Source organism: Bradyrhizobium sp. (genome assembly GCF_035935975.1).
Taxonomy (GTDB): Bacteria; Pseudomonadota; Alphaproteobacteria; order Rhizobiales; family Xanthobacteraceae; genus Bradyrhizobium.
In genome coordinates, this window is sequence record NZ_DASYWN010000052.1 from 225913 (window position 1) to 283583 (window position 57671).

49 protein-coding genes (2 of these 49 only partly in view) are annotated in these 57671 nt (G+C 64.4%); 34 read left to right on the forward strand and 15 right to left on the reverse strand.

What is annotated here, in order from left to right; translation table 11 throughout:
- From VGR99_RS31795 to VGR99_RS31815, 5 genes are all read left to right on the forward strand, one after another.
- Nucleotides 1-115 carry the end of a cupin domain-containing protein gene (locus VGR99_RS31795; protein WP_212485295.1) on the forward strand. It extends 335 nt beyond the left edge of the window, so only the last 115 of its 450 coding nucleotides appear in the window; the start codon falls outside the window, past its left edge; the stop codon is at nt 113-115.
- 105 nt (nt 116-220) lie between these two features.
- Nucleotides 221-1714, forward strand: coding sequence for an NAD(P)/FAD-dependent oxidoreductase (locus tag VGR99_RS31800; RefSeq protein ID WP_326903891.1), 1494 nt, complete (start codon nt 221-223; stop codon nt 1712-1714).
- Nucleotides 1715-1811: 97 nt separating this feature from the next.
- A complete protein-coding gene (locus VGR99_RS31805) occupies nt 1812-2885 on the forward strand; it encodes a hypothetical protein (RefSeq protein WP_326903892.1) in 1074 nt (357 codons plus the stop codon).
- A gap of 88 nt (nt 2886-2973) precedes the next feature.
- Entirely contained in the window at nt 2974-3957 is a 984-nt protein-coding gene (locus VGR99_RS31810) for an NAD-dependent epimerase/dehydratase family protein (protein ID WP_326903893.1), read from the forward strand.
- A gap of 367 nt (nt 3958-4324) precedes the next feature.
- Entirely contained in the window at nt 4325-5107 is a 783-nt protein-coding gene (locus VGR99_RS31815; protein ID WP_326903894.1) for a hypothetical protein, read from the forward strand.
- Between the two features lie 33 nt (nt 5108-5140).
- On the opposite strand, the gene VGR99_RS31820 is transcribed toward VGR99_RS31815, so the two are convergent.
- Both VGR99_RS31820 and VGR99_RS31825 read right to left on the reverse strand, forming a co-directional pair.
- A complete protein-coding gene (locus tag VGR99_RS31820; RefSeq protein ID WP_326903895.1) occupies nt 5141-6466 on the reverse strand; it encodes a cytochrome-c peroxidase in 1326 nt (441 codons plus the stop codon).
- Nucleotides 6467-6479: 13 nt separating this feature from the next.
- Entirely contained in the window at nt 6480-8189 is a 1710-nt protein-coding gene (locus VGR99_RS31825) for an alkaline phosphatase family protein (RefSeq protein WP_326903896.1), read from the reverse strand.
- A 268-nt stretch (nt 8190-8457) separates the two neighbouring features.
- On the opposite strand from VGR99_RS31825, the gene VGR99_RS31830 reads away from it, so the two are divergent.
- Nucleotides 8458-9633: a YncE family protein gene (locus VGR99_RS31830; RefSeq protein ID WP_326903897.1), complete on the forward strand. Its 1176-nt coding sequence runs from the start codon at nt 8458-8460 to the stop codon at nt 9631-9633.
- 39 nt (nt 9634-9672) lie between these two features.
- Here the strand turns inward: VGR99_RS31830 and VGR99_RS31835 are convergent, their stop codons facing one another.
- Nucleotides 9673-10464 carry an ABC transporter substrate-binding protein gene (locus VGR99_RS31835; RefSeq protein ID WP_326903898.1) on the reverse strand — a complete coding sequence of 264 codons (792 nt, stop codon included), beginning with the start codon at nt 10462-10464 and terminating at the stop codon, nt 9673-9675.
- Between the two features lie 254 nt (nt 10465-10718).
- Between VGR99_RS31835 and VGR99_RS31840 the strand changes: the two genes are divergently transcribed.
- Together VGR99_RS31840 and VGR99_RS31845 are read left to right on the forward strand one after the other, a co-directional pair.
- Nucleotides 10719-11912 (forward strand): efflux RND transporter periplasmic adaptor subunit, encoded by a 1194-nt coding sequence (locus VGR99_RS31840; RefSeq protein ID WP_326903899.1) that lies wholly within the window; start codon nt 10719-10721, stop codon nt 11910-11912.
- Between the two features lie 12 nt (nt 11913-11924).
- Nucleotides 11925-15083, forward strand: a complete 3159-nt coding sequence (locus tag VGR99_RS31845; RefSeq protein ID WP_326903900.1) for a multidrug efflux RND transporter permease subunit — start codon at nt 11925-11927, stop codon at nt 15081-15083.
- 456 nt (nt 15084-15539) lie between these two features.
- Here the strand turns inward: VGR99_RS31845 and VGR99_RS31850 are convergent, their stop codons facing one another.
- On the reverse strand, nt 15540-16712 hold the full coding sequence (locus tag VGR99_RS31850; RefSeq protein WP_326903901.1) for an MFS transporter: 1173 nt from the start codon (nt 16710-16712) through the stop codon (nt 15540-15542).
- A gap of 50 nt (nt 16713-16762) precedes the next feature.
- Here VGR99_RS31850 and VGR99_RS31855 point away from each other — a divergent pair, with 50 nt between their 5' ends.
- Both VGR99_RS31855 and VGR99_RS31860 read left to right on the forward strand, forming a co-directional pair.
- Entirely contained in the window at nt 16763-17587 is an 825-nt protein-coding gene (locus VGR99_RS31855; RefSeq protein WP_326903902.1) for a helix-turn-helix transcriptional regulator, read from the forward strand.
- Nucleotides 17588-17896: 309 nt separating this feature from the next.
- The gene (locus VGR99_RS31860; protein ID WP_326903903.1) at nt 17897-19246 is read left to right on the forward strand and encodes a malonyl-CoA decarboxylase; all 1350 of its coding nucleotides are present in this window, start codon (nt 17897-17899) and stop codon (nt 19244-19246) included.
- A gap of 225 nt (nt 19247-19471) precedes the next feature.
- Here the strand turns inward: VGR99_RS31860 and tarD are convergent, their stop codons facing one another.
- The 5 genes from tarD to VGR99_RS31885 form a co-directional block, all read right to left on the reverse strand.
- Complete coding sequence (gene tarD / locus VGR99_RS31865; RefSeq protein ID WP_326903904.1) at nt 19472-20641, reverse strand: D(-)-tartrate dehydratase; 1170 nt, start codon at nt 20639-20641, stop codon at nt 19472-19474.
- 186 nt (nt 20642-20827) lie between these two features.
- Complete coding sequence (locus tag VGR99_RS31870) at nt 20828-21085, reverse strand: DUF3297 family protein (RefSeq protein ID WP_148754636.1); 258 nt, start codon at nt 21083-21085, stop codon at nt 20828-20830.
- The gene (locus VGR99_RS31875; RefSeq protein WP_326903905.1) at nt 21082-21558 is read right to left on the reverse strand and encodes a glutathione peroxidase; all 477 of its coding nucleotides are present in this window, start codon (nt 21556-21558) and stop codon (nt 21082-21084) included. The genes VGR99_RS31870 and VGR99_RS31875 overlap by 4 nt, the downstream gene beginning before the upstream one ends.
- Before the next feature lie 2 nt (nt 21559-21560).
- Nucleotides 21561-22961, reverse strand: coding sequence for an amidase family protein (locus tag VGR99_RS31880; protein ID WP_326903906.1), 1401 nt, complete (start codon nt 22959-22961; stop codon nt 21561-21563).
- A gap of 127 nt (nt 22962-23088) precedes the next feature.
- Complete coding sequence (locus VGR99_RS31885; protein WP_326903907.1) at nt 23089-23346, reverse strand: DUF6894 family protein; 258 nt, start codon at nt 23344-23346, stop codon at nt 23089-23091.
- A 250-nt stretch (nt 23347-23596) separates the two neighbouring features.
- Between VGR99_RS31885 and pqqA the strand changes: the two genes are divergently transcribed.
- The 10 genes from pqqA to VGR99_RS31935 all read left to right on the forward strand — a co-directional run bounded on the left by pqqA (nt 23597) and on the right by VGR99_RS31935 (nt 33866).
- Complete coding sequence (gene pqqA, locus VGR99_RS31890; protein WP_007595659.1) at nt 23597-23677, forward strand: pyrroloquinoline quinone precursor peptide PqqA; 81 nt, start codon at nt 23597-23599, stop codon at nt 23675-23677.
- Between the two features lie 118 nt (nt 23678-23795).
- Complete coding sequence (gene pqqB, locus VGR99_RS31895; protein ID WP_326903908.1) at nt 23796-24725, forward strand: pyrroloquinoline quinone biosynthesis protein PqqB; 930 nt, start codon at nt 23796-23798, stop codon at nt 24723-24725.
- Nucleotides 24722-25501 (forward strand): pyrroloquinoline-quinone synthase PqqC, encoded by a 780-nt coding sequence (pqqC, locus tag VGR99_RS31900; RefSeq protein WP_326903909.1) that lies wholly within the window; start codon nt 24722-24724, stop codon nt 25499-25501. Before pqqB ends, pqqC begins: the two co-directional genes overlap by 4 nt.
- 12 nt (nt 25502-25513) lie before the next feature.
- A complete protein-coding gene (pqqD, locus tag VGR99_RS31905) occupies nt 25514-25825 on the forward strand; it encodes a pyrroloquinoline quinone biosynthesis peptide chaperone PqqD (RefSeq protein WP_326903910.1) in 312 nt (103 codons plus the stop codon).
- Nucleotides 25822-27015, forward strand: a complete 1194-nt coding sequence (gene pqqE, locus VGR99_RS31910) for a pyrroloquinoline quinone biosynthesis protein PqqE (protein ID WP_326903911.1) — start codon at nt 25822-25824, stop codon at nt 27013-27015. Before pqqD ends, pqqE begins: the two co-directional genes overlap by 4 nt.
- Nucleotides 27005-27991 carry a prolyl aminopeptidase gene (gene pip / locus VGR99_RS31915; RefSeq protein WP_326903912.1) on the forward strand — a complete coding sequence of 329 codons (987 nt, stop codon included), beginning with the start codon at nt 27005-27007 and terminating at the stop codon, nt 27989-27991. The genes pqqE and pip overlap by 11 nt, the downstream gene beginning before the upstream one ends.
- 146 nt (nt 27992-28137) lie before the next feature.
- Nucleotides 28138-28815: a hypothetical protein gene (locus VGR99_RS31920; RefSeq protein WP_326903913.1), complete on the forward strand. Its 678-nt coding sequence runs from the start codon at nt 28138-28140 to the stop codon at nt 28813-28815.
- A 382-nt stretch (nt 28816-29197) separates the two neighbouring features.
- Nucleotides 29198-30997, forward strand: a complete 1800-nt coding sequence (locus VGR99_RS31925; protein WP_326903914.1) for an FAD-dependent oxidoreductase — start codon at nt 29198-29200, stop codon at nt 30995-30997.
- Nucleotides 30967-32814: a 2-oxoacid:acceptor oxidoreductase subunit alpha gene (locus tag VGR99_RS31930; RefSeq protein ID WP_326903915.1), complete on the forward strand. Its 1848-nt coding sequence runs from the start codon at nt 30967-30969 to the stop codon at nt 32812-32814. The genes VGR99_RS31925 and VGR99_RS31930 overlap by 31 nt, the downstream gene beginning before the upstream one ends.
- On the forward strand, nt 32811-33866 hold the full coding sequence (locus VGR99_RS31935; RefSeq protein WP_326903916.1) for a 2-oxoacid:ferredoxin oxidoreductase subunit beta: 1056 nt from the start codon (nt 32811-32813) through the stop codon (nt 33864-33866). The genes VGR99_RS31930 and VGR99_RS31935 overlap by 4 nt, the downstream gene beginning before the upstream one ends.
- Before the next feature lie 61 nt (nt 33867-33927).
- On the opposite strand, the gene VGR99_RS31940 is transcribed toward VGR99_RS31935, so the two are convergent.
- The gene (locus tag VGR99_RS31940; RefSeq protein ID WP_326903917.1) at nt 33928-34503 is read right to left on the reverse strand and encodes an STM3941 family protein; all 576 of its coding nucleotides are present in this window, start codon (nt 34501-34503) and stop codon (nt 33928-33930) included.
- A 209-nt stretch (nt 34504-34712) separates the two neighbouring features.
- Here VGR99_RS31940 and VGR99_RS31945 point away from each other — a divergent pair, with 209 nt between their 5' ends.
- The 6 genes from VGR99_RS31945 to VGR99_RS31970 all read left to right on the forward strand — a co-directional run bounded on the left by VGR99_RS31945 (nt 34713) and on the right by VGR99_RS31970 (nt 37463).
- Nucleotides 34713-35333, forward strand: a complete 621-nt coding sequence (locus VGR99_RS31945; protein ID WP_326903918.1) for a hypothetical protein — start codon at nt 34713-34715, stop codon at nt 35331-35333.
- Nucleotides 35334-35373: 40 nt separating this feature from the next.
- Nucleotides 35374-35823 carry a DsrE family protein gene (locus VGR99_RS31950; RefSeq protein ID WP_326903919.1) on the forward strand — a complete coding sequence of 150 codons (450 nt, stop codon included), beginning with the start codon at nt 35374-35376 and terminating at the stop codon, nt 35821-35823.
- Between the two features lie 198 nt (nt 35824-36021).
- Nucleotides 36022-36345, forward strand: a complete 324-nt coding sequence (locus VGR99_RS31955) for a metalloregulator ArsR/SmtB family transcription factor (protein ID WP_326903920.1) — start codon at nt 36022-36024, stop codon at nt 36343-36345.
- Nucleotides 36342-36761, forward strand: coding sequence for an SRPBCC domain-containing protein (locus VGR99_RS31960; RefSeq protein WP_326903921.1), 420 nt, complete (start codon nt 36342-36344; stop codon nt 36759-36761). The genes VGR99_RS31955 and VGR99_RS31960 overlap by 4 nt, the downstream gene beginning before the upstream one ends.
- A gap of 43 nt (nt 36762-36804) precedes the next feature.
- The gene (locus tag VGR99_RS31965) at nt 36805-37008 is read left to right on the forward strand and encodes a hypothetical protein (RefSeq protein WP_326903922.1); all 204 of its coding nucleotides are present in this window, start codon (nt 36805-36807) and stop codon (nt 37006-37008) included.
- A gap of 14 nt (nt 37009-37022) precedes the next feature.
- On the forward strand, nt 37023-37463 hold the full coding sequence (locus VGR99_RS31970) for a DUF1801 domain-containing protein (protein ID WP_326904085.1): 441 nt from the start codon (nt 37023-37025) through the stop codon (nt 37461-37463).
- A 217-nt stretch (nt 37464-37680) separates the two neighbouring features.
- On the opposite strand, the gene VGR99_RS31975 is transcribed toward VGR99_RS31970, so the two are convergent.
- Genes VGR99_RS31975 through VGR99_RS31985 form a run of 3 tightly spaced genes read right to left on the reverse strand, consistent with a single transcriptional unit; the run spans nt 37681 to nt 42453 of the window.
- Nucleotides 37681-39216: a SpoVR family protein gene (locus VGR99_RS31975; RefSeq protein ID WP_326903923.1), complete on the reverse strand. Its 1536-nt coding sequence runs from the start codon at nt 39214-39216 to the stop codon at nt 37681-37683.
- Entirely contained in the window at nt 39213-40490 is a 1278-nt protein-coding gene (locus VGR99_RS31980; RefSeq protein WP_326904086.1) for a YeaH/YhbH family protein, read from the reverse strand. The genes VGR99_RS31975 and VGR99_RS31980 overlap by 4 nt, the downstream gene beginning before the upstream one ends.
- 19 nt (nt 40491-40509) lie before the next feature.
- Entirely contained in the window at nt 40510-42453 is a 1944-nt protein-coding gene (locus VGR99_RS31985) for a PrkA family serine protein kinase (RefSeq protein WP_326903924.1), read from the reverse strand.
- A gap of 954 nt (nt 42454-43407) precedes the next feature.
- Here VGR99_RS31985 and VGR99_RS31990 point away from each other — a divergent pair.
- Genes VGR99_RS31990 through VGR99_RS32015 form a run of 6 tightly spaced genes read left to right on the forward strand, consistent with a single transcriptional unit; the run spans nt 43408 to nt 50912 of the window.
- Nucleotides 43408-46257, forward strand: coding sequence for a bifunctional transaldolase/phosoglucose isomerase (locus tag VGR99_RS31990; RefSeq protein WP_326903925.1), 2850 nt, complete (start codon nt 43408-43410; stop codon nt 46255-46257).
- Nucleotides 46258-46270: 13 nt separating this feature from the next.
- Nucleotides 46271-47269, forward strand: a complete 999-nt coding sequence (gene gnd, locus VGR99_RS31995) for a phosphogluconate dehydrogenase (NAD(+)-dependent, decarboxylating) (protein ID WP_326903926.1) — start codon at nt 46271-46273, stop codon at nt 47267-47269.
- 28 nt (nt 47270-47297) lie between these two features.
- Nucleotides 47298-48809: a glucose-6-phosphate dehydrogenase gene (gene zwf, locus VGR99_RS32000; protein WP_326903927.1), complete on the forward strand. Its 1512-nt coding sequence runs from the start codon at nt 47298-47300 to the stop codon at nt 48807-48809.
- Complete coding sequence (pgl, locus tag VGR99_RS32005; RefSeq protein WP_326903928.1) at nt 48809-49558, forward strand: 6-phosphogluconolactonase; 750 nt, start codon at nt 48809-48811, stop codon at nt 49556-49558. Before zwf ends, pgl begins: the two co-directional genes overlap by 1 nt.
- Nucleotides 49545-50075 carry a gluconokinase gene (locus VGR99_RS32010; RefSeq protein WP_326903929.1) on the forward strand — a complete coding sequence of 177 codons (531 nt, stop codon included), beginning with the start codon at nt 49545-49547 and terminating at the stop codon, nt 50073-50075. The genes pgl and VGR99_RS32010 overlap by 14 nt, the downstream gene beginning before the upstream one ends.
- Nucleotides 50076-50099: 24 nt before the next feature.
- Entirely contained in the window at nt 50100-50912 is an 813-nt protein-coding gene (locus tag VGR99_RS32015; RefSeq protein WP_326903930.1) for an HAD family hydrolase, read from the forward strand.
- 4 nt (nt 50913-50916) lie between these two features.
- On the opposite strand, the gene VGR99_RS32020 is transcribed toward VGR99_RS32015, so the two are convergent.
- Nucleotides 50917-52719, reverse strand: a complete 1803-nt coding sequence (locus tag VGR99_RS32020; RefSeq protein ID WP_326903931.1) for a glycoside hydrolase family 15 protein — start codon at nt 52717-52719, stop codon at nt 50917-50919.
- Between the two features lie 30 nt (nt 52720-52749).
- Nucleotides 52750-54711 carry a 4-alpha-glucanotransferase gene (gene malQ / locus VGR99_RS32025; RefSeq protein ID WP_326903932.1) on the reverse strand — a complete coding sequence of 654 codons (1962 nt, stop codon included), beginning with the start codon at nt 54709-54711 and terminating at the stop codon, nt 52750-52752.
- Nucleotides 54712-54915: 204 nt separating this feature from the next.
- Between malQ and VGR99_RS32030 the strand changes: the two genes are divergently transcribed.
- Both VGR99_RS32030 and treS read left to right on the forward strand, forming a co-directional pair.
- A complete protein-coding gene (locus VGR99_RS32030) occupies nt 54916-56862 on the forward strand; it encodes a maltotransferase domain-containing protein (protein ID WP_326903933.1) in 1947 nt (648 codons plus the stop codon).
- 10 nt (nt 56863-56872) lie between these two features.
- Nucleotides 56873-57671: the start of a maltose alpha-D-glucosyltransferase gene (gene treS, locus VGR99_RS32035; RefSeq protein ID WP_326903934.1), read on the forward strand. The gene runs 2492 nt beyond the window's last position; 799 of the gene's 3291 nt are visible here — the first part of the coding sequence; it begins with the start codon at nt 56873-56875; its stop codon lies off the right edge, out of view.

Sequence of the window (57671 nt, forward strand, 5' to 3'; positions counted from 1 at the left end):
GCAGAAGCTGGAGGCGCTGTTCGACCAGCTCCACAATCTGACCGACCCGGCCGAGGTCGTGCGCATCTCGGCGCTGCACGAGGTCGACTTTCTGCCGCCCGAGGCCAACGAGTAGGCAGTCGCCTCCTCGTCTTCTCTCACCTGCTTGCAGGCCCGCCGGCCGCGCCTTGCGGCCGAACGAGGCCGCTTGCGCGCGAAACACATTGATTGCGAGCACCCCATGGTCAGCCCCAAGCATGTCTGCGTGATCGGCGCCGGCGTCTCCGGCCTTGCCACCGCAAAGGCGTTCTCCACCCGCGGCCACCGCGTCACCATCGTCGAGCGCAGCGGCGATCTCGGCGGCGTCTGGGAGCCGGCGCGCTCCTATCCTGAGGTGCAGACGCAGAGCCCGAAGGATCTGTACCGCTACACCGACCGCGCCATGCCGGAATCCTATCCGGAATGGCCGACCGGGCCGCAGGTCCATGCCTACCTCGCCGACTACGCGAAGAGCTTTGGTCTCGACCGCATGCTGCGTCTCGACACTGCGGTCGCGGGCATGGCGCGGCGCGCCGACGGCAAACCCGGCTGGACGCTCGCGCTGACGAGCAAGGACGGCGCGACTGCGAGCGAGGATTTCGATTTCGTCGCGATCTGCACCGGGCAGTTCAACGAGCCGCGCGAGCTGCACTGCCGCGGCGAGGACGGCTTTCTGGACCAGGGCGGGCAGATCCTGCATTCGTCGAAATACGGCGATCCGGCGCTGGCGAAAGGACGCCGCGTCGTCGTGCTCGGCGGCTCCAAATCCGCGACCGACATCGCCGTGAACGCGGTGAAATCGGGCGCGCGCGAGGTCACCATCGTCATGCGCGAGCCGGTCTGGCGCATCCCCTATTTCATCGGCGGCCTCGTCAACTTCAAGCGCATCCTCTACATCCGCGCGCAGGAGGAGATGTTTCCGGGCTGGGGCATCAGTGCGATGTCGCGACTGGCGTATCGCATGGCCGCGCCTCTCATTTGGGCGAACTGGCGCGGGCTGGAGAGCCTGCTGAAGGCGCAGCTCAAGCTCAGCAAGTGCAAGATGGTGCCGAAGGAGCGGATCGAGGACGGCGTCAATTGCTCGGTGCCAATCGCAACGCCCGGCTTCTATTCGATGGTCGCCGACGGCCGCATCAAGGCGGTGTTCGGCAGTTTCGATCATTACGAAGGCGACACCATCGTGATGAGCGGCGGCGAGCGCGTCGGCGCCGACGTCGCCGTGCTCGCGATCGGCTACAAGCTCGGCGTGCCCTTCCTGCCGGAGGCCTATCAGTCCAAGCTGGTCGATGCGGACGGGCAGTACCGGCTCTACCGCCTGATCGCCAATCCCGATCTTCCCGACCTCGGCTTCGTCGGATTCAATTCGTCGTTCTGCACCGTGCTCTGCGCCGATCTCGCCGCGAACTGGCTGGTGCGCTACGCCGACGGCCAGCTCGCAAACCAGCCGACGGCGCAGCAGATGCGCGACAACATCGAGATGATGCTGCACTTCAAGCGCGTCGAGCGGCCGGCCGCCGGCGTCTATGGCGGACTGTGCGTCGCGCCCTATCACTATCGCCATTTCGACGAGCTGATGGCCGATATCGGCGCGAAGTCCCAAAAGCGCGGCGGGCTCGCCGGACATTTCCAGCCGCCGAATGCGGATGACTACGCAAAGTTCCTGACATCGGCGCCGGAGTACAGGGCCACGGGGTGAGAGCGACAATCCCGAGCGGGAATTGCAACTCGCCAGGCCCCGCATTTGATGGTTACGATCCCATGATCGGCGAATCTCCGGGACATGGGAACCCGCCATGGGACCACGACGTCACGCTGCCGCGGCCATCGCAGCGCTTGGCCTGATCCTCACGACATCAGGCGTGAGTGAGGCGCAGCCGCTCACGCCGAAGCAGTCGGAGGCGGCGGCGACCTACGAGCGCGCGCTCGGCGATTTCAAAGCTGTCCTCGCCGAGCGGCGCCGGCAGATCGATGCCAGGCAGCCGCTGCCGAACCTGCCGGGCCAGGCGCTGTATCTCGCGCGTGTCGCGGTGATCAGCAGTTACAAGGATCTCACCGACGCCGTGCCCTCGCGCATCGGCAAGCCCAACAAGTTCGAGATCCCGCCGGCCTATTTCGACGCCGACATCGAGCCGCTGATCGACGAATACGGAAAGCTGTTCGACGTCATGGAGGCGCCGCCGGCGGACGCGCAGAACTCGGCGACGCCGTTCAGGGACGTCGTTGATCTCGCGGTTGCGATCGCCCGCGCCAAGGGGCTCGCACCGGTTCACGCCGAAGCTGCGGGCCGCATCAGCCTCGGGCTGTTCTTTGCCGAGACCAACGGCAAGCAGAATGTCCGCAACGGACGCTCCAACACCTATATGGGGAGCTTCCAGACCGGCCCGTCCGAAGACCGCAACGGACGCAGGAAATGGGAGGCCATCAAGCCCGAGATCGCGACGCTCGATCCCGCGCTGAACGCGCGCGACGACAAGGAAGAGGCCCGCGCCCGCGGCACCGACCATCGCTTCAATCACTGGACCAACGTGCGCGACGGCCTGATGAACGCGCATGCGGAGATCTTCCGGGAGATCCCGGCGATCGTGAAGACGCTGCCCGATCCGATCGACCAGATGAAGCTGTTCGAGCTGATCCAGATCGTTCCCACCCCGACGCGGTCGGCGCTCAAATCGGGCGATCTGCTGAACTACCGGGTGTCCAGTCCGACGGTCATGAAGCACCTGCGCAACAACAGCATTTTTGCGTTCGGACAGGCCGACCGTGCCAGGACCTCGGCGAGCTTTCGCGAGATCCTCGGCGCGATGTGGCTGTTCAACCGGAAGTTCGAGCGTGCGATGGCGAAATACGCCGAGCTCAAAGGGCGCTGACGCACCGGTTGCAACCGCCACCAGACGTCGTAGGCTGCAGGTCCCACACCCTCCGGGAAGGACACACCACGATGCTGTCGGCCATCTCATGCGACTGCTGATCCTCGGCGGCACCCAGTTTCTCGGGCGTGCGGTCGCCACTCACGCCTGCGCGGCCGGCCACGACGTGACCTGTGCGGCCCGCGGGCTTGCGGGTCCGATCGCGGCGCGCGCCCGCTTCGTGCGGGTCGACCGCGACACCACCGACGGTCTTGCCCCGCTTGCGGGCCAGACATTCGATGCCGTGGTCGATGTCGCGCGCCATCCAGGCCAGGTCCGCCGAGCGGTCGCGGCGCTGAAGCGGCCCGGCGTGCACTGGAGCTTCGTCTCGACCGTCAGCGTCTATGCGGACAATCAGACGCCGGGGCAGCGCTCCGACACGGCGCCGCTGCGCGAGCCCGTGGCTGAGGACGTCGAGCACAGCACCGACGCCATCTATGGCGCCGCCAAGGTCGCCTGCGAACAGGCGGTCGGCAACGACGCCTTCATCTGCCGGGCCGGCCTGATCGCCGGGCCGGAGGACCCGACCGGACGCTTCGCCTACTGGCCGGCGCGGATCGCGCGGGGCGGCGAGGTGCTGGCGCCGGGATCGCCTGACGATGCCGTGCAGTTCATCGACGTGCGCGACCTCGCGCAATGGATCGTGCATGCGGCGGAGACCGGCCTTAAGGGCATTTATGACGGGATTGGACCGATCCGCACGCGCGGTGAATTCCTGGCCGAGTGCGCCGCCGCGCTGAACCCGTCCTGCAGATTCACCTGGATCGATCGCGCCTTCCTCGAGGCGCACGACATCAGGCGCTGGGCCGGCCCGCGGTCGCTGCCGATGTGGCTGCCCCTGCCCGACTACGCTGGATTCATGACGCGCGACACCTCGCCGGCACGCGAGGCCGGGTTGACCGCGCGACCCGTGGCGACCACCGCGCGCGACACGCGCAGCTGGCTCCGCGCCGGCAACGGGCCTGTCATCGGACTTACGGAGGACGAGGAGACCGCCGTGCTCGCGGCGTGGCATGCGGGCAGGACGAGCTAGAGCAGCTTGACGATGTAACCAGCTGCTGGCTTTTGTGACGACGCTCCTCAGAAGGGTCACGACCGCCCATACGCTGCTCCAGCACAATTCAAGATAGAGTGTGAGCCAGTTCATATCTGCGGCCCAATGCCGGACGTAGCCTCAGAAGAAGGATGTCTCGCTTCCCGTCACCAAGCTATTGCGGGTTTCCGGACGTCACGTCGAGCGAACATCTGTCAATCCACAGGAGGACAGGTCATGAAGTTCGCAGTACTCTTTTTTGTCTTCGCTCTCGCCGCACTCACGACGGCTGCTCCTACTGGATCGGCCTACGCATGTGCGCGCCCCTGCGGAAACTATTGTTGCGGATAATCGGCGGAGAATTCCAATGCGCCCGTTAGTCAAGTGGGGGGCATTAGTAACGATCGTGAGCATCGCACCACTGGCATCCGTGGCCGCGATACATCTCCACACGCCCCCGAACAAACTCAATGAAGCCATCACTGCGATCGGCTTCCACCCGATAACGCCACCGGTGCTCCTGCGCGCTCCCGGCTCGATCTATCATGTCTCCGCGAACGGTCAGGACTACGACATGCTGTGCGAAGTCTCATCGGACCGGTTGGTTGGCGTCACGCGTACGTCTGCTTCGGCGACCCAGGTCACATCCGAATTGCGCAAGACACAATATTCACTCGACTCGAAGGTCGTGCGTTCGATACAGTCCAGCGCCGATGCAAAATTGGCAGAAGCCGTCAAGCTCGAGCTCGACGACGTTCAAGTGCTGGAAGTCTCCCTTGAAGACCTGTCGATCATCGCGGATGAACTGTTCCGTCGCGAATCCTGCGATCGGGCGGTGAGACGGTATCTGGAAAACGGAGAGTACGTTTGCCAGGGACAGCGGGTCCTCAAAGCATCGACGAAATACGTCGCAGCTTACGACAACACAGCGACAGGCTCCGTCGAACAAACGACCGACCTGATAAAGAACAATTTTGACCCGACCGTGAGCATACAAGGCGGTCAGAGCGTCTCCGGAGCAAACCTCTATTATGGGATGAGATTGGCACCGCGGTGTCTATCGCTCAGCGACTCCAAAAGGCAGCCACGACCACCGCTTTCGCTCTGGGACAGGTTAGTGAATCACTTTCCTTCGCTCGAGTTCTTTTGAAGATAGCCACGCGATGGGCCATGCATCCACGCCCTAATATTCAGGCTTGTAGCCGTCCGTCAGGGTCTTCAGGAATGCGATGATGTCAGCCTCGTCCTGTTCGGTCATCGCCGGCTTGTCGCCGGGGTGACGATCGAACGGCGGATCGGTGACGTCGACATTGGCGTGATATTTCTGCGGCAGATCGTCGTACTTCCGCACCGTGCCGTCGGCCGCGCGCGGAAAGATTTTTTCCGGATTGGTGTCGCGGAAATTGTAGAAATCCAGCACCTGCTCGAGGGTGCGGAACACACCGTTGTGGAAGAAGGCGTGGCGCGTTGCCGTATTGCGCAGCGTCGGCGTCAGGAACATGCCGCAATATTGCGTCTGCTCCGGGATGTCGGTGCGCTGCGGGCCACAGACGCCGAGATCGAAATGAGCGGGATCGCTGTTGCCGGCGAGCGCGGCGTTGCGCGGCGCGCCAAGCGCCTCGTATTGGTGATCGGTGAAGAGCGGCGGCAGGTTGTCGCGCGTCGGCGCCGACGTGTGGCAGCCCCCGCAGTTGGCTTTATTGGGGTCGTTGAACGCCTGCAGGCCGCGCAGCTCGCTCTCGGACAGCCGCGCCTTACCTTCGAGCCAGTAGTCATACTTGCTGGTGTAGGGATGGAAGCTCGGCTCTTCCACCTGATAGCGCGCAACGGCGAACATCGCCTCAGCAATCAGGAGGCTTTGATTCCCGAGCACGCCGGCGCCGAACAATTCGACGAAGCGCTTGACGTAAGGCGCGCGGCGCAGCTTGTCCGCGACGATCTCGGCGCTGCCGCCATCCATCTCGTTGGGATCGAGCAGCGGAAACAGCGCCTGGTCCTGCAACGTGTCGGCGCGGCCGTCCCAGAACAGGCCGCCCTGCGGCACGATGTTCGCAGACGCGCCGGTGCCGCCCGCGGTCTTGGTCGTGCGCGTGGCCTGTTGGCCGATCGCGGCCATCTGCGCGAGGTCGATGATGTTGTCGTCGTCGCCCTTGTCGGGGCCGATGCTGAAATTGGGGTGACGGTCGAGATAGGTCAGAGACGGCACCGCGCGCGCCCCTTGCCGCGACAGGGTCGCGCCGCCGAGCATTACCGGACCGTCGTTGGGCGGACCGTAGGCGTGATCCGGGCTGTGACAGGACGCGCAGGACAGCGCGCCTGAAGACGACAGCGACGCATCGTAGAAGATCGCCTTGCCGAGCTGCGCCATCGCCGACAACGGCGCGACCGGCGGACGTCGGAGCTGAACCGGGTTCGGGTTCATGCCCGCCGGATTGGTCTCGGCTGCAAAGACGGCGCCGGCCAGACAAAGCAGGCCGGCGCCGAGAAGCCACATCGTGCGGCTGTTCATGCGAAGGAACGTCCTAGTGGTGGTGATGCTCGTCCGGCGGGCTGGTCATGACCGTGCCGGAGGTCGGATCGAGGAACAGCGCGTCCGCCCGAAGGTCATGGCGATGATCCTGATCGAAATCGAACAGGTCCACGATCGATCCCGCGCCGGCGTCGAACGCACCGCCGCCCAGACGCTTGCCATGCAGCCAATTGTCCTCGATGAAGCGGACCACCGAAGCCTGCGTGGTGTAGGTGTGGCTGACGTAGTTCGTCCTGGCGTAGGGCGAGACCACGATCAGGGGAACACGCGTGCCCGGACCGCAACGGCCGTTCACCGGCTTGCCACCGAGACCGTTCGGCGCGGGCTGCTTGTTGGGACCGAGGCCGCACAGGCCCGGACCGTTGACCTGGTCGGCGGTCGGATCATACGAGGCGTTCTTCGGCGCAACGTACTGGTGGTCGTACCAGCCGTCGGAGTCGTCATAGGTGATGATGACGGCGGTCTCGCGCCATTCCGGCTGCTTCTGCAGGAAGTTGATCAGCTCGACATTGCCGGCCTGCTCGTCGAGCGGATCGGAGTTGCCGGCGTGACCGTCCTGGTAGGCCGGCATCTTGACATAGGAGACGGCCGGGAAGTTGCCGGCCTTGATCGCGGCATAGAGGTCTTCGAGGTCGTAATTGTGGTTGGCCGGATCGACCTTGCCGTTGAGATCATGGGTATGACCGATCGCGTGGACCGAGCTCGGTCGCGCATGCGTCGGGTTGGCGGTGGACGCGTGGTACTGGAAGAACGCGTGGTGCGGGATGTAGTCCACGATGGTGCCGTTGACGTTGCTCGAGAACGTGCTGCGGCCGCAACCGGTGGTGCCGTTGGCGTTCTTGAGCGTCAGGTCGAAGCCGCCCATGAAGCTGCCCCAGCTGATGTGCTCGTCGGTGAGCAGGTCGCCGATGTTCTTGCCGCCCATCAGCATCGTGCTGGTCGTGCTCGAGCAGGCGTCGTTGCCGGGATCGGTGTCGCCGGTCAGCGTCAGGCCGCCCTGGCCGTCGGCGATCGAGGCCGTGGTGCCGATCACCGGCTGCACGCCGTTGGTCTGGGCGGCGACGACTTCGAGCACGCCCGGCGTGGACGGGCCGAACGTGTCGGTCCAGTTGTTGTCGCTCATGGCGAAGTTCTGGGCGTAGTTCCAGAAGGCCGTGACGGTGTTGCCGTCGAAATAGCCCATGACCTGCCCGTTGGTGCCGAACGCGCCGGCGCCGCCAGCGGTGCCGCGGCCGGTGAATTTCGGAAACAGGTCTTCCTTGCCGTTGTCCACGGCCTGCTGCTCGGGCGTGTAGGAGTGATTCTGCGAGCGCGTGTTGGCCTGGGTGCGGTCGAGGCGGAACGGATTGGTCGCGCCGGTGCCGTTAGCCTGGTTGGTGTTGGGGTTGTTCACCAGCAGGTTGGCGTTAGCGAGGTTGTTGACCTTGGGCGTATGCGGCTTCGGCACGAAGGGAATGGAGCCGGACGGATTGGCCGCGTTCGGGTAGGTCGCAAAGTAATGATCGAACGAGCGGTTCTCGTTGAAGATGATCACGAGATGCTTGATCGGCGTCTCGGTGTGGATGTCGTGCGGATGGCGATGATGATCGTCGTGGCCATGATCGCGGTCCCGGCCGAAATCGTCCGCAAGGACGGGAAGAGTGCACGCGAGCGCGCTCGCGGCCGCGACAATCGCGGCCGTCGTCAGTAGTTTCGATTTCATTTTTTTGACGCCCCGGAAATGAGGATGTTTACGATCAGAAATGTTCTAAACATCGCGAATGACAGAGCTGTGTCAGTTTGACGCACGAGACACTTTGCGCAGTGGTCGAGGCAGAATTTTTTATGCAGCCGCCCGCTTCGCCTGGCCGGGCCGCGTTATGCCGTTTTATTCCCCGGGCGAGGGCAAAAATGATCGCGCCCGGGTTGTTGCCTGATGCGCCCGGTTGCATTTAGCTTGGCCGGACAAAAACAAAGTCTCAGGGGGAAACATGAAAGCCGCTCTTCGCAGGCGCACGCGCCATGCCGCGTCAGCCCTGGTCGCAATGTCCCTGGCCGGCCTCGCCGGTTTCGCCGCCCATGCCGAGATCGTCGTCAGCGCCAATGACGGCAAGATGGTGCTGGAGAACGGCAACGCCGTCGTCCGCAAGCAGCCGCTGCCCGACACGGTCAGCGTCATCGATCTCACCGACGGCACACTGAAACTGCTTGGCGAGGTCGCGGCCCCTGCCAGTGTCGTCGGCCCGCCGCCGAGCGTCGCGATTGCGCCGGACGGGTCGTTTGCGCTGGTCACGGGCGCCATGAAGATCGATCCGGCGGACGCGACCAAGACGGTGCCCGACGACAAGCTCTCGGTCATCGACCTGAAATCCTCGCCGCCAAAAGTGCTCGCGACGCTTCAGGCCGGCGCCGGCGCGGCCGGCGTCTCGATCAATCGTGCCGGCACGCTGGCGCTGGTTGCGAACCGCAGCGAAGGCACCGTCTCGGTCTTCACCATCAGCGGCGGCACGCTGACGCCGGCCGGCAAGATTCAGCTCGGAGACGCCAAGTCAGGCCCCAGCCACGCCGTGTTCTCGCGCGACGGAGCGACCGCTTTGGTCACCCGCGACGGCGACAACAAGGTCTCGCTTCTCGCCGTGGACGGGAACAAGGTCGAATACGCCAAGCGCGACCTCTCCGCGGGCATCCGCCCCTACGACATCGATCTCACCGGCAGCGCCGCGGCGGTGGTCGGCAATGTCGGCGCCAGCAGCGGCGACAATGATTCGATCAGCCTGATCGACATGACCGCCAAGCCGATCCGCGTCGTCACGACGGTGACCGTCGGGCAGACGCCAGAAGCCGTGAAGATGTCGCCGGACGGCAGCCACGTGGCCGTCACCGTCATGAACGGCTCGAACAAGCCGCCCACCTCGCCCTTCTTCAACGATTTCGGCCTGCTCAAGGTCTACAGGATTTCGGGCACCGACCTCACGCCGGTGGCGGAGGCCAAGATCGGCCATTGGTGCCAGGGCATGGTGTGGTCGAAGGACTCCAAGCACGTCGTGGCGCAGTGCATGGTCGAGAACGAGCTGATCGCCTTCTCGTTCGACGGCAAGGCGCTGACCAGGACGTCCACGCTCAAGCTGCAGGTGAGCCCCGCAGGCATTCGCACCGCGGAGCCGTAAGGCCGTTGGGCGCGGCGCAGCCTCGCTGCGCCGCCTGGCCTACTCGGTACGGATCGGCGTGTCCTTCAGGCCGTTGTTGTCATAGGCCTTGCGCAGCGTGCCGTTCGTGACCGCATCGTTCATGAACTTGGTGACGAACGCCAGGGACTGCTGGTGGCCGAGCGGGACCGCGACGGCGGTCACCGTCTTCTTGAACGTCTCGTCCAGCACCTTGGTGCCCGGAATCTTCTGCGCCATCTTGTTGAGCTGGTCGCGTGACAGCGCGAAGGCGTCGATCTCGCCGCTCTTGAGCAGGCCGAAGATCTCGTCATAGGTCTGGTAGCCGGTGACTTTTGCATTCTTCAAATGCGCCACCGCACCACGCATCGTGGTCGTGGCGTTGACGGCCGCGACCTTGACGCCCGCCTGGTCGAGCGTGGCGAAATTGGAGATGTTTGATCCGGGCTTGACGATGTAGGTGGCGTCAGCGACCTCGTAGATCGGGCCGAACAGCATCCTGGTCTCGCGCTCGGGATCTTTCGGCAACCAGGTGACATCCCATGTCCCCTTGCCGGCCGCATCGGTGATCTGGCCGGAATTCTGGTGCACGACATATTCGACGGGGACACCGAGCTGGGCCGCCATCTCCTTGCCGAGATCGACGGGGACGCCGGCATAACCGGCCTCCGTCTTGGTCGACCAGAACGCGCCGCCCGCCGGGCTGATCGCGATCGCGACCCGCAGCTTGCCGGTCGGCGCGATCTCGTCCTTCAAGCCATCAGCTAGCGCGGGCATCGCGAGGCCCATTGCGAGAACGAGGCCGGCAATGGCCGATTGGAGGGACGTCCGCATGTCATGCTCTCCTCACCTTTTCTTCTTGCTCTTCTTGTCTTTCATCCCGAGCGCTCCGCCTCGGTCGCGCCGCCTTTGACACAATTGTGGTCGATCATGCGCGCAATGAAAAGCGGTTTGTCATGACAAATCTTGTCAAAGGCCACGTTGCTGTTTGCGGTGCAAGGGCTGTGACCGCCATGGCTATGGTGTTCCACGGCCGGGCATTTGTTGGTAGCCTGCCGCACCGACACAACGCACTCGGGGGCCATCGAATGACCTGCGCGAATTCCGCATCTCTCGCACATCGCAATGGAGATCGGAGACAGATCGGGCGAGCGCTGACGGCCCTGGCCGCATTGGCTGTGCTCGCGGGCTGCGAGGACAAGAACGCGTATGTCGCCCCGCCCCCGCCCAAGGTGGACGTGGCAACGCCGGTGCAGCGGCCGGTGACGCGCTATGTCGAGGCCACCGGCAACACCGCGCCGATCAAGAGCGTCGATCTCGTCGCGCGGGTGCAGGGATTTCTGCAATCGCAGGACTATCAGGACGGCACCTTCGTCAAGCAGGGCACCCAGCTGTTCACGATCGAGCCGGAGACCTACAAGCTGAAGCTCGAGCAGGCGCAGGCGGCGGAGGCCGGCGCGCAGGCCTCGCTCAAACAGGCCGAAGCCGACTTCAGGCGGCAGACCGATCTGGTGCAGCGCCAGGCGGTCTCGCAGGCTACCCTCGACACCTCGACCTCGGCCCGCGACAACGCCCAGGCCAATCTCCTGCAGGCCCAGGCCAACACCAGGCTCGCCGAAGTCAATTACGGCTACACCAAGGTGAGCGCGCCGTTCGACGGCATCGTCAGCGCGCATCTGGTTTCGATCGGCGAGCTCGTCGGCGTCTCCTCCCCGACCCAGCTCGCGACCATCGTCGCGATGGATCCGATCTACGTGAACTTCACCGTCAACGAGCAGGACGTGCTGCGCATCCGCGCCGAAGCGTCGCGCCGCGGGCTGACCACCGCCGACCTGAAGCAACTCCCGGTTCAGGTGGGCCTGCAGACCGAGACCGGCTATCCGCATGACGGCAGGCTCGACTACGTCTCGCCCACCATCAACCAGTCGACCGGCACACTGGCCGTGCGCGGCCTCGTACCCAACGACAAGCGGGTGCTGCTGCCCGGCTATTTCGTCCGCGTCCGCGTGCCCTTCACCCAGGAGAAGGATGCGCTCCTCGTCCCCGACACCGCGCTCGGCAGCGACCAGGGCGGCCGCTATCTGCTTGTCGTCAACGGCGACAACGTCGTCGAGCAGCGCAAGGTGCAGATCGGCCCGGCCGACAACGGCCTGCGCGTGATCGAAACCGGATTGAAGCCTGACGACCGCGTGGTGATCGCCGGGCTCCTGCGCGTGATCCCGGGCCAGAAGATCGACCCGCAGGCGACGAAGATCGACCAGGCCCAGGCCTCGAGCAAGTAAGGGCCGCCGGTCATGATCTCAAAATTCTTCATCGAGCGGCCGGTCCTCTCGAACGTCATCGCGCTGCTGATGATCCTGATCGGCGGCGTCGCGCTGTTCAACCTCGCCATCGCGCAATACCCGGACGTGGTGCCGCCGACGGTGCAGGTCACCACGCGCTATCCCGGCGCCAGCGCCAAGACTGTGATCGACACGGTCGCCTTGCCGATCGAGCAACAGGTCAACGGCGTCGAGGACATGCTCTACATGCAGTCCTACAGCGCCTCCGACGGCACCTACACGCTGACCGTGACCTTCAAGATCGGCACCGACCTCAACTTCGCGCAGGTGCTGGTGCAGAACCGCGTCTCCAGCGCGCTGTCGCAACTGCCGACCTCCGTGCAGAACCAGGGCGTCACCGTCCAGAAGAAGTCGACCTCGATCCTGCTGTTCGTCACGCTGACCTCGCCGGACTCGCGGTTCGACAGCCTCTATCTGAGCAACTACGCCACCATCAACATCCGCGACGAGCTCTCCCGCCTGCCCGGCGTCGGCAACGTCACCGTGTTCGGCGCCGGCCAGTACTCGATGCGGATCTGGCTCGATCCGAACAAGCTGCAGGCGCGCGCACTGATGCCGCAGGACGTCATCCAGGCGATCCAGCAGCAGAGCCAGCAGGTCTCCGCCGGTCAGGTCGGCGCGCCGCCGACGCCGCCCGGCCAGGCGTTCCAGTACACGCTCAACGTCAATGGACGGCTCGACGACGCCACGCAGTTCGAGAACATCGTCGTCAAGACCGGCACCAGCGGCGACGTCACGCGCGTGCGCGACGTCGGCTGGGTCGAGCTCGGCGCCCAGACCTACAGCCAGATCTTCTCGCTCAACAAGCAGCCCGCCGTCGGCATCGGCGTGTTCCAGTCGCCCGGCGCCAACGCGCTGCAGGTCGAGCAGGCCGTCGAGAAGAAGATGGTGGAGCTCGCCAAGCGTTTTCCCGAAGGCATCAAATACGACACGCCGTTCGACACCACCAAGTTCGTCGAGGCCTCGGTGCACGAGGTCTACATGACGCTGATCGAGGCCGGCCTGCTGGTGCTGGTCGTGATCCTGGTGTTCCTGCAGGACTGGCGCGCGATGCTTGTGCCGGCGACGACCGTGCCCGTCACCATCATCGGCGCCTTCGCCGCGATGGCGGCGCTCGGCTTCACCATCAACATGTCGACGCTGTTCGCGATCGTGCTCGCGATCGGCATCGTGGTCGACGACGCCATCGTCGTGGTGGAAGGCGCCGCTCACAACATCGAGCAGGGCATGAACGGCCACGACGCCGCGATCAGGGCGATGGACCAGCTGTTCGCACCGATCGTCGGCATCACGCTGGTGCTGATCTCGGTGTTCCTGCCGGCCTCGTTCCTCGCCGGCCTCACGGGCCGCATCTACTCGCAATTCGCGCTGGTGATCGCCGCGACCGCGCTGTTGTCCGCCATCAACGCCGCGACGCTGAAGCCGACGCAATGCGCGCTGTGGCTGCGGCCGACGGTGCCGCCGGAACAGCGCAACTTCTTCTATCGCGGCTTCAACAACGTCTATAACCGGGTCGAGCGCGGCTACACGCGGCTGATCACCTTCCTGTGCAGGCACGCCACGGCCTCGGTCGCGGTCGCGCTGGTGCTGATCGGGGCCGGCGGCTACGGCCTGTCGCGGGTGCCGACCGGCTTCCTGCCGATCGAGGACCAGGGCTATCTGATCGCCGCCATCCAGCTGCCCGACGGCGCCTCGCTGGAGCGGACCCAGAACGTGCTCGACCGCGCCAGCGAGATCATCAAGGAGACTCCCGGCGTCCAGCAGGTCATCACCATTGCCGGCATCTCCGCGCTCGACAGCAGCGCGAGCCTTGCCAATGCCGGCGTCGCCTACATCATCCTGAAGGACTGGGACGCGCGTAAAGGCCCCGGCGAGGATTTGCGCTCGCTGGTCTTCGGGCTCAACGACAAGCTCGGGGCCATCATGGAAGCGCGCACCGTCGTGCTGCCGCCGCCGCCGATCCAGGGCATCGGCAATGCCGCCGGCTTCTCGATGCAGGTCGAGCTGCGCGACGGCAACAGCGATTTCGCCAAGCTGCAGGCGATCACCGGCGCGATGGTCAGCAACGCCCAGAGCCAGAGCGCGCTGCAGCGCGTGCAGTCCTCGTTCCGCTCGTCGGTGCCGCAGTTCAACGTCGAGATCGATCGCATCAAGACCCAGACGCTGCACGTGACCACCGATCAGGTGTTCTCGGCGCTGTCGACTTTTCTCGGCTCGTCCTACGTCAACCAGTTCAACAAGTTCGGCCGCGTCTTCCAGGTCTACACGCAGGCCGATCCCGCCTTCCGCGTCACCGAGCGCGACATCGCCAACATGCAGGTGCGCAACTCCAACGGCGACATGATCCCGATCGGCACCGTCGCCACCATCACGCCGGCGACGGGCCCGTCGCTGATCAGCCTCTACAACCTCTATCCCTCCTCGACCGTGATCGGCCTGCCGGCGCAGGGCTATTCGTCCGGCCAGTCGCTGCAGCTGATGGAGGAGATCGCCGACAAGACGCTGCCGCAGGGCACCGGCTTCGAATGGACCGCGATGTCCTATCAGGAGAAGGCCGTCTCCAACCAGATCTACTGGGTGTTCGGGCTTGCGATGCTGCTGGTCTACCTCGTGCTCGCCGGCCAGTACGAGAGCTGGTACGCGCCGATCTCGGTGATCCTGGCGGTGCCGCTGTCGCTGATCGGACCGACGCTGGTCCTCAACGGGCTCAAGATCGACAACAACCTCTATTGCCAGATCGGCCTGATCCTCCTGATCGCGCTCTCCGCCAAGAACGCGATCCTGATCGTCGAGGTCGGGCTCGAACTGCACGGCCGCGACGGCAAGCCGATCGTTGAATCCGCGATCGAGGCCGCGCGCGCCCGCTTCCGCCCGATCCTGATGACCTCGTTCGCCTTCATCCTCGGCGTGGTGCCGCTGGTGATCGCGACCGGCGCCGGCGCCAGCGCGCGCAAGTCGATCGGCATCACCGTGTTCTCGGGCATGCTGGCCTCGACCTGCCTCGCGGTGCTGTTCGTGCCGGCCTTCTTCGTGGTGGTGCAGCGCTTCGAGAACTGGCGCGCCTCGAAGAAGGCGCCGAAGCCGCAGCCGGTGGCGGAGGTGAAGCCGTAATTGTCGGCCGTTCGATAAAAACGCGAAAACAACCCCATGCACAGTAGAGATAGGGTTGAAAAGGCTCGATAATTTCTTTTTTACCGAAACGGGCTTGCTCCGTCGGGCAAAACAGGGGCATAGTGGCATCGTGGGTGGAGTGCGTGGCGGGCGCTATAGCGACTTGTCCGCCGAAGCCTTGGCGAAGGCGGAAGCAATCCAGAATCCCTCCGCGGAGGCAGTCTGGATTGCTTCGTCGCTACGCTCCTCGCAATGACGATGCGGAGAGAGACGCGGCCTTGCGCGCCGCTCGTGCCCCGGACGCAGCGCAGCGCCCCCGGCGATGCGGAGCATCGTCCGGTGCGGTGCGCTGCAGAGCCGGGGCCCACGCGATACGGGGGCTCGCAGCCTCTGGGTCCCGGCTCTGCGCAGCAGCGTTGCACGCTGCAGCGCGTCCGGGACACGAGAGCAGTGCCGTTAGGCCGCCGCTGGCGTCCTTATCTCCCGCGGCAGGATGATCGCCGCCGCGATCGCGAGCAGGCAGAGTCCGGCAAAGGCATGCAGCATGGTGACGAAACCGCCCTGCTCATAGAGCCAGGCGACGAGGCCGACCGACGCGCCGGCCGCGGTGAAGCCGATGAAATAACGCACCGCGTAGGCGCGCGAGCGCCATTCCTCGCTGGTGTATTTGCCGACCATGGCGTCGTTCACCGTGACCTGGCCGAACGCGCCCATGACGATGCCGATCGAAACCAATATCAGCGGCAGATTGTTCAGGCTCGCGGCCAGATACAGGAACGGCGCCAGCATGAAGGACAGCGGCAGCGCCACCGTCTTCAGCGAGTAGCGATCGAGCAGACGGCCGATCGTGTACTGCGTCATCGCGCCGAACACGTAGACGCAGGCGGCGATGACGCCGAGCAGTGCCGGGCTTTTCGTGAGATCGGCGAGCCGCTCCGCGAACAGTTTTGGCAGCGCGACGGTGACGGCATTGAAGGTCGTGGAGATCGCGATCACGACGATCAGCAGCGACAGCACCACGCGCCACATGTCCTGCTTGGCGACGCGCGCCTGTGCTGCCGCCTGCTTGGAGCCCTTGCGGTCCTCGTGCACGACCATCATCGCGAACGCGATGCCGATCAGGATGGTGACGATGCCGGGAACGATGAAGGCAAAGCGCCAGCCGAGATATTGGCCGATCACGCCGGTGACCAGCGCCGAGGATGCAACGCCGAGATTGCCCCAGACGCCGTTGATGCCCATCTCGCGGCCGAGCCGGTCGGCATAGGACACGATCATCGCGGTGCCGACGGGGTGATAGATCGAAGCGAAGATGCCGATCGCCAGCAGCGCGGCGCCGAGCTGCGCCGGGGTTTGCACGAAGCCGACCGAGATCATGGACGCCCCGATGCCGATGAAGAAGATCAGCATCATGTGGCGGCGGCTCCAGCGGTCCCCGAGCCAGCCGGTCAGCAGCGAGCCCGCGCCGAAGGCGATGAAGCCGGGCGTCGCGTAGGGAAGCAGTTCCGAATAGGCCATGCCGAGCGCCGGTCCCATGATGATCACGGCGGCGGCGAAGATCAGCATCGAATAATGGTCGATGAAATGGCCTGCGTTGACGAAACTGATGACCCGGCTGGGGCTGTTCATACGAATCCTCTCCTGCTCCGAAATGAGTTATATGTCTTGGCCATGACGGGATGCTGCCAATGACTGTCTTGGACACGCCAATCTTGGAAACGCCAATCCTCCGGGCGGTCCGGGGTAACCACCGCTCGACCGCGGGGGTGCATCTGGTCGCGCGCGATTATCCCAAGGGCATGCGGATCGACCCGCACATGCACCGCGAGGCGCAGCTGATCTATGCCGCGAAAGGCACCATGCAGGTGACGACCCCAGGGGGCCGCTGGCTGGTGCCGCCGGACCGTGCGGTGTGGGTGCCGGCCGGGCTCGAACATGCCCTCGACCTGCTCGCCGATATCGAGATGCGCACGCTGTATTTCGACGTGGCCTGGCTGAAGCGCGAGCAGCGCCATGAGGGGCTGGCCAGGGAATTCGTCGTGCGGGTGTCGCCGCTGCTCAACCAGGCCATCCTCGCTTTGTTCGACGCGCGCAACACCGAGGAGCGCACCGAGCTGCTGGTGCGCCTCGTCATGCTGGAATTGCACCAGGCCGAGGATCCCGCGACTTTCGTGCCGCTGCCGCACGAGCCGCGCTGCCGCCGCGCCGCGATGATCGTGCTCGACGATCCCACCGGGCTGCACGACATCGACACGCTGGCGCGCGAGGTCGGAACCTCCGCCCGGACGCTGTCGCGGCTGTTCTCGACGGAGACGCAGCTCAGCTTCAAGAGCTGGTGCCAGCGCGCCCGGATCGCGGCGGCGATCCAGCGGCTGTCGACGGATGCGAACGTGTCGGTGAAACAGCTCGCGACGCAGCTCGGCTATGCCAGCGTGCCGGCGTTCTCGGCGGCGTTCCGGCAGGTGACGGGGCGGACGCCGACGGAGTTTGCGGGGAAGGTGTGAGGCGAGCGCGCCGACGCCACCCCGCCCTCGGTGTCATCGCCCGCGAAGGCGGGCGATCCAGTACGCCGCGGCAGCAGTGATTGAACCGATAAGCCGCGGAGTACTGGATGCCCCGCTTTCGCGGAGCATGACAGCGTGCTTGGGGCAAATCTGGGCCGCCCCCATCACCGCCCACATCTGACATGCCAGCCTTCTCGAAACGCACGGCCCAGCCAAAGATGCCAAATCCCCCTGCTTGATTGTGATCGGCTTCCGCCTAAATCCCGTGTAAGCTTGCGCACCGCACAAACCCGGTTTCGAAAGGCCCAGATGGCTAACGCCTTCTTCTCCGACCTGCTTGCTACCATTTCCGAGCGCGGCCGCACGCTGCTGCGCCGTGATTCCGCCGACACCAAACAGGACGCTGCCGGGCTGATCGAGCTCTGCGGCGCGCTGCTGTCGGGGCGGGGTGAAGCCTCCGGCACGGCCATGGCGCGCGAGGTGCTCGATCTCTACCAGGACCTGGATGCGGCAGGACGCCGCGCCTTTTTCGAGGCGCTGGTGCGCGATTTCGGCCCCGATCGCGAGCGCCTGTCCAAGGCGATCGAGAAGTGGCGCGCCAAGCCCAGCGACGAGGACGCGAGCTCGCTGCATTTCGCCTCGGAACCGCGGCGGCAGGAGCTGATCCGCCGCCTCAACCGCGCGCCGGGCGGGACCGGCGATCTCGTCAGCATGCGTGCCGATTTGCTCGGCATGATGAACGGACACACCGACCTCGCCGCGCTCGACCGCGACGTCTCGCATCTTCTCTCTTCGTGGTTCAACAGGGGGTTTCTCGTGCTGCGCCGGATTGACTGGTCGACCCCGGCCAACATCCTCGAAAAGATCATCCGCTACGAGGCCGTGCACGAGATCTCCGACTGGGACGATCTGCGCCGCCGCATCGATCCGGTCGACCGCCGCTGCTACGCCTTCTTCCATCCCGCGATGGTGGACGAGCCCCTGATCTTCGTCGAGGTGGCGCTGACCGAGACCATTCCCGGTGCGATCGCGCCGCTGCTCGCCGTCGATCGCCAGTACCTTCCGATCGAGAAGGCGCGCACCGCCGTGTTCTACTCGATCTCCAACACCCAGCGCGGCCTCGGCGGCATCTCCTTCGGCAGCTTCCTGATCAAGCAGGTGGTGGAGGAGCTGCGCCGCGAGACGCCGAAGCTGGACACCTTCGTGACGCTGTCGCCGGTGCCGGGCTTCATGAACTGGGTCAAGCAGGACAAGGACCTGCCGCTATCCGACGAGGATCGCGAGCTGATGAAGCGTCTCGACGACCCCAAATGGTTCGAGAACCCCGAGACGACAACGCAGCTCCGCGCCGTGATCGAACCGCTCGCCGCGCACTATTTCCTGAAGGCGCGCACCCCGAAGGGCAAGCTGATCGATTCCGTCGCGCGCTTCCATCTCGGCAACGGCGCCCGCCTCGAGCGCATCAACTGGTTAGGGGATCTCTCGCCCAAGGGCGTGCGGGAATCCGCCGGCGTGATGGTCAACTACCTCTACCGCCTCGACGACATCGAGAAGAACCACGAAGCGTATGCCAATGACGGCGAGGTCGTGGCGTCGAGCGCGGTGAAGAAGCTGCTGAAGGGCGAAGGGCGGCGGCTGCTGGATATGCGGCTGTCGTAGGCTGCAATTGCGACAGCTTGCGCTGATCCGCAGCCACAACCTCGGTGTCATCGCCCGGCTCGACCGGGCGATCCAGTATTCCAGAGGCTGGCGTTTGGGCGCTCGCCCTCATCATATCCGCCGCGGTGTACTGGATGCCCCGGTCAAGCCGGGGCATGACAGCGGAGTGTGTGGCGCGGCCGTTGTAGCCCGAGCACTCCAATCGCCCTCAGCGCCCCAGCTTTCCTACTCCGCCAGCGCCTTCATCTCCTTGTAGAGATCGGACTTGCCTTCGAAGCCGATGCCGGGGAGATCGGGCATGGTGATGTGGCCGTTCTCGACGCGCACGCCATCCGGGAAGCCGCCATAGGGCTGGAACAGGTCGGGATAGCTTTCGTTGCCACCGAGGCCGAGGCCGGCGGCGATGTTGAGCGACATCTGGTGGCCGCCGTGCGGGATGCAGCGGCTGGGCGACCAGCCGTAGGTCTTCAGCACCTCCAGCGTGCGCTGGTATTCGCACAGGCCGTAGGACAGCGCGCAGTCGAATTGCAGCCAGTCGCGGTCGGGGCGCATGCCGCCGTAGCGGATGAGGTTGCGGGCGTCCTGGTGGCTGAAGAGATTTTCGCCTGTGGCCATCGGGCCGGGATAGAATTCGGCGAGCGCTGCCTGCAGCGCGTAGTCGAGGGGATCGCCAACCTCCTCGTACCAGAACAGCGGATAATCGCGCAGCATCTTGGCGTAGGCGATGCCGGTCTCCAGGTTGAAGCGGCCGTTGGCGTCGACGGCGAGTTGCGCGTCCTTGCCGATCTCCTTCAGCACCGCCTCGATGCGGATGCGGTCCTCCTCGATATCAGCGCCGCCGATCTTCATCTTCACGACGTTGTAGCCGCGATCGAGATAGCCGCGCATCTCGCCGCGCAGCATCGAGAGATCCTTGCCGGGATAGTAATAGCCGCCGGCGGCATAGACGAAGACGCGCGGATTGGCTTTGACGCCGTGACGTTCGGCGAGCAGGCGAAACAGCGGCTTGCCGGCGATCTTCGCCACCGCATCCCACACCGCCATGTCGATGGTGCCGACCGCGACCGAGCGCTCGCCATGACCGCCTGGCTTCTCGTTGGTCATCATCGCGCCCCAGACCTTGTCGGGGTCGAGATTGTCGCCGGCCGCATTGAGCAGGGACTTCGGATCGGCTTCCGTGATGCGCGAGGCGAAGCGCTCGCGGATCAGGCCGCCCTGCCCGTAGCGGCCGTTGGAATTGAAGCCGTAGCCGACGACGCGCTTGCCGTCGCGCACCACATCGGTGACGACGGCAACGAGGCTCGTCGTCATCTTGGTGAAGTCGATATAGGCGTTGCGGATCGGCGATGAGATCGGTTTTGTAATTTCGCGGACGTCGACGATGCGGACGGACATGGGCGTGGCCTTTAGTTGTGGTCGTCATTGCGAGGAGCCCGCGACAAAATTGCGAAGCATTTTGCGTTGGCGACGAAGCAACCCAGACTGCCGCTCGCGGAAAGATTCTGGATTGCTTCGCTTCGCTCGCAATGACGAGGAGAGAGTGTGTGCCCCTCGCGATGACGAGGAGGAAGCGCGACGTGCTTACTTCTTATCCCGGAAATACGGCTCGACCGGGCCATGCACCTTGATGGTCAGCGGGTTGCCGTAACGATCCTTCGCGTTGCCCGCGGTCACGCGGACCCAGCCCTCGCTGATGCAGTACTCCTCGACATTGGTCTTCTCGATGCCCTTGAAGCGGATGCCGACGTCGCGCGACAGGATGTCGGCGTTGTAATAGGGGCTGTTCGGATCGACCGACAGGCGGTCGGGAAATTCATCGCTCATGATTGTCTCGCTCATAACAGGGTCTCGATCTGGTTCCGCAATCCTTCCGGCCGCGCGGTCGGCGCGTAGCGCGCGATCACCTTGCCGGCACGATCCACCAGGAATTTGGTGAAATTCCATTTGATGGAGGCGCCCAAGAGTCCGGATTGCTGACGTTTCAGGTACTCATACAGGGGATGCGCGTTGGCGCCGTTGACATCGATCTTCTCGAACAGCGGAAAGGTGACGTCGTAATTGGTGGAGCAGAACGCCTGGATCTCGTCCGCCTGCCCCGGCTCCTGCGCACCGAACTGGTTGCAAGGAAAGCCGAGCACGGAAAAGCCGCGCGGCGAGAGATCGCGATAGAGATCCTCCAGTCCGCGATATTGCGGCGTGAAACCGCATTTGCTCGCGGTGTTGACGATCAGCAGCACCTGCCCTTCGAAACGGCGCATCGGCACTTCTTCGCCGAGAAGCGAATTGGCCTTGAAGTCGTAGATGACAGACATCGCTAACCCACGGGATCGATCGGCGACGGCGGCACGCCGCCCGCCTCGATCGCTTCGCCGGCGAGCAGGCACAGGTCCTCGCGATAGCGGCCGGAGACGATGTGCACGCCGACCGGTGTCTTGCCGACGAGGCCGGTCGAAACGACGAGACCCGGCAGCCCCATGAAGGGCGTCGCGATCTGCGGCAGCTGCGCCTCCCAGACGCGTTCGAAGGAGGCGGCGTCCTTGACGTCGAGATGATCGGGAAACGGCAGCTCGCCGGAGACCGGCGTCAGCACCACGGCGTATTTTTCGAAGAACAGCATCCAGTCGCGGGTCAGCGTGGCGCGGCGGGTCAGCGCCTGCGCGTAGTTGGCCTGGTCCATCGGCGTGACCTTGGCGCGGTTGCCGCGCAGGCACGCCAGCGCACCGGGATCGCCCTCGCGCTCGGCCATCTCGAGCTGCGCCTCATAGGCATCGCCGAGCCAGAGTTTTCGCTGCCATTCGACGGCCTCGCGCATCGGCGGGGTGTTTTCGATCACATCGACGGTCCAGCCCGCGCGCTCGAGGCGCTTGCCGGCATCGGTCACCGCCGCCTTCACCTCGGGCGTGGTCGCAAGGCCGTCCGGATTGAGGCAGAGCGCGGCGCGCTTCTGCCGCGCGGGGCCTTCCAGCGGCGCCGGCACATACCAGGGATCGCGCACGTCGGGCGCGGCCATCGCCGCGAGCGAGATGCGGAGATCATTCACTGTGCGAGCCAACGGTCCCGACACCGCCATGATCTGCGGCCCGATCGGGCGCTCCGGCAGCGCCGGGTTGAAGGCGGGAATCCGGCCGAGGGTCGGGCGCAGGCCATGCACGCCGCAGGCATAGGCGGGGTAGCGGATCGAGCCGGCGATATCGGTGCCATGGGCGATGTGGCCGATGCCGGCCGCGACCGCCGAGCCGGCGCCGCCGGACGAGCCGCCCGGGGTCAGCGAGGCGTCGCGCGGGTTCTTGGTGTCGCCGTGGACGAGGTTGGTGGTGAACCAGCGATAGGAGAAGGCCGGGCAATTGGTGCGCCCAAGGAGAACCGCGCCGGATTTGCGGAAATTGGCGACCACCGGATTGTCCTCGCGCGCGATCAGGTCGCGCTGCAGCTTCAGGCCGTTGGTGGTGGCAAAGCCCTCCTGGTCGACATTGGCCTTGATGGTGACGGGCACGCCGGCGAGCACGCCGGGGTCCTCGCCCCTGGCGATGGCGGCATCGACGGCGTCGGCCTGCCTGAGCACGTCCTCCGGCCGGTGGTCGATCACGGCGTTGAGCTTGGGATTGACGGCATCCAGGCGGTCGAGACCGGCCTTGGCGGCCTCCCGGGCGGACACTTTCCGGGACTTGACGAGGGTAGCGAGGTCGGCGGCCGACAGGCGCCAGAGATCTTGCATGGCTTGCTCCGTGTGACCGGCGTCTTTTAGCGCCGGGAACGCAGCAAGGCCATGCGGATTTCACAGCGAAGAAATGAGTCCAAATGCCTTATTTTCCGTCATTACGAGGAGCGGAAAGAGTCGGGGCTCAATGCCGCGTCGCTGACTGGTCCGGCATGTCCAGCAGGGCCTCGCTGAAGGGAAACTCCAGCACGATCTCGCCCGCGGTGTCGGTGACCTCGATGACGGCCTCCAGCAGCGCCGGCTGGGCGCCCTCGGACTTCACCACCTCGAGGATCATCTGGCGGGCGACCTCCCAGGCACGATCGGGGTTGCGCAGGTCCTCTCCGTCAGGATCCACGATCAGTTCGTCGCCGATGCGGGTGTTGAAGTAGTATCTTGGCATCACCGAATTCCAGCTAGAGTCGCCTGTAACGGATTGAAAGCTGCACCGCACTCACAACTGCTTTATCAGGACAGGGTTCGCGACCGAATGCGCCGCGCGCAAGGCAGCGTCACGAGAAGTGATGTTCCACCATCGTTTTTCGCGGCGCAACATGGGCATTCTCGGGAAAATTTCACTGGCGAACTTTTCCGCCCGCAGTAATTTAACCCCCGGGCGGATACGTCCGAATTCGCGAATATGGAGAGCCGAAATGGCCTGGAAAGCCCCGAAGATCGTCGAAGTGCCCTGCGGCATGGAAATCAACATGTATGTGAGCGCCACCCGCAAATAAGCGGTTGGTGAGTACGCGTTCTGCGCAGGTGGGTCTTTCGGTCACGGACCGTTTCCGGAAGACAGGAAGTGTGTCGCCCTGAGATCCACCTCGCGACGTTGCCTCCAGGAGACGTAACATGCTTCGCGTCGTCGTCCTGGGCGCCGGGGCTGGCGGCGGAATCCCGCAATGGAATTGCGGGTGTGAGGGCTGCCGGGCGGCCCGTGCTAATGGGCATGAGCTCGAGAGGACACAAGCCTCGGTTGCCTTCAGTGGCGACGGCGAGCACTGGTTTCTGATCAACGCCTCCCCCGATCTTCGCCAGCAATTGAATGCCACGCCGCAGCTGCACCCCAAGGCCGGCGCGCTGCGCCATACACCTGTCGCAGGCGTGATCCTGACCAACAGCGAGGTCGATGCGGTCGCCGGCCTGTTGTCGATGCGCGAGGGCTCGCCCTTCACGGTCTACGCGCATGAGAAGGTGCTGGCGATCCTGGCCAGCAACAGCATCTTCAACGTGCTGAACGAGAAGAACGTCAAGCGCCAGCCGATCGCTATCCGCGAGCCCTTCGAGCCGCGATTGCCGGATGGTGCGCGCTCAGGCCTCGAAGTGCTGCCGTTCGCTGTGCCGGGCAAATCGGCCTGGTATCTCGAAGGCAACGCGCATCCCGGCGGCGAGAGCGGCGACGGCGATACGCTGGGCCTCAAGATCACCGACAAATCCACCGGCAAGTGCTTCTACTTCATCGCCGCCTGCGCCGAGGTCACCGATGCGCTCAAGGCCGAGATCGACGGCGCCTCGCTGGTGTTTTTCGACGGCACGGTCTGGCAGGACGACGAGATGATCAAGGCCGGGCTCGGCCACAAGACCGGCAAGAGCATGGGCCATGTCGCGATGTCCGGTCACGATGGCGCGATCGCGCGGCTGGCCGATCTCACTATCGACAGGAAGATGTTTCTGCATATCAATAACTCGAATCCGGCGCTGCTGCCCTCCTCGCCCGAACGCAAAGCCGCCGAGGCGGCGGGCTGGCAGATACCCGCCGACGGAACGGAGATCGTGCTGTGAATGCCGCGTCGATGACTGGAATGACTGCGCTCTCTGTCGGCAAGGACATCAGGCTCAACTCAGCCGAGGAGCTCGAGGCGACGCTGCGCCATATCGGCGCCACGCGCTATCACAGCCTGCACCCGTTCCATAAGCTGCTGCACGGCGGCAAGCTCAACAAAGGCCAGGTGCAGGCCTGGGCGCTGAACCGCTACTATTACCAGAGCACGATCCCGATCAAGGACGCGGTCGTGATCTCGCGCTTCCGCGACCGCGCCACGCGCCTGGAATGGCGCCACCGCATCGAGGACCACGACGGCGATGTCGGCAGCGAGGGCGGCATCGAGCGCTGGCTGAAGCTGACCGAAGGCCTCGGCCTCGACACGGCCTATGTGGAATCGACCGAAGGCATCTTGCCGGCGACGCGCTTTGCCGTAGAGGCTTACGTCCACTATTGCCGCGAAAAGAGCCCGCTGGAGGCGATCGCCTCCTCGCTGACCGAATTGTTCGCGCCGAACCTGCACGAAGAACGCATCTCCGGCATGCTGGAGCATTACGACTTCGTCAATCCTGACATCATGAGCTACTTCAAGCGCCGCCTGGCGCAGGCGCCACGCGATGCCGGCTTTGCGCTCGACTACGTCAAGGCACACGCCACGACGCCGGAACAGCGCGCGCAGGTCTGCAACGCGCTGATCTTCAAGACCAACGTGCTGTGGGTGCAGCTCGATGCGCTCCAGCACGCCTATGTCGAAGGCAACATTCCGCCGGGCGCGTTCGTGCCCAAAGCGAGCTGAGGGACTAGAGTTATGGCCGGGCCGCGGAACATCAGCGTCAGCGAGGCAAGCCGCCCCGTGCTGCCGCGGCATGCCAAGCTGAAATACGACGAGACCCGCAAAGTCTGGGTGATCCTGGCGCCCGAGCGCGTGCTGGCGCCCGACGAGATCGCGGTCGAGGTCTTGCAGCTCTGCGATGGCAAGCGCAATGTCGGCGACGTCGCCGATCAATTGGCGGCGAAATACGCGGCTCCGCGCGAGGCGATCCTGGCCGACGTGATCGTCATGCTGCAGGATCTCGCCGACAAGGGCTTTCTCACCGAAGCCCGGGAGAAGACGCCATGAGCGATGTACTCCCGACCATCCCCCCCGACGCCAGCGACAGCCTCGCGGTGCTGGAGAAGCAGCGTTCGACGGCGGAGACGTTCGGCATTCCGCTCGCCGTGCTGCTCGAGATCACCCATCGCTGCCCGCTGCAATGCCCCTACTGCTCGAATCCCGTCGAGCTCGATCGCTCCGGCAAGGAGCTGACCACCGACGAGTGGAAGAAGGTCTTGAGCGAGCTCGCCGAGATCGGCGTGCTGCAGGTGCATTTCTCCGGCGGTGAGCCCACGGCGCGGAAAGATCTGGTCGAACTGGTCAAGCACGCCAGCGATGTCGGCCTCTACACCAACCTCATCACCTCGGCCGTGCTGCTGACGCGCGAGCGGCTCAGCGATCTCGCCGATGCCGGGCTCTGCCACGTGCAGATCTCGTTCCAGGGCATCGAGGAGGGCCTCGCCGACCGCGTCGCCGGCTACAAGGGCGGCCATCGCAAGAAGCTCGAAGTCGCAAAGTGGACCCGCGAGCTGGAGCTACCGCTCACCGTCAACGCGGTGATGCACCGGCAAAACCTGCACCAGCTCCCCGAGATCATCCAGATGTCTGTTGATCTCGACGCCGACCGGCTCGAGGTCGCCAACGTGCAATATTACGGCTGGGCGCTGAAGAACCGCGCCGCGCTGATGCCGACGGTCGCGCAGCTCGACGAGTGCACCCGCCTCGTCGAGGAGGCCCGCGAGCGGCTGAAGGGCACGCTCGCGATCGACTACGTCGTGCCTGATTACTACGCGCTGCGGCCGAAGAAGTGTATGGGTGGCTGGGGCCGGCAGTTCTTCAACATCTCGCCGGCCGGCAAGGTGCTGCCCTGCCACGCCGCCGAGAGCATCACCGGGCTCGACTTCGAGTCGGTGCGCTCCAATCATTCGATCGCCTGGATCTGGCAGAACTCCGACGCCTTCAACCGCTATCGCGGCACCGGCTGGATGAAGGAGCCGTGCAAGTCTTGCGAATTCCGCGAGATCGATTTCGGCGGCTGCCGCTGCCAGGCCTTCGCGCTGACGGGCGATGCCGCCAACACCGACCCGGCCTGCGCGTTGTCGCCGCTGCACGAGACCATCTTCAAGCAGGCCGAGCGCGAGGCCGAGGGCGAGACCAACCGCTTCCTCTATCGCAACTTTGCCGGCGGCACTCTGGAATCCGGGAATGATGCCTGACGCCGACGCAGGCACAGCCGCCAAACGTGCCGATCCCTTTGCGCCGCTGACCTCCGACATGCTCGACGTCGGCGACGGCCACGAGCTCTATGTCGAGAGCGTCGGCCGCGCCGACGGCATCCCCGCGATCTACCTGCATGGCGGGCCCGGCAGCGGCTGCCAGCCCGACCATCGCAAGCTGTTCGATCCCGAGCGCTTCTGCACCGTGCTGTTCGACCAGCGCGGCTGCGGCCGCAGCCGTCCCAAGGGATCGCGCCAGCACAACACCACGGCGCATCTGATCGCGGATATGGAGAAGATCCGCGAAAAGTTCGGCTTCGAACGCTGGATGGTGGTCGGCGGCTCCTGGGGCGCAACGCTGGCGCTGGCCTATGCAGAGGCCCATCCCGAACGTGTCTCCGGCATTGCGCTGCGCGCAACCTTTCTGGGCACGCGGGCGGAAGTCGTGACGGCTTTCACGTCGCGCCTGTCGCAGTTCTATCCCGCGCTCCATGAGGATTTCCTGAGCGTGCTGCCGCCCGACGAGCGCGCGCAGCCGGTGGATTCCTATTGGCGCCGCATCCTCGATGCCGATCCGGCTGTGCATGGCCCGGCCTCGCGCGCCTGGCACGATACCGAGCGCGCCCTGTCGGAGCACAAGGCGGCGAAGACGCGGCTTGATCTGGCCTCGCTGAACGTCTGGCGCACGCTGCCGGCGACGCCGTTCATGGAGGCGCATTATTTCGTCAACAATTCCTTCATGAGCGAAGACCAGTTGTTGCGAAACGCCGACCGGCTCGCCGGCATTCCCGGCATTATCGTGCAGGGCCGCTACGATCTGCTGTGCCCTCCTGAGACATCCGAGCGACTAGCGAAAGTTTGGCCGGGTTCCGAGATCCGGATCGTGGAAGAAGCCGGACATTCGCTCTATGATGCCGGCGTGAGGGACGCGGTCATGAAGTCGATCGCCGACCTCGCGTCGAAGATTCCGCGCTAGATCTATCTCCTCATCCTGAGGAGCGCTCCGAAGGAGCGCGTCTCGAAGGATGAAAGGCCGAGATGTAGCAGCGGGGCCTTTCATGGTTCGAGACGCCGCTTCGCGGCTCCTCACCATGAGGGGAAGCATGGAAGGACAACAAGAAAATGCCGCTCGCCGGGAAAGGCATGCTGCTGACGTCGATGAACATCGATGCAGCCGATGAGCCTGATTTCAACCGTTGGTACGATCGCGAGCATCTGGAAGAGCGCGTCGCGATCGAGGGATTCCTGGAAGCGCGGCGCTATGTCGCGCATGCCGCCGATCCCAAATATCTCTCGCTGTACTCGACCGAGACGCTGGAGGTGCTCGACAGTCCGGCCTACCGGACGCGGCTCGCCAGCCAGACCGAATGGTCGAAGCGGACCATGGCGCATTTCAAGAACATGCTGCGCGTGGTCGCGCGCATCACCATCAGCAAGGGCACCGGCCGCGGCGCCGCGCTCGGCCTGGTGCGGCTGCGCCCCACAGCCGACAATGCCGGCGCGTGGCGTGATGCGCTGCAAGAAAGACTGGCCCCGGAGAAGCGCGAAGGCATCATCTCGATGCATCTGCTCGAAAGCGAGCCGGAATTGTCGGGTGCGACGGCGGATATTCCGGCGGTGCGCAACGAAGGCGCGCGCGACTGGTTCGTGCTGATCGACGGCACGCATGTCGGCGCGGTCTCGGCCGTGATCGCCGAGCGCTTCACCGGCCCTGCTGCCGCGCCCTTCCCGCCGCCCGTCTCCGTCGGCACCTACTGCCTGATGTGGGACCTCGCGAACAGCGATATCGCGCAGAGTTGACGCGGAGAGATTGCTGCGCTGCCGCCAACGCCGTCATTGCGAGCGCAGCGACTTGTCCGCCGAAGCCTTGGCGAAGGCGGAAGCAATCCAGACTACGGCCGCGGCGATACTCTGGATTGCTTCGTCGCAAGGGCTCCTCGCAATGACGGGGATGGAGCACGGTGTGATGCTGCACCGCCGCATGACTGTGCGCGGCAGCTAATGCTGTATGCGCGCAGCTCCCATGAAAGGCGATGATCTCGAAAATTTGCCGTTGTACTTCGGAACGGTTCTAATAAGCTAACCCAATGACGTCATTCAGAAACCAGATCGACGCGCATTAAGCGTCCGACAAGCTCAAAAGAGGCCGCCGGGTCTTTGAGCCTGTGCGGACAGGGTAGGAATGAAACCGACCGATATCGCGGCCCCCGACTACTTTCACAAAGTGGTCGATTGTCAGTGGGCCTGTCCCGCGCACACCCCGGTTCCCGAATACATCCGACTGATCGCACAAGGCCGCTATAGCGACGCCTACATGATCAATTGGAAATCGAACGTGTTTCCCGGAATCCTGGGACGCACGTGCGATCGTCCATGCGAGCCGGCGTGCCGGCGCGGACGCGTCGAGGAAAATCCCGTCGCGATCTGCCGCCTCAAGCGCGTCGCCGCCGACTTCAAGGACGACATCAGGCAGCGCCTGCCGCGTCCCGCCGCGAAGAACGGCAAGCGCGTCGCGCTGGTCGGCGGCGGGCCGGCGTCGCTGACGGTGGCGCGCGATCTCGCGCCGCTCGGCTATCACTGCACCGTGTTCGATGCCGATCCGGAAGCCGGCGGCATGATGCGCACGCAGATCCCGAAATTCCGCCTGCCCAACTCCGTGATCGACGAGGAGACCGGCTACATCCTCAATCTCGGCGTCGAGTTCAAAGGCGGCCACCGCATCGACAGCATGAAGTCGCTGCTCGCGGAGAAATACGACGCGATCTTCGTCGGCTCCGGCGCGCCGCGCGGCCGCGAGCTCGACATTCCCGGCCGGAAAGAAGCGGCCGGTAATGTCCATATCGGCATCGAGTGGCTGGCCAACGTGTCGTTCGGCCATGTCGACAAGATCGGCAAGCGTGTCATCGTGCTCGGCGGCGGCAACACCGCGATGGATTGCTGCCGCACCGCGCGCCGCCTCGGCGGCGAGAAGGTCACGGTGGTCGTGCGTTCCGGCTTCGAGGAGATGAAGGCCTCGCCGTGGGAGAAGGAAGACGCGATCCACGAGGACATTCCGATCCTCAACTACATGGTGCCGGTGGCATTCAAGCATGTCGCCGGCAAGCTCATCGGCGTCACCTTCCAGCACGTCAAGGCCGAATACGACGCCAAAGGCCGCCGCAATCTGGTGTCTTCGGGCGACCCCGATCAGACCATTCCATGTGACGACGTGCTGGTCGCGGTCGGCCAGGAGAACGCCTTCCCCTGGATCGAGACGGATTGCGGCATCGAGTTCGACAAATGGCACATGCCGAAGGTCGATCCGGCGACGTTCGTCTCGACCAACCCAAAAGTCTTTTTCGGCGGCGATGCCGCGTTCGGCCCCAAGAACATCATCTGGGCGGTCGCGCACGGCCATGATGCCGCGCTGTCGATCCACAGGATGCTTTCGGGCGAAGACATCACCGAACGGCCGCTGCCGGAGGTGCATGTCTCCTCGCAGAAGATGGGCATCCACGAATGGAGCTATGACAACGACATCTCCAACGACAAACGCTTCAAGGTGCCGCATCGCGACAAGGTGATCGCGCTGAAGGACATCCGCGCCGAGGTCGAGCTGGGCTACGACGTCAAGCTGGCGCTGGGCGAGGCCGAGCGCTGCCTGAACTGCGACGTCCAGACCGTATTCTCGACCTCGCTCTGCATCGAGTGCGACGCCTGCGCCGACATCTGCCCGATGGATTGCATCACCTTCACTGACAATGGTGAGGAAGACGATCTGCGCCATCGTCTGAAGGCGCCCTCGCCGCGTCCGGACCAGGACCTCTACGTCTCGTCCGATCTCAAGACCGGGCGCGTGATGGTCAAGGACGAGGACGTCTGCCTGCATTGCGGGCTGTGCGCCGAGCGTTGTCCCACCGGAGCCTGGGACATGCAGAAATATTTCATCGAGATGACTCACGCAGGTTCGACATGTCCGACAAAAAGCCGCTCAGCAGCGTAAACGACTTCGTCGTCCGCTTCGCCAACGTCAACGGCTCGGGTTCGGCCAGCGCCAACGAGATGTTCGCGCGCGCGATCCTGCGCCACGGCGTTCCGGTGTCGCCGCGCAACATCTTCCCCTCCAACATCCAGGGCCTGCCGACCTGGTACGAGGTGCGGGTGACCGAGGAAGGTCATCTCGGCGCCCGCGGCGGCGTCGACATGATGGTGGCGATGAACCCGCAGACCTGGGACAAGGACGTCGCCGGTATCGAGCCGGGCGGCTATCTGTTCTACGATTCCACCAAGCCGATGCCGTCGACCAAATTCCGCGACGACATCACCGTGATCGGCGTGCCGCTCACCGCGATCACCAACTCGACCTACACCGATCCGCGCCAGCGCCAGCTGTTCAAGAACATCATCTATTTAGGCAGCCTCTCCGCGCTGCTCGACATGGACCCGAAGCTGATCGAGCAGCTGATCGGCGAGCAGTACAAGGGCAAGGAGAAGCTGCTCTCCTCCAACGTCCACGCGCTGCATCTCGGCCGCGACTGGGCGCTGCAGAATCTCAAGTGCCCGATCGGACTACGGGTGAAGAAATCCGACAGGGTCGGCGACCGCATCTTCATCGAGGGCAACAGCGCCGCCGCGCTCGGCGCCGTCTATGGCGGCGCGACCGTATGCGCCTGGTATCCGATCACGCCGTCCTCGTCGGTGGCGGAAGCTTTCACCGCGCACTGCAAGAAATTCCGGCACGATCCGGAGACCGGCAAGGCCAAGTACGCGATCGTGCAGGGCGAGGACGAGCTCGCCTCGATCGGTATCGTGATCGGCGCCTCCTGGAACGGCGCGCGCGCCTTCACCGCGACCTCAGGCCCCGGCATCTCCTTGATGACCGAGTTCATCGGCCTCTCGTACTTTGCCGAGATCCCGGCCGTGATCATGAACATCCAGCGCGCCGGCCCCTCCACGGGCATGCCGACCCGCACCCAGCAATGCGACATCATCGCCTGCGCCTATGCTTCGCATGGCGACACCAAGCATGTGCTGCTGTTCCCGGAAGATCCGGCCGAGGCCTTCGAGTTCGCGGCCGCCGCTTTCGATCTCGCCGAGCGGCTGCAGACCACGATCTTCCTGATGCTCGATCTCGACATCGGCATGAACCACCGGCTCTGCCGGCCGCTGAAGTGGGACGACGCCAGGCAATACGACCGCGGCAAGGTGATGACCACGGAGATGCTGGAGGAAGGCCGCGACTTCGGCCGCTATCTCGACGTCGACGGCGACGGCATCCCCTACCGCACCTATCCCGGCACGCACCCGACCAAGGGCTCCTATTTCACCCGCGGCACCTCGCGCGATCGCTATGCGCGTTATTCCGAGGAAGGCTCGGTCTATGCCGACAACATGCAGCGCCTGGTGCGCAAGTTCGAGACCGCGCAGGATCTCGTGCCCCGGCCGCTGCAGGCCAATGCGGAACGGCCGACCAAATATGGCGTGATCTATTTCGGCTCGACCTCGCCGGCGATGGACGAGGCGATCGGACTCTTGGAGGCGCGCGGGCATCAGCTCGACCGCCTGCGCATCCGTGCCTTCCCGTTCCACTCCAGCGTCGCGAGCTTCCTCGCCGAGCACGACTTCGTCTACGTCGTCGAGCAGAACCGCGACAGCCAGCTCCGCCAGCTCATCGTCAACGAGAACGGCATCGATCCTGTCCGCCTCGTGCCGATCGTGCACTATGACGGCACCCCGATCACCGCCCGCTTCATCGCAAAAGCCATTGGCGACCACCAGGATCACCTCAAGGTGACCCCGCTCCGCAAGGCCGTATCATGACCTATATTGCCAAGCCAAAGTTTCACCATCCCGGGCTGAAGAAGAACGACCTCGGCTACACGCATCGCGACTACGAGGGAAAAATCTCGACGCTGTGCGCCGGCTGCGGCCATGACTCGATCACCGCCTCGATCATCGAGGCCTGCTACGAGCTCTCGATCGAGCCGCATCGGGTGGCGAAGATCTCCGGCATCGGCTGCTCGTCGAAGACGCCGGATTACTTCCTCGGCAATTCGCACGGCTTCAACTCCGTACACGGCCGCATGCCCAGCGTGCTGACCGGCGCCAACCTCGCCAATCGCGATTTGATCTATCTCGGCGTTTCCGGCGACGGCGATTCCGCCTCGATCGGCTTCGGCCAGTTCGCGCATTCGATCCGGCGCGGCGTCAACATGACCTATATCGTCGAGAACAACGGCGTCTACGGCCTGACCAAGGGCCAGTTCTCGGCGACCGCCGACCGCGGCTCGAAGAGCAAGAAGGGCGTCACCAACACCGACAACGCCATCGACCTCGTCGCGATCGCGCTGCAACTCGGCGCCACCTTCGTCGCGCGCTCGTTCTCCGGCGACAAGAGCCAGCTGGTGCCGCTGATCGCGGCCGCGATCGGTCACAAGGGCGCGTCCTTCATCGACGTCATCAGCCCCTGCATCGCCTTCAACAACCATGCCGGCTCGACCAAGAGCTTCGACTATGTCCGCGAGCACAATGACGCCGTGAACCGGCTCGACGTGCTGGTCGGCCGCGATCCCATCGCGGTGGACTACGCGCCGGGCACGGTGCAGGTGGTCGAGCAGCACGACGGCAGCAAGATCGCGCTGCGCAAGATCGACGCCGATTACGATCCGCATGACCGGCTCGGCGCGCAGACCTTCCTCGCCAAGCACGCCGCCAAGGGCCAGATCGTCACCGGTCTGCTGTATGTCGATCCCGATGCGGAGGATCTGCACGAGCATCTCAACACGGTCGAGACGCCGCTCAACACGCTGGAAGCGGACACGCTGTGCCCTGGCTCGGCGGTGCTGGACAAGATCAACGCCAGCCTGCGCTGACGGCAGCAGTCAGGAAGGCATCGGCTCGGCCGATGCCAAGCCGTCTTGGCTGACAGGCGCTCTAGTCGACAGGCTCGGGCTCTTCCGATACGGGGCGGGGCGCATAGGCCATCCGGCCGGCCTTCCAGTATTGGTTGCAGGCCTCGAGCAGCGTATCGCCGTCAATGTTGAGGCCGCCCGGATTGATGAGCACGCCCTCGGCGCCGATCGCCTCGTTCATCATGGATATGATGCGCTTCAGAAAGCCCCCCTCGAACCGGTCGGCGATGAGCGGGTCGAGCTTGAGGACGACGATCTTCCGGCTGCGAAACTCCCAGACCGAGATGTCACGCACCGACCTCCAGGAGATGGTGTCGTCAGCGATGCGGGTGTCGCGAATGCCGACGCGGGTGATGAAGAGGACCGGCTCCCTGCTGCCGACCAGCTTCAACAGCGCCCTGAGGGTGGCAACGCCTGATACCGTGAGGCCCAGATAGCAGACCGTGATCTGGAACGGCGTCAGGATCTTGAGATCAAACGGGTTGAGTGCGATCACGGCGAACAGCAGCGACAGCAGCAGGCCTGCCGCCAGCACCGTCAGCAGGCGCGGCACAGAATAGCCGATCGCAAGATTGGGCAAGTTCTGACTTACGGACATTGTCGACCGCCACCAGCAATTGCAACAACCTGGGGTGTACCAACGCCCCTCCTTCCAAACTCTTAAGACGGGAACCTTGCGCGGGGCTGCCTACGGAACTGCGACGCATTCGCAGTTGAACGGGCGGCATTCGGCTTGCGACTAACCGCCAGTCGGCCCCGCTTCGTCCCGATGCGGGCCGCCACGGTTCAACGCGTCCGGTGCACCCCATGAAGCTTGCCCTCATCCTCCCCCTCGTCCTTGCCGCCTTCGTCGGCGCCGCCCGGGCCGAGGACGCCGACGAGTCCCGCGAGCCGACCAGGGCCGAGGCCGAGGCCTTCAATGCACGGATGTATGCCGGCGCGCCCGGCGACAAGGCCTATGCCTGCTTCATCCGCCGCTACGATGCCGACCATCTGGCCCGGCATCCCAAGCAGAAGGTCGCTTCGATGAAGCTGCTGATCTCGGCCGAGTTCGACAAGGAGGACAAGGAGCTGCACAACTCCTTCCGCCTCGGCTTTCGATATCGCCATCGCTCCGGCGATTTCGATTCCAGCGGATCCTGCGGCCACGCCCTGTTCACCAAGAACGGCCCCGAGGTGCGCCTCGGCTGCGGTGTCGACTGCGAGGGCGGCGGCATCGGCGTTGCAATGTCCAAGGACGACAGATCGGTGATCGTGCGGCTGGCGCGGGTCAGGGTCTGGCAGAACAACAAGCCGGATGACGATGCCGAGCAGTCGCTGGTGGCCGGCGCCGATGACGGGATCTTCCGTCTCGACCGCGTCGATGCCAGCGAATGCGCCTCGCTGGTGACCGACCGCAAGGAACTCGCCGCACTGCGCCACAAGTGATATCTGTCCGGCAAATACAGGCTCAGTGGAGGAGAACGCGATGAACCGCCGGAACATCCTGTGGAGTGCCGTCTCGGCGTTGGGCGCAGCGTTTGGCGCCTCCGGCGCAAAGGCCGCGACCGAGACGCCATCGTCGAACAAGCTGAAGGTCGTCTACCATCTCAGCGACGCCGAGAAGGTCAATTTCGTGCTCGGCAATATCCAGAACCACATCGACGGTGTCGGCGGTCCCGATCACGTCACGATCGCGCTGGTGATTCACGGGCCGGCGCTGAAGGCGTTTCACTCGGTGCAGGCCAACCCCGATATCAGCAAGCGCGTCGGCGATTTCTCGAAAGACGGCGTCGAGCTCGCCGCCTGCGGCAACACGATGAAGGCGCAGAACGTCACGCTGACGGATCTGCTGCCCGGCTTCGTCAGCGCGGAGAAGGGCGGCGTGGTCCGTTTGGCCGAGCTGCAATCGCAGGGGTATCTGTATTTGCGGCCGTAGGGTTGCCGCCGCATCCACAGTCATTGCGAGCGAAGCGAAGCAATCCAGAATCCCTCAGCGGAGGGACTCTGGATTGCTTCGTCGCTTCGCTCCTCGCAATGACGGCGGAGCGAGCGCTCTCCCCTCTCCACCCTCCTTGACATACCCATAACTCTGCGGTTATGAATTAATCCATAACTTGTGAGTTATGGATTCCACATGTCCGCCGCCCACGATCTCCTGTTCAGGATCCTCGCCGACCCGACCCGGCGGGCGATCTTCGAGCGGCTGTGCCGCGAGGGCGAGCAGACGGTCGGGGCACTGACGGCGCAGTCCGGCGTTTCCCAGCCGGCGGTCTCGAAACATTTGGGCGCGCTGAAGCAGGCGGGCTTGGTGCGCGACCGCCATGAGGGACGCCAGACCCATTACAGCGCCCAGCCCGGCGCACTGAATCCGCTGATCGACTGGACCAGCCAGATGGCCGGCTTCTGGCAGAACCGGCTCGATGCACTCGATGATCTCCTGAAGAGGATGGACCAATGACCGAAACCCGTTCCGTCGTCGTCGAGCGCGAATTCGCCTTTCCGGCCGAGCGGCTCTGGCGCGCGCTGACGCAGCCGCATCTGATCGAGGAATGGCTGATGAAGAACGACTTCAAGCCGACCGTCGGCCATCGCTTCAATCTGCGCGGTGAATGGGGCGGCGTGCTGGACTGCGAGGTGCTCACCATCGAGCCGCAGAAGACGCTCGCCTACACCTGGAATTTTTCGCACGAGGATGCGGCGTTCGATCTCAGGAGCATCGTCACCTTCACGCTGACGCCGACGCATGCCGGCACGCATCTGCGCGTCGAGCAGGCGGGCTTCAGCCCGACGCAGAAGCAGGCCTATGGCGGCGCGCATGCCGGCTGGAAGCAGTTTTTCAACAAGCTGGACGAAGTGCTGGCGCGGGCCGAGTAGCTCTGCCGGCGTCACGCTCAATCATTTTCGGAAGGAGACCCCAATGAACTCGAACATGTGGATCCGGCAGATTCATCGCTGGCTGTCGATGGCTTTCACGGTGGCCGTCATCGCCAACATCGTTGCGTTGACCATGCAGGTTCAGGCGACGTGGATCGGCCTCTTGGCCTTCGTGCCGCTGATTCCGTTGCTCGCGACCGGGCTCTATCTGTTCGCGCGGCCGTATCTGCGCCGCAGCAACGCGTGAACGGGGGCGATATGATGAAGAAAGCCGTGACCGCGAAGAAGACCGGCGCGAAAGAAACGAGCAGCGCGTCGCCCTCAAAAATGATCGACGGCCGGATCAGGGAGCTCAGTGATTGGCGCGGCGAGACGCTGGCGCGGGTCCGCGGCCTGATCAAGGAGGCCGATCCTGAGGTCGTCGAGGAATGGAAATGGCACGGCGTTCCCGTGTGGGAGCACGACGGCATCATCTGCACCGGCGAGACCTACAAGGAAGTGGTGAAGCTGACCTTCGCCAAGGGCGCGGCGCTGGACGACCCGGCCGGGCTGTTCAATTCCAGCCTCGACGGCAATGTGCGCCGCGCGATCGACATTCGCGAGGGTGAGAAGATCAATGAGAAGGCGCTGAAGGCGCTGATCCGCGCCGCGGTGGAGCTGAATGGGGCGAAGAAGAAGCCGGCCAAGAGGCGCTCGGCTTAGAGCACGACAAATTCTTGGTAGCCGCCAGAGCAAGCGCCTCGTCCTTCGAGACGACCGCTTCGCGGTCTCCTCAGGATGAGGCTCAGCAGCATCTCTGTCTGCAGAGTTTGCTGCCACGCACTCCGTCCTCATCCTGAGGGCCCGCCAAAGGCGGGCGTCTCGAAGGATGGGCCGCGCGCGAACTATCGCTGCGATATTTTGGACGCAGCCAGCCGCCTCAGGCCGCCACCGGGATCGGGCGCGGGCTCACGACGTATTCGCGCAACACCTTGTCGTTGGCGTCGACCTCGATCAGCGAGACGTCGTAGGTCCAGAGATCGGCGAGGTGCTGCAGCACGCGCTTGGTGTCGGTCTCGTTGAGCTGCGAGCCCTTGATGACGTGGTGATGCAGGATCAGCCGGCGGTCGCCGGAGAGATCGACGTCCACCACCTCGATGTTGGCATCGATGAAGCCGACATCGTGCTGACGCGCCAGCTCGCGGCGGACGCGGCGGAAGCCGCGCTCGTCGTGGATGGCATCGACGCGGATGCCCGCGCGCTCCTCGGGATCGTCGTGCAGATGGAACATGCGGAAGTGCCGCATCAATTTGGGACTCAGGAACTGGCCGATGAAGCTTTCGTCGCGGTAATTGGCCCAGACATCGCGCAGCACGCCCATCACGTCGCCCTTGCCGGCGATGTCGGGGAACCACTCGCGGTCCTCGTCCTCCGGCTTGGTGACGATGCGCTCGATGTCCTGCATCACGGCAAAGCCGAGCGCATAGGGATTGAAGCCGGAGTAGCGCGGATCGTCGAATTCGGGCTGGAACACCACGTTGGTGTGCGAGCCCAGGAATTCGAGGAAGTTGCCGTCGGTGATGCGGCCCTGCTCGTGCAGCTTGGTCATGATGCGATAGTGGACGTAGGTCGCCGTCCCCTCGTTCATCACCTTGGTCTGGCTCTGCGGATAGAAGTACTGCGCGATGTGGCGGACGATGCGCAGCAGCTCGCGCTGCCAGGGTGCCAGGCGCGGCGCGCTCTTCTCCAGGAAATAGAGCAGGTTCTCCTGCGGCAGGCCGAGCAGCTTGCGGCGCCGCTCGATAGAGATCGCTGACCGGCTCTTGGCGGCGCCCTTGGGAACGGTGCGCCAGAGATCGTTGAAGACTTCCTCCTCGTGCTGGCGGCGGCGCCCTGCCCGCTTCTCTTCCTCGCGCAAATCCAGCTTCTTCTTGCCGGGATAGCGGTCGATGCCGTGCGACATCAGTGCGTGCGCGGCGTCGAGCGTGCGCTCGACCTCGGTGCGGCCGTAGCGCTCCTCGCACTGCATGACGTAGTTCTTGGCGAAGTCGAGGTAATCCAGGATGCCCTCGGCATCGGTCCACTGCTTGAACAAATAGTTGTTCTTGAAGAAGTGGTTGTGGCCGAAGGCGGCGTGCGCGATCACCAGCGTCTGCATCGTCGCCGTGTTCTCCTCCATCAGGTAGGAGATGCAGGGCGAGGAGTTGATCACGATCTCATAGGCGAGGCCCATCAGGCCCTTGCGGTAGGACGCCTCGTGGAACGCGAACTGCTTGCCGAACGACCAGTGCTTGTAGAACAGGGGCATGCCGACGGAGGAATAGGCATCCAGCATCTGCTCGGCGGTGATGACCTCGATCTGGTTCGGATAGACGTCGAGCCCGAGCTGCTTGAGTGCCACCTCCTCGCAGGCATCGGTGATGCGCTGCAAGGTGTGGAAGTCCCAATCGGCGCCTTCGAACAGTCTTTCCGTCATGGAGCGGCTTTCTCCTGGGTAGCGTCGCGGCGCTGGAACAGATCGTGGAACACCGGGAAGATCTCGCTGCGCTCGCTGACCTTGCGCATCGAGAGCGGTGCGCCGCCGTTGCGCAGCCGGTCGTAGAGGGTCCACAGCGAGGAGTCGGAGAGATCGAAGGCGCTGCCACCGGACTCGCCGACCTCGAGATAGGCGAAGAACTGGCAGACCGGCAAAATCTTGTCGGTCAGCAGCATGCCCGTGAGCTCGCCGTCGGAATAGGAATTGTCGCCGTCGGAAGCCTGGGCTGCGTAGATGTTCCAGTCCGACGGATTGAAGCGCTCGCGCACGATATCGTTCATCGCCTGCAGCGCGCTGGAGACCAGCGTGCCGCCCGAGGCCGGGCCGTAGAAGAAGGTCTGCTCGTCGACCTCCTCGGCGCGGTCGGTGTGGCGGATGAAGACGATCTCGACGTGCTTGTAGCGCCGCTTCAGGAACACGTAGAGCAGCATGTAGAAGCGTTTTGCCAGATCCTTCATGTGCTCGGACATCGAGCCCGAGACGTCCATCAGGCAGAACATCACGGCTTGCGCGACCGGGCGCGGCACCTTCTCGTAGCGGCGGTAGCGGATGTCGAGCGGGTCGACGAAGGGAATGCGCTTGGTCTTCGCCTTGAGCTTTTCGAGCTGGGCGATGAGCTCCACGCGCTCGTCCTCGTCGGTGCAGGCGGCGATCGCGGCTTCCAGCTCCTCGATCTCCTCCTTGCGGGGACGCCCGAGCGCGATGCGGCGGGCCAGCGCGAGTTTTACGGTCCGGCTCACCGAGATGTTGGCGGGCGAGCCCGACGTGGTGTAGCCGGCGCGCTGGATGCCCTCGCTCTCGGTCTGCGCGATCTTGCGCTTGGCAAGATCCGGCAATTCGAGATCGTCGAGGAAGAGATCGACGAACTCGTCACGGGAGAGCACGAAGCGGAAGGCGTCTTCGCTGTCGCCTTCGCCGGGACCGGAGTCCTTGGCGCTGCCCTGGCCGGAGCGCTGCAGATAGTCACCCTCGACGAACTTCTTGTTCCCGGGCAGCACCATGTCGCGCGTTCCGCGTTCACGGCGGAAACGCGGCTCGTGCATACCGTCGAGCGGTATCGTGACCTCACCACCCTCCAGGACGTCCTTGATGTCTCGTTCCTGCGAGGTCTTCTTGACGGCGCCCTGCACCAGGGATTTGGCCCGACGCAAGAACCGCTGGCGGTTCTCGAGACTCTTGCCGCCTGGATTCAGGCGCCTGTCAATGATGTGAATCGGCACTTTTTCATCCGCCTCAACCGGCCTGCTTCACGCGCATGTACCATTCGACGAGCCGGCGAACCTGACGCTCGGTGTAGCCGCGCTCCACCATGCGTGCGACGAACTCGCCGTGCTTCTTCTCCGTCTCGCCGTCCTTCTTCGACCCGAAGGAGATGACCGGAAGCAGGTCCTCGACCTGGGAGAATATCCGCTTTTCGATCACGTCGCGAATCTTCTCGTAGGAGGTCCAGGTCGGATTTTTGCCGCCGTTCTGGGCCCGCGAGCGTAACGAGAATTTGACGACCTCGTTGCGGAAGTCCTTGGGGTTGGCAATGCCCGCCGGTTTCTCGATTTTGGTCAATTCCTGGTTCAAAAGCTCGCGATCCAGCAACTGGCCGGTGTCGGGATCCTTGAAGTCCTGGTCCTCGATCCAGGCGTCGGCGTAGTCGACGTAGCGGTCGAACAGGTTCTGGCCGTAATCCGAGTAGGATTCGAGGTACGCCTTCTGGATCTCGTTGCCGATGAACTCGGCGTAACGCGGCGCCAGGTCGGCCTTGATGAATTCGAGATAGCGCTTCTCGACTTCCTCGGGCAGCTGCTCGCGGCGGATCGACTGCTCCAGCGCGTACATCAGATGCACGGCGTCGGCGGCGACCTCCTGCGGATCGTGGTTGAAGGTCGCAGCCAGGATCTTGAAGGCGAAGCGGGTGGAGACGCCGTCCATGCCCTCGTCGACGCCGGCGGCATCGCGATATTCCTGGACGCTGCGCGCCTTAGGATCGGATTCCTTCAGGCTCTCGCCGTCATAGACCCGCATCTTGCCGAACAGCGTGGAGTTCTCGTGCTTGCGCAGGCGCGACATCACCGAGAACCGCGCCAGCGTCTCCAGCGTCGAGGGCGCGCAAGGCGCGGCCGCGAGCTCGGAGCCCTGGATCAGCTTCTCGTAGATCTTCTGCTCTTCGGTGACGCGCAGGCAGTACGGCACCTTGATGACGCAGATGCGGTCGATGAAGGCTTCGTTGTTCTTGTTGGCCTTGAAGCTCGCCCACTCCGCTTCGTTGGAGTGCGCCAGGATCACGCCGGTGAACGGGATCGCGCCGATATTCTCGGTGCCGATGTAGTTGCCTTCCTGCGTTGCCGTGAGCAACGGATGCAGCATCTTGATCGGCGCCTTGAACATCTCGACGAATTCGAGGATGCCCTGGTTGGCGCGGTTGAGGCCGCCCGAATAGCTGTAGGCGTCGGGGTCGTTCTGCGCATAGGTCTCGAGCTTGCGGATGTCGACCTTGCCGACCAGCGAGGAGATGTCCTGGTTGTTCTCGTCACCGGGCTCGGTCTTGGAAACCGCGATCTGGCGCAGCCGCGACGGCTGGATCTTGGCGACGCGGAATTGCGAGATATCGCCGCCGAAGGCCTCGAGCCGCTTGTAGCACCAAGGGCTCATCAGGCCAGTGAGGCGCCGGCGCGGAATGCCGTATTTCTCTTCCAGCATCGGCCCGAGATTGTCAGGATCGAACAGGCTGAGCGGACTTTCGAACACGGGCGAGAGTTCATCGCCGGCCTTGAGCACGTAGATCGGCTGCACTTCCATCAGCGACTTGAGCCGTTCGGCGAGCGACGACTTGCCGCCGCCGACCGGGCCGAGCAGATAGAGGATCTGCTTGCGCTCTTCGAGACCTTGCGCGGCGTGGCGGAAGAAACCGACGATGCGCTCGATGGTTTCTTCCATGCCGTAGAAGCCGGCGAAGGCCGGATAGGTCCGGATGGTGCGGTTCAAAAAAATACGGCCAAGGCGTGGGTCCTTGGCCGTGTCAATCGTCTGAGGTTCACCGATCGCCGCTAGTAACCGTTCGGCCGCATTCGCGTATTTCATGGGATCGCTTCGACACGATTCCAGATATTCCGCCATCGACATGTCGTGCTGGCTTCTCGCCTCGAACGACCGAGCGAAAGCGTTGAATAGAGAATCGTTATACATGATCCCTCTCCGCGTGAGTTCCGCTACAAGCTGAAACGAAAGCGTTACTGGACCGTTCCTCAGGCCGCTTCTCGAATCAGCGTGAGCACATGACGATCATTGGACACCCTGGTGCCGACACCACGCAACGCACAAGGTAGGCACTCTGTGAATTACGAACAGGCACTTGCCTGTAATTTGTGCGAATCTATCTCTATCTTCGCTCATTTCCAGAAATTGTCACTCGCTCGCCACATCCGGGCAATACCGGGGACGGCTGTCTCCGGCACTGCAACATGACGATCCGCCAGCGGCAAACTTGTGACGCTTGCGGGGAGCTTGCGTGGCGCGCGTTCATCTTCCTGCTGCAATGCGATGTCCGGACTGCAGGCAGCATGAGCGGCGCGGCAAGCGCACAGCGCTGTGTCAAAATCGGTCGCTACACCCTCCGAAAGGATAACAATCCAACTGTTCAGCACGCGGCGCGTAGCAGCGCGGATGCAGGAGCGCTGCCGCGCCTGACCTGAGAGTTAACCTTGCGCTCGCCGCGACGAGCGTCCGCACGACGCACGTCGACCAGTTTCGTGAGTGTGAGATGCACCGATGCGGACGGCCGGCGCGATCGATCGCCGGCGACGGCAACGCCATCAGGATGCGCGTGCATGCTTTCCCCCAGCATGGCCATTCGCGACCGAGCCAATCACGATCAGACGGATCGAACTCCACTGACGACACTCAGCGACGCGACAGATCATCCTCACGCAACAAGACCTCGGCCGAAGCATCCCGGTCAAACTTTTATTACGCAAAGGCACGACTTCCGCCGGATCGCCATGATCGCGACGGAGTTACCTTGAGGGGATGACGCCTACGCCCTTGATTGGTTCCCTCCCGGGAGCATGTGGGCTAAAGGATAGCGCGTCAGGACCGGCGCGGAAACCCCCTCCGCCCGCAGGCTTGGAGATAAAAAGCACCATGAATCCCGTCAAAGAACTCGAAAAGCACGGTCAAGCCGTCTGGCTGGACTTCCTCGCCCGCGGCTTCATCGCCAAGGGCGACCTGAAGCGGCTGATCGACACCGACGGCGTCAAGGGCGTCACCTCCAATCCGTCGATCTTCGAGAAGGCGATCGGCAGCTCCGACGAATATGACGCCCCGATCGGCAAAGCGCTGAAGCGCGGCGACCGGACCGTTGCCGACCTGTTCGAAGCCGTGGCGGTCGAGGACATCCAGGCCGCCGCCGACGTGCTCCGCCCGGTTTATGACCGCCTCAAGGGCGGCGACGGCTATGTCAGCCTCGAAGTCTCGCCTTACCTTGCGATGGACACCGCCGGCACGGTCGCCGAGGCGCGCCGGCTCTGGAAGGACGTTGGTCGCAAGAACCTGATGGTGAAGGTGCCGGCGACGCCGGAGGGCCTGCCGGCGATCGAGACGCTGATCGGCGACGGCATCAGCATCAACATTACGCTGCTGTTCTCCAAGGCCGTCTATCTCCAGGTCGCCGAGGCCTACCTCGCCGGGCTCGAAAAATACGTCGCCGGTGGCGGCGATCCCTCGCATGTCGCGAGCGTGGCGAGCTTCTTCGTCAGCCGCATCGACAGCGTGGTGGACAAGCAGCTCGACGAGAAGATCGCTCGCGCCAACGACCCCTCCGAGAAGGAGCGGCTCGCCGCGCTGAAGGGCAAGGTCGCGATCGCCAACGCCAAGGTCGCCTATCAGGATTACAAGCGCCTGTTCTCGGGTCCGCGCTGGGAGAAGCTCGCCGCCAAGGGCGCCAAGCCGCAACGCATGCTGTGGGCCTCGACCGGCACCAAGAACAAGGACTACAGCGACGTCCTCTATGTCGAGGAGCTGATCGGCCCCGACACCGTCAACACCGTGCCGCCGGCAACGCTGGACGCGTTCCGCGACCACGGCAAGGCGCGCGACAGTCTCGAGGAGAACGTGGACGACGCCCGCCGCGTGCTGGAAGAGCTGGAGCGCTCCGGCGTCTCGCTCGACGCCATCACCGAGGAGCTGGTCAAGGACGGCGTCAAGCTGTTCGCGGACGCCGCCGACAAGCTGTACGGCGCCGTCGCACACAAGCGCGCCACCGTGCTCGGGCCGGCAATCGACCGCCAGCAGCTCTCGCTCGGTGACGGGCTCGGCAAGGCCGTGGCCAAGAGCACCGAGGAATGGCGTGCCGCGGCCAAGATCCGCCGGCTCTGGCAACGCGACAAATCGGTCTGGACCGGCACCGACGAGAACAAATGGCTCGGCTGGCTCGACAGCGCCGCCAAAGCCGACGTCGCCGACTATGAGGACTATGCGGGCCGCGTGAAGGGCCAGAAGTTCTCCGACGCCGTCGTGCTCGGCATGGGCGGATCGAGCCTCGGCCCCGAGGTGCTGGCCGAGACCTTTGGAAAGAAGCCCGGCTTCCCGAAGCTGCACGTGCTGGATTCCACCGACCCGGCGCAGGTCCGCGCGATGGAAGACAAGATCGACATCGCCAATACGGTGTTCATCGTGTCGAGCAAATCCGGTGGCACCACCGAGCCGAACGCGATGAAGGATTATTTCCATGAGCGCGTCGCGCAGGCTCTCGGCCCGAAGGCCAAGACCGGCTTCCGCTTCATCGCGGTGACCGATCCCGGCTCGTCGCTGGAGAAGGCGGCCAAGAGCCTGAACTACGCCCGCATCTTCCATGGCGAGCCCACGATCGGCGGCCGCTATTCGGTGCTGTCGCCGTTCGGCCTGGTGCCGGCGGCCACGGCCGGCATCGACGTCAAGACCTTCATCAAGCATGCGCTCTCGATGGCGCGCTCCTGCGGACCGGACGTGCCGCCAGCTGAGAACCCCGGCGTGCAGCTCGGCCTTGCCATGGGCCTCGCGGCGCTCGAAGGCCGCGACAAGGTAACGATCCTGTCGTCGAAGAAGATCGCCGATTTCGGCGCCTGGGCCGAGCAGCTCATCGCGGAATCGACCGGCAAGGAAGGCAAGGGCCTGATCCCGATCGACGGCGAGCCGCTGGGCGAGCCGGCGCTCTACGGCAACGACCGCTTCTTCATCGACATCCGCACCGAGGGCGAAGCCGACGCCGCGCATGACTCCAAGCTGGCCGCCATCGAAGCGGCCGGCCACCCCGTCGTGCGCATCGTCATGAAGTCGATCGACCATCTCGGCCAAGAGTTCTTCCGCTTCGAGATGGCGACCGCGGTGGCAGGCTCGATCCTCGGCATCAACCCGTTCGACCAGCCGGACGTGGAGGCGGCCAAGATCAAGACCCGCGAGCTGACGGCGTCGTTCGAGAAGACCGGCGCGCTGCCGGCCGAGCAGCCGGTGGTCAGCACAAAGGAGGCCGATCTCTACACCGACGAGGCCAACGCCAAGGCGCTGCGCGCTGCCGGCGCCAATGGCGACCTCACCTCCTGGCTGAAGGCGCATCTGTCGCGCTCGAACCACGGCGACTATGTCGCCCTGCTCGGCTATATCGCGCGCGACAAGGCGACGATCGACGCACTCCAGGCCATGCGGCTCGAGGTACGCGAGAAGCGGCATGTCGCGACCTGCGCCGAATTCGGGCCACGCTTCCTGCACTCCACCGGGCAGGCCTACAAGGGCGGACCCGACAGCGGCGTGTTCCTCCAGATCACCGCCGACGATGCCAAGGATCTTGCCGTGCCGGGCCAGAAGGCCAGCTTCGGCGTGATCAAGGCGGCGCAGGCGCGCGGCGATTTCGACGTGCTCACCGAGCGCGGGCGGCGTGCATTGCGCGTCCACCTCAAGGGCGGGCTCAAGAAAGGTCTCGCGGCGCTCAACGCCGCGCTCAACGACGCACTGAATTAAGGGAAGCTTTCACATGCAACTCGGCATGATCGGCCTCGGCCGGATGGGCGGCAACATCGTTCGCCGCCTGATGCGCCACAGCCATTCGACCGTGGTCTATGACAAGGACGCCAAGGCCGTCGCGGGCCTCGCCGCCGACGGCGCGGTGGGCTCGGCGACGCTGGAAGAGTTCATCTCGAAGCTCGAGCGGCCACGCACCGCCTGGGTGATGCTGCCTGCGGGGCACATCACCGAGACCACGATCGACACCATCGCGGGCGTGATGCAGGAAGGCGACGTCATCATCGACGGCGGCAACACCTTCTGGCAGGACGACGTCCGCCGCGGCAAGGCGCTGAAGGCCCGCGGCATCCATTATGTCGACGTCGGCACCTCCGGCGGCGTCTGGGGTCTCGACCGCGGCTATTGCATGATGATCGGCGGCGAGAAGCCCGTGGTGGACCGGCTCGATCCGATCTTCGCCGCGCTCGCCCCCGGCGCCGGCGACATTCCGCGCACCGAAGGACGCGACGGACGCGATCCCCGCATCGAGCAGGGCTACATCCATGCCGGTCCCGTCGGCGCCGGCCATTTCGTGAAGATGATCCACAACGGCATCGAATACGGCCTGATGCAGGCCTATGCCGAAGGCTTCGACATCCTCAAGAACGCCAACATCGACGCGCTGCCCGCCGACCATCGCTACGATTTCGATCTCGCCGACATTGCCGAGGTCTGGCGTCGCGGCTCCGTGATCCCGTCCTGGCTGCTCGACCTCACCTCGACGGCGCTCGCCGACAGCCCGGTCCTGTCGGAATATTCGGGCTTTGTCGAAGATTCCGGCGAAGGCCGCTGGACCGTGAATGCGGCGATCGACGAGGCCGTGCCGGCCGAAGTGCTGACCGCTGCGCTCTACACACGTTTCCGTTCCCGCAAGGAACACACCTTCGCCGAAAAAATTCTTTCTGCAATGCGCGCGGGGTTCGGCGGCCACAAGGAGCCGAAGCAGCCGGGCGCTTCGAAGCCCAAGTAAGACGTAACAACACGAAGGCCAATCGTTCGTGACAAAAGACCCGCAAGCCAAGCGCAAGCCGGAAAATTGCGCCTTCGTCATCTTTGGCGTGACCGGCGATCTCACTCACCGCCTGGTGATGCCGTCGCTCTACAATCTCGCCGCCGAGCACCTGCTACCGGAAAAGTTCTGTGTCGTCGGCGTAGCCCGCAAGGGCCAGTCCGATGACGAGCTGCGCGACAGCCTGATGAAGGGCCTGCGCCAGTTCGCGACGCGGCCCGTGGACGACGACATCGCCCGGAAACTGCTGGAATGCGTGACCTTCGTCGAGGCCGATCCGAAGGACCCGCCCTCCTTTGATCGTTTGCGCGAGCATCTGGATTCGCTGGAATGCGCCCAGGAAACCGGCGGCAACCGGCTGTTCTATCTCGCCACGCCGCCCGCCGCCTTCGCGCCGACCGCGCGCGAGCTCGGCCGCACCGGCATGATGAAAGAGAACGGCGCCTGGCGGCGGCTGGTGATCGAAAAGCCGTTCGGCACCGACCTCGCCTCCGCCAAGGCGTTGAATGGCGAGCTGCTGAAGATCATGGACGAGCACCAGATCTACCGGATCGATCATTATCTCGGCAAGGAGACGGTGCAGAACATCCTGGTGCTGCGCTTTGCCAACGGCATGTTCGAGCCGATCTGGAATCGCAACCATATCGACCACATCCAGATCACCGTGGAGGAGAAGCTCGGCGTCGGCCATCGCGGCGGCTTCTACGACGCCACCGGCGCGCTGCGCGACATGGTGCCGAACCATCTGTTCCAGCTGATGTCGCTGGTCGCGATGGAGCCGCCGGCGCGCTTCGACGCGCATTCCGTGCGCTCCGAAAAGGCCGACGTGCTGACGTCGATCCAGCAGCCCAGCCGGGAAGAGGCGCTGAAGAATTCTGTCCGCGCGCAATATCTCGCCGGCCGCATCGGCGACGACGAGCTCACGGACTATCGCAAGACCGAGGACGTCAAGCCCGGCAGCACCACCGAGACCTTTGTCGCACTGAAGCTGATGATCGACAATTGGCGCTGGGCCGGCGTGCCGTTCTATCTGCGCACCGGCAAGGCGCTCGGCCACAAGCGCACGGAAGTGGCGATCAAGTTCAAGCAGGCGCCACTGTCGATGTTCTCAGGCACCGACGTCGACCGCCTGTCGCAGAACTTCCTCACCATCGGCATCGCGCCGACCGAAACCATCGAGCTGCAGTTCAACGCCAAGATCCCGGGGCCGAGCATCACCATCGACGGCGTCGAGATGAAGTTCAAGTACGGCGACTATTTCCGCGCCGATCCCTCGACCGGCTACGAGACGTTGATCTACGACTGCATGATCGGCGACAACATCCTGTTCCAGCGCGCCGACGGCATCGAGGCCGGATGGCAGGCGGTGCAGCCGTTCCTGGATGCCTGGAAGAGCGAGGGCACCAACGGCATCGAGACCTATGAAGCCGGCAGCGACGGTCCAAGATGCGCCGACGAGCTGCTGCGGCGCGACGGGCGCAGCTGGCGGAAATTTTCGTGATGGCAGCGGCCGACCAGCCGAAGCTGATCGTCGCGGCTGACGCCGAGGCGCTGGCCCAGGCGGCCGCCGAGCGGGTGATGGCGCGGATCGCGGCCAATCCCGGGCGGATCGCGATCTGCCTGACCGGCGGCTCCAGCCCGAAGAAGCTCTATCAACTGCTTGGCAGCGACGCCTATCGCGGCAGGATCCCATGGGACCGCGTGCACTGGTTCATCGGCGACGAGCGGTTCGTGCCCGAGAGCGATCCGCTCAACAACATGGCGGTCGCGCGCGCGACCTTCCTCGATCGCAACGCGTCGTCCGGACATATCCATCCGATCCCGACCAAGGTCGAAAATCCGGATCAAGGCGCCGAAACCTATGCGCGCGAGTTGCGGGCCTTCTACGGCGCGGACCAGCTCGATCCGGCGCGCCCGCTGTTCGACATGGTCCTGATGGGCGCCGGCCCGGACGGCCACACCGCCTCGCTGTTTCCGGGCTATCCCGCGGTCGAGGAGACCACGCGCTGGGTCGTCGGCGTGCCCAAGGCCAATGTCGCCCCGTTCGTGCCACGGGTGTCGCTGACGTTGCCCGTGCTGGCCTCGTGCCACGAAATGCTGTTCGAGATTGCCGGGCACGACAAGCAGCCGATCTTGACGCGCCTCCTCAATGGCGAGAGTCTGCCGGCTGTACGCGCGCGCTCGAATGGTGAGACCGTCTGGCTGGTCGATCAGGCCGCGCTTCCGGAGGGAATTCGTGGCGGGCGTTGAAGCACCTTGTGCGTTGATCGTGATGGGCGTGTCGGGTTCGGGCAAGAGCACGGTTGCGGAGGCGCTGGGCCAGCGGCTCGGCTGGCGGTTCGAGGACGGCGACAGCTTTCATCCCGCCAGCAATGTCGAGAAGATGCGCGCCGGCCATCCCCTCACCGATGAGGATCGCTGGCCCTGGCTCAACGCCATCGCCGACGAAATCGCGCGGGTCTGCGACAAGGGCGAGCACGTCATCATCGCCTGCTCGGCGCTGAAGCACACCTATCGTGACGTGCTGCTGCGCGGGCGCGACGACGTTCGCTTCGTGTTCCTGAAGGGCACAAGGGAGCTGATCGCCGAGCGGCTCGCGCAGCGCAAGGGCCATTTCATGCCGGCCGGGCTGCTGACAAGCCAGTTCGACACGCTGGAGCCGCCGGAGGCGGGCGAGCACGTCATCACGGTCTCGATCGACGAATCCGTCGAGGCGATCGTGGACGGCGTGGTGCGGCAATTGAGGTTGAGCGGGGCGAAACGCTGAGAAACCGAACCCTGGGGTTCTGCCATGACGAAAATCTCACTGGTCGTCTCCGACGTCGACGGCACGCTGCTGACCAAGGACAAGACGCTGACGGACCGCGCCAGGGGCGCGGTGCAGCGGCTGCACCAGGCCGGCATCGGCTTCACCATCACCTCCAGCCGCCCCGCCATCGGCATGCGCTTTTTGGTCGAGCCGCTGGCGCTGTGGCTGCCGGTCGGCCCGTTCAATGGCTCCTCGATCGTCGATCCCGAGATGAACCCGGTCGAGCAGCATTTGATTCCGGCAAGCGCCGCCGAGCGATCCCTCAAAATCCTGCGCGAGTTCGGCGCCGACATCTGGCTGTTCACCTACGACAAATGGCTGATCGACAACCCGAGCGGAAAATACGTCGGGCATGAGCAGCACACGATCCGCTCCGATCCCACCATCGTGACCGACTTCTCGCCGTATCTCGCCAGCGCCTGCAAGATCGTCGGCGCCAGTGCCGATGCCGCCGGCCTCGAGCGCTGCGAGAAGGCGATGCAGGACGCGCTCGGCAGCGAGGCGACCGCCGTCCGTTCGCAGACCTATTATCTCGACATCACCCCGCCGGGCTTCGACAAGGGCACCTTCGTGGAGGCCATGGCCAAGCGCCTCGGCATTTCCACCGATGCGGTCGCCACCATCGGCGACATGCAGAACGACCTCGCCATGTTCCGCGTCTCCGGCACCTCGATCGCCATGGGCAACGCCACCGACAACGTCAAGGACCAGGCCACCCACGTCACCGCGACCAATGAACAGGACGGTTTCGCCGAGGCGATGGAGATGATCCTGAAGTGGAACGGGGTCCCTTAAATCACTACTTCGACCGCTGCACGGCCGGCTTTTCGCTCTCCTGCCGTGCCGCCGACAGATTGTGCGCGGTGTTGATCAGCGCGATGTGGGTCAGGGCTTGCGGGAAATTGCCGGTCTGGCGCCGGGCGCCTGAATCGTATTCTTCGGCCAGGAGGCCGACGTCGTTGGCGATGCCGACCACGCGGTCGAGCAGCACCTGCGCCTTGTCGAGATCGCCGGCCAGCACATGGGCATCGGCGAGCCACAGCGTGCAGGCCAGGAACGCACCCTCGATCGGCTGGATCTCATCCGACACCTCGCACGGATCGTGCCGCAAAACAAAGCCGTCGCGCATCATGCGCTTTTCGACCGCGGCGATGGTGCCGCGGATGCGCGGGTCGTTTGCCGGCAGGAAGCCGACGGCGGGCAGCAGCAGCACGGATGCATCGAGCAATTTCGAGCCGTAGGAATCCACGAAGGCATTTTCCTCCACATCAAAGCCCTTGTTGCAGACATCGCGGTGAATGGCTTCGCGCAGGGTCCGCCAGTGCAGCAGCGGCGCCTTGAAGCCAAAAGTCTCGGCGCTCTTGATGCCGCGGTCGAAGGCGACCCAGGTCATGACCTTGGAGAAGACGTAGTGCCTGGGCTGGCCGCGCCGCTCCCAGATGCCGTGATCGGGATGATCCCAGACCTCGGCGAGATGCTGGAGCACGGCGCATTCCAGCGCCCAGGTGGTCTCGTCGTCGAGCTTGAGCTTGGCCATGCGCGACTGGTGAAAGGCGTCGATCAGTTCGCCATAGACGTCGAGCTGGAGCTGCGCATGCGCGGCGTTGCCGATGCGGACCGGCTGGGCGCCCTCATAGCCGTCGAGCCAGTCCGCCTCCCATTCGAGAAGTCGCCGCTGGCCCCAGATTCCGTACATGATCTGCATGTTCGCCGGCGAGCCGGCCGCGGCGCGCAGCAGCCAATTGTGCCAGGCCGAGGCTTCCTCGGTGTAGCCCGAGTTCATCAGCGCCAGCAGCGTGAAGGTGGCATCGCGCAGCCAGCAGAAGCGATAGTCCCAATTCCTGGCACCGCCGAGCTTCTCGGGCAATGACGTCGTCGGCGCGGCGACGATGCCGCCGGTGGGATCGAAGGTCAGCGCCTTCAGCGTGATCAGCGAGCGCATGATCAGATCGTGGTACTCGCCGTCGCGCGTGCACTGCTGGCACCACTCATTCCAGAACTTTTCGGTCTCCTGGAAGGCAATCTCCGGATCGATCGACTCGGGCGGGTCCAGATGCGAGGGGCCGTAAGTGAGCACGAACGGCACGGTCTCGCCTTGCTTCACCTCGAAGTCGGACACCGTGGTCAGGTCCTCGCCGCGGGTCTTGACCGGCGTGCGCAGCACGGTCATGTCCTGGCCGGCGATGGCCATCAGCGAATGGTCGATCCGCCGCACCCAGGGAATGTCGACGCCGAAGCCGAAGCGGATCACGAGTTGCATCCGCATCTTCACGGTGCCTGTGACGCCGCGCACCAGCCGGACGATGTCGGAGGCCTTGCCGCGCGGCGGCATGAAGTCGATCAGGGCGACGGTGCCGTCTTTCGTCTCGAAGCGCGTTTCGAGGATGAGGGTGTTGCCGAGATAACGGCGCGAGATGGAGGTGACGTCCTCGGTCGGCGCGATCAGCCAGCGGCCGTTCCTGTCGGTGCCGAGGATGGCGGCGAAGCAGGCGTCGGAATCGAAGGCCGGCCAGCACAGCCAGTCGATCGAGCCGTTGCGCCCGACCAGCGCCGCGGTCTCGCAGTCACCGATCAGGGCATAATCCTCGATCTTTTGTGACAATGGTTTCGAGCCTGAGAATTCCCCGGCCGATCAACTCCCACCGGGCAACGAACGTTCCCGCGTCGCCGCTCTCAAGGCCGTAAGATCGACCTTCGCGGCGATCTTGTCCAGCGCGACGGGCAGGCGCTGGCGCCAGTTCGGGTGCTCGTCGATCGTGCCGGGAATGTTGGGCTGGTCGATCACGCCGAGCAGATCCTCCATCGACACCGCAAGCAGCCGCGAGGGCGTGCGCGACAGGAAGGCGAGCACCGAATAGAGATCGTTGGCGTCGATGCCGTTCTGGCGCAGGACCTCGTCGAGCGCACCGAGCGCATCCCAGCGCGCCTGGTCGTCCTCGCCGGGATCGAGCCCGAGCGAGCGCTTCATCTTGAGGTCGCTGAACGAGCGCCAGCCGGCATAGGTCGAGAGGTCGTGCGTGTTGAGCGTGACCAGCGCGTTCGGCCGGTAGAAGTCGGCGTTGCGGAAATGGCCGGCATCGTCGCGCTCGAACATCATGACGAGGTAGGACCAGATGCCGAAATCCTGCATGGTCTCGCGAAAGCCTTCGGGCACGGTGCCGAGGTCCTCGCCGATCACGATGCATTGATGGGCGGCGCTCTCGCTGGCCACCGCCGCCAGCAGCGCCTCGAACGGCATCTGCACATAGGCGCCGTTATCGGGCTTGAAGCCGCGCGGCACGAGATAGAGCCGCTTCAGCCCAAGCACGTGATCGAGCCTGATGGCGCCGGCATGGCGCATCGAGGCCGCCAGCATGTCGGCGAACGGCACGAAGGACTGGGCCTCGAGACCGCCGGCGTTGAAGCCGGCAAGGCCCCAGTCCTGGCCGATGGTGTTGAGCACGTCGGGCGGCGCGCCGACGGCGAGATGGCGCGAGATCGCCGCCTGCTCGTTCCAGGCATCAAAACCGTTGGACTGCACGCCGACGGCGACGTCGAGATAGAGCCCGACGCGCATGCCGAGCTGGCCGGCAAGCTCCTTGGCAGCCGCCAGTTGGCTATCGGCCGTCCACTGCACGAATTCGACGAACTCGACCGCGCGCTTGTCAGGACCGTTGCGCAATTCGGCGAATTTCGCCTCATTCGGCTGCTGCCATTCCATCGGCCATTCCCACCATGGCGAGACGAAACGATGGCGCAGCACCTCGAAACAGGCAAAGCGGGACAACAGCGGTGCGCGGGCGGCGCGGAAGGCGTCGAACTGATTGCGGCGGACGCCGCTCGCGCTTTTCACAAAACTGTCAAAGGCGGCGTGCAAGGCCCGCCATTTCAGCGCCGCCATGTCGGCATAGGGGACGCGATCGCCTTCGCGCAGGCGCGCGGCGGTCGCAGCGGCGTCGGGCACGAGGTCGGCGGAAAATTCGGGGATGGCCTCGACGTCGATATAGAGCGGATTGAGAAACAGCCGGCTGTTCGGCGAATAGGGACTGCAATCGGCGGGATGATTGTCGAACAGAACATGCAGCGGATTGAGCCCGACGCCGTCGGCGCCAAGCTGTTTTGCCAGCCGGACCAGGCCGGCAAGGTCGGTGAAATCGCCGATGCCCCAATTGCGATCCGAGCGGACGCTGTAAAGCTGCACGGCGAGCAGCCAGCCGCGGTCGAAATCGCCGCCGAAAGCGCGCTCGGGCGCCACGATCATCGGCACCTCTTCGGTCACACTTCCGGCATCGGTCAGTGTCAGCCGGTGATAGCCGAGCGGCAGGCCTTCGGGCCAGGCGATGACAGGCTCGCGCGTCTCACCTTGCGCGATCACCTTGTCTTTGCCTTTGATTTCCCATGTCAGCGGCGGCGCGCCGATGCTCGCCAATTCCGTGCGCGAATGTCCCAGCGCACGCACCACGACCGGCCCGCTGACGAAGCGGTAAACCCGCTTCTCCGGCAGGGCCTCGAGGATGGAGGTGAGCGCCTCGGGCGCGGTGACCCGCAGCTTGCCGAGGGCATCGATGAATTCGGACTGGACGCCCTTGATCCGGGCTTGAGCTAAAAGATCCATTAGGCACGCAGCTTGCAGGCCATTGTCTGGCCGGTGGCATCGATTTTAACGAGGTCGCGGAAGAGGTTAGTCAGGGGTAACTCGCAAACCGCGCCTGCCGTTCCCAGGGGAACCAATGACACACAAGCGGCTTTCTATATAGGTATCAAGCGTAGGTTCCCGACAAGGGAAACGGGCTCCTGCTTTCTTGTCAATGGCATCACCGTGAACAAGACAATTCAAACTGTCGAGAGTGCCGCCGCCGGCAGCGCTTTCCTCATCGAAGATATCTATCCCTTGATCGACGGCGGCCGCTTCGCCGTGAAGCGGATCGTGGGCGACCGGGTCGAGGTCTGGGCCGACATCTACCGCGACGGCAACGGCGTGATCGGTGCCGCGCTGATCTGGCGCGGCGAGCAGGAGCGCGAATGGCGGAGCGAGCCGATGATCCCTCACGGCAATGACCGCTGGTCCGGCGCCTTCACGCCGGTTGAGCCCGGCCAATATGTCTACGCCATCGAAGCCTGGACCGACGAATTCGCCACCTGGTCACACGCCATCGCCCGAAAGCAGCGCATCGGCGCCGATGTCAGCCTCGATGCGATCGAGGGCGCCGGCCTTTTGACCAAGGCGCATGGCGCGCGACAGGCCGCAGAAGCCGTCATCGTCAGGCAGTGTGAGGACTATCTTCAGAGCGGCGATGTCGCCCCGCTGCTTGCGGCCGATCTCGGCAAGGCCATGGCCGAGAGCCAGTCGCGGCCGGATTTGACCCGCTCGCAAAACTTCCCGCTGACCATCGATCGCGGCAGAGCGCGCTTCGGCGCCTGGTATCAGATGATGCCGCGCAGCCAGGGCACGATCCCCGGCCGGCACGGTACGCTCCGCGACTGCATCGCGCGCGTGCCTGACATCGCCGCGATGGGTTTTAACGTGCTCTATTTCACGCCGATCCACCCGATCGGCCAGACCAGCCGCAAGGGCCGCAACAACGCGCCGGTGGCGGGTGAAGGCGATCCCGGCTCGCCCTATGCGATCGGCAGTGCTGAGGGCGGACACGACGCGCTGCATCCCGAGCTCGGCACCATCGAGGATTTTCGCGCGCTGGTCGCGACCTGCCTCGAATACGGTCTCGAGCTCGCGCTCGACTTCGCCGTGCAATGCTCGCCGGATCATCCCTGGCTGACCCGGCATCCGGAATGGTTCAAATGGCGGCCGGACCGTTCGGTGCGGGCAGCAGATGGTCCCTACTCCGATATCGTCATCCCCGATTTCGCCTCGGTCGACCGCACCGGACTGTGGAATGCGTTTCGCGACGCCATGCTGTTCTGGATCGACCACGGCGTGACCATCTTTGCCATCGACAATCACGACACCGCGCCGCTGCCGTTCTGGGAGTGGCTGATCAGCGACATCCGCCGCCGGCATCCCGAGGTGATCCTGTTCTCGAAGACATTTACGCGGCCGAAGCTGATGAAGGGCCTCGCCAAGCTCGGCTTCGCGCAGTCCTTCAGCTATTTCCCCTGGCGCACGGCGAAGTGGGAGCTGGAGCAATATTTCGGCGAGCTGACACGCTATCCCGAGCGGGACTTCTATCGCCCGAACCTGTTCGTCAACACGCCTGACCTGCTGCCCTATCATCTCCAGAGCGGCGAGACCTGGGCGTTCAAGTCGCGGGTCGCGCTGGCGGCGACGCTGTCGGGCAGCTTCGGCATCTTTGGCGGATTCGAGCTGCTGGAGCACGAGGCGATCCCCGGCCACGAGGAATATCTGGATTCCGAAAAATACCAGATCAGACAGCGCGACTGGGACAAGCCCGGCAACATCAAGCCCTACATCGCCGCGCTCAATCGCATCCGCAACGACAACGCCGCGCTTCAGCAGACGGCAAATTTGCGCTTCCTCGGCGTCGAGGACGGCGAGACGATCGCCTTCGCCAAGGAAGCGATTGACCCGGCCAACACCGTGATCGCGGTGATCGCCCTCTCGCGCCATGTGCGCGAATTCTGGTTGCCGCTCGGCGACCTCACCATCGACGCCGGCGGCGAACGCCGCCACGTCACCGCCCTCGAAAATCTCCTCACCGGCGAACAGTCCCGCATCGAATGGGGCGGGATCAGGTTGCGTATCGATCCCGACTGCGATCCGGCGCTCTTGTTCCGCTGTCTGGCGTAAGGATCGCGCCATGAATGTTCTGTCTTCCGTCGACACCCAGAAAGCCGAGGCTGCCGAGATCGTGGATGAGCTCTGGTACAAGGACGCGATTATCTATCAGCTCCACGTCAAGGCGTTTGCCGACAGCAACCATGACGGCATCGGCGATTTTGCGGGCCTGACCGAGAAGCTGCCCTACCTCCAGGAGCTCGGCGTCACCGCGCTGTGGCTGCTGCCGTTCTATCCCTCGCCCGGCCGCGACGACGGCTACGACATCGGCGATTACGGCGCGGTCAATCCCGATTTCGGGACCATGAAGGACTTCAAGCGCTTCATCCAGGAAGCGCAGAAGCGCGGACTGCGGGTCATCACCGAGCTGGTCGTCAACCACACCTCCGACCAGCACAAATGGTTCAAGCGCGCGCGCCGCAGTCATCCGGGCTCGAGCGCCCGCAACTGGTATGTCTGGAGCGACACCGACCAGAAATACCAGGGCACGCGCATCATCTTCACCGACACCGAGAAGTCGAACTGGACCTGGGATCCCGAGGCCGGCGCGTTCTACTGGCACCGCTTCTTCTCGCACCAGCCGGACCTCAATTTCGACAATCCGCGGGTCGTCAGCGCCATCATCCAAGTGATGAAGCGCTGGCTCGACGCCGGCGTCGACGGCTTCCGTCTGGACGCCATTCCCTATCTCTGCGAGCGCGAGGGCACCTCGAACGAGAACCTCCCCGAAACGCATGCGATCATCAAGCGGCTGCGCCAGGAGCTGGATTCCTACTCCAAGGGCAAGCTGCTGCTCGCCGAGGCCAACCAATGGCCCGAGG

Bases quoted from the DNA above. Each gene is read 5' to 3' on its own strand.
- VGR99_RS31990 (WP_326903925.1), top strand. From the start codon at position 43,408: ATGAATCCCGTCAAAGAACTCGAAAAGCACGGTCAAGCCGTCTGGCTG.
- VGR99_RS31885 (WP_326903907.1), bottom strand. From the start codon at position 23,346: ATGCCAAGATACTACTTCAACACCCGCATCGGCGACGAACTGATCGTG.
- VGR99_RS31855 (WP_326903902.1), top strand. From the start codon at position 16,763: ATGCTGCCAATGACTGTCTTGGACACGCCAATCTTGGAAACGCCAATC.
- VGR99_RS32015 (WP_326903930.1), top strand. From the start codon at position 50,100: ATGACGAAAATCTCACTGGTCGTCTCCGACGTCGACGGCACGCTGCTG.
- VGR99_RS31985 (WP_326903924.1), bottom strand. From the start codon at position 42,453: ATGTATAACGATTCTCTATTCAACGCTTTCGCTCGGTCGTTCGAGGCG.
- VGR99_RS31845 (WP_326903900.1), top strand. From the start codon at position 11,925: ATGATCTCAAAATTCTTCATCGAGCGGCCGGTCCTCTCGAACGTCATC.
- VGR99_RS31955 (WP_326903920.1), top strand. From the start codon at position 36,022: ATGTCCGCCGCCCACGATCTCCTGTTCAGGATCCTCGCCGACCCGACC.
- VGR99_RS31935 (WP_326903916.1), top strand. From the start codon at position 32,811: ATGACCTATATTGCCAAGCCAAAGTTTCACCATCCCGGGCTGAAGAAG.
- VGR99_RS31965 (WP_326903922.1), top strand. From the start codon at position 36,805: ATGAACTCGAACATGTGGATCCGGCAGATTCATCGCTGGCTGTCGATG.
- gnd (WP_326903926.1), top strand. From the start codon at position 46,271: ATGCAACTCGGCATGATCGGCCTCGGCCGGATGGGCGGCAACATCGTT.
- VGR99_RS31860 (WP_326903903.1), top strand. From the start codon at position 17,897: ATGGCTAACGCCTTCTTCTCCGACCTGCTTGCTACCATTTCCGAGCGC.
- tarD (WP_326903904.1), bottom strand. From the start codon at position 20,641: ATGTCCGTCCGCATCGTCGACGTCCGCGAAATTACAAAACCGATCTCA.
- pqqB (WP_326903908.1), top strand. From the start codon at position 23,796: ATGCTTCGCGTCGTCGTCCTGGGCGCCGGGGCTGGCGGCGGAATCCCG.
- VGR99_RS31920 (WP_326903913.1), top strand. From the start codon at position 28,138: ATGCCGCTCGCCGGGAAAGGCATGCTGCTGACGTCGATGAACATCGAT.
- pqqA (WP_007595659.1), top strand. From the start codon at position 23,597: ATGGCCTGGAAAGCCCCGAAGATCGTCGAAGTGCCCTGCGGCATGGAA.
- VGR99_RS31830 (WP_326903897.1), top strand. From the start codon at position 8,458: ATGAAAGCCGCTCTTCGCAGGCGCACGCGCCATGCCGCGTCAGCCCTG.
- pqqD (WP_326903910.1), top strand. From the start codon at position 25,514: ATGGCCGGGCCGCGGAACATCAGCGTCAGCGAGGCAAGCCGCCCCGTG.
- malQ (WP_326903932.1), bottom strand. From the start codon at position 54,711: ATGGATCTTTTAGCTCAAGCCCGGATCAAGGGCGTCCAGTCCGAATTC.
- VGR99_RS31960 (WP_326903921.1), top strand. From the start codon at position 36,342: ATGACCGAAACCCGTTCCGTCGTCGTCGAGCGCGAATTCGCCTTTCCG.
- VGR99_RS31840 (WP_326903899.1), top strand. From the start codon at position 10,719: ATGACCTGCGCGAATTCCGCATCTCTCGCACATCGCAATGGAGATCGG.
- VGR99_RS31835 (WP_326903898.1), bottom strand. From the start codon at position 10,464: ATGCGGACGTCCCTCCAATCGGCCATTGCCGGCCTCGTTCTCGCAATG.
- pip (WP_326903912.1), top strand. From the start codon at position 27,005: ATGATGCCTGACGCCGACGCAGGCACAGCCGCCAAACGTGCCGATCCC.
- VGR99_RS31940 (WP_326903917.1), bottom strand. From the start codon at position 34,503: ATGTCCGTAAGTCAGAACTTGCCCAATCTTGCGATCGGCTATTCTGTG.
- pgl (WP_326903928.1), top strand. From the start codon at position 48,809: ATGGCAGCGGCCGACCAGCCGAAGCTGATCGTCGCGGCTGACGCCGAG.
- VGR99_RS31850 (WP_326903901.1), bottom strand. From the start codon at position 16,712: ATGAACAGCCCCAGCCGGGTCATCAGTTTCGTCAACGCAGGCCATTTC.
- VGR99_RS31945 (WP_326903918.1), top strand. From the start codon at position 34,713: ATGAAGCTTGCCCTCATCCTCCCCCTCGTCCTTGCCGCCTTCGTCGGC.
- VGR99_RS31805 (WP_326903892.1), top strand. From the start codon at position 1,812: ATGGGACCACGACGTCACGCTGCCGCGGCCATCGCAGCGCTTGGCCTG.
- VGR99_RS31825 (WP_326903896.1), bottom strand. From the start codon at position 8,189: ATGAAATCGAAACTACTGACGACGGCCGCGATTGTCGCGGCCGCGAGC.
- VGR99_RS31925 (WP_326903914.1), top strand. From the start codon at position 29,198: ATGAAACCGACCGATATCGCGGCCCCCGACTACTTTCACAAAGTGGTC.
- VGR99_RS31880 (WP_326903906.1), bottom strand. From the start codon at position 22,961: ATGCAAGATCTCTGGCGCCTGTCGGCCGCCGACCTCGCTACCCTCGTC.
- VGR99_RS31815 (WP_326903894.1), top strand. From the start codon at position 4,325: ATGCGCCCGTTAGTCAAGTGGGGGGCATTAGTAACGATCGTGAGCATC.
- VGR99_RS31950 (WP_326903919.1), top strand. From the start codon at position 35,374: ATGAACCGCCGGAACATCCTGTGGAGTGCCGTCTCGGCGTTGGGCGCA.
- pqqE (WP_326903911.1), top strand. From the start codon at position 25,822: ATGAGCGATGTACTCCCGACCATCCCCCCCGACGCCAGCGACAGCCTC.
- VGR99_RS31930 (WP_326903915.1), top strand. From the start codon at position 30,967: ATGTCCGACAAAAAGCCGCTCAGCAGCGTAAACGACTTCGTCGTCCGC.
- VGR99_RS31875 (WP_326903905.1), bottom strand. From the start codon at position 21,558: ATGTCTGTCATCTACGACTTCAAGGCCAATTCGCTTCTCGGCGAAGAA.
- VGR99_RS31870 (WP_148754636.1), bottom strand. From the start codon at position 21,085: ATGAGCGAGACAATCATGAGCGATGAATTTCCCGACCGCCTGTCGGTC.
- VGR99_RS31970 (WP_326904085.1), top strand. From the start codon at position 37,023: ATGAAGAAAGCCGTGACCGCGAAGAAGACCGGCGCGAAAGAAACGAGC.
- VGR99_RS31975 (WP_326903923.1), bottom strand. From the start codon at position 39,216: ATGACGGAAAGACTGTTCGAAGGCGCCGATTGGGACTTCCACACCTTG.
- VGR99_RS31810 (WP_326903893.1), top strand. From the start codon at position 2,974: ATGCGACTGCTGATCCTCGGCGGCACCCAGTTTCTCGGGCGTGCGGTC.
- VGR99_RS31820 (WP_326903895.1), bottom strand. From the start codon at position 6,466: ATGAACAGCCGCACGATGTGGCTTCTCGGCGCCGGCCTGCTTTGTCTG.
- VGR99_RS31800 (WP_326903891.1), top strand. From the start codon at position 221: ATGGTCAGCCCCAAGCATGTCTGCGTGATCGGCGCCGGCGTCTCCGGC.